Origin of the sequence: Azospirillum argentinense (assembly GCF_000632475.1) — a bacterium.
Lineage (GTDB): Bacteria > Pseudomonadota > Alphaproteobacteria > Azospirillales > Azospirillaceae > Azospirillum > Azospirillum baldaniorum.
On the sequence record NZ_CP007795.1, the window covers coordinates 684,191 to 741,114 of the forward strand.

Sequence of the window (56,924 nt, forward strand, 5' to 3'; positions counted from 1 at the left end):
TGGCAAAGCTTTCCAGCCCGACCAGTTCCAGATGCTCCCGCACCCGCCGGGCGACCTCCGCCCTGGGCAGGTTCTTCAGCCCGAAGGCGATGTTCTGCTCGACCGTCAGCCAGGGCAGCAGGCGGTGCTCCTGGAAGATCACCCCGCGGTCGAGGCCGGGACCGCCGATTGGCCGCCCGTCGAGCGTGACGGACCCGTCATAGCTGGTCTCCAGACCGGCGATGATGCGCAGAAGCGTGCTCTTGCCGCAGCCGGAACTGCCGACGATGCTGACGAAGCTCCCGCCCGGAACGTCGAGCCGGATGTCGCTGAGCGCCTGGACCGTTTCGGTCCTGAGCGGGCCGGTCTTCAGCGTGAAGGTCTTGGACAGCGGGCCGATGCGCAGGCTGGCGGCCCGGTCGGCGGCCCGATCGGCGCCCGCCTTGCGGGCAGCGGTGGCAACCATGGCGGTCAGCTCCCCGAGAAGGTGGATTTCCAGGTGATCAGGCGGCGTTCGGCGGCGCGCAGCACGACGTCGAGCAGCTTGCCCATGGCGCCGATGGTGATCATGCCCACCAGAACCTGATCGGTCTGGCTCATCTGCCGGGCGTCCATGATGAGGTAGCCGAGGCCCGACGAGGCGGCGATCAGCTCGGCGGCGACCACGCAGATCCAGGCCACCATCAGCCCGACGCGCAGGCCGGTCATGATGTTTGGCAGCGCCCCCGGCAGGACGACCTGGAGAATGAAGCGGCGGCGTGAGACCTCCAGCACGCGCGCCAGTTCGACATGGCGGTGGTCGGTCTGGCGGATGCCGTCGATGGTGTTGACGAGGATGGGAAAGATGGCGCCGAGGAAGATGATGTAGACCTTCCCCGCCTCGCCGATGCCGAACCACAGGATGGCCAGCGGAATCCAGGCGATCGGCGGGATCGGCTTGGTCAACTGGATGATCAGGTCGGTCAGCCGGTCCAGCGTCCGCGACAGGCCGATCCCGATGCCCAGCGGCAGGCCGACCAGAGCGGCGATGGCGAACCCCTCCAGCACGCGCAGCAGGCTGACGCCGAGATGGCGGAACAGGTCGCCGCTGGCCGCCAGATCGACGAAGGCCTTGCCCACCCTGGTCGGCGGCGGCAGCAGGATGGGGCGGATGTAGCCCAGCTCGAACGCCGCCTGCCACGCCGCCAGCAACGCCACGGGAAGCGCCACATACAGCGCCGCCCGCCCCAGGACACCCGGCAGGACGCCGGCCAGGGCGCCCAGGCGGGAGCGCGCGGCCCCCGCCGTCAGCCCGGCCCGCTGCGCGGAAGGCGCATCGGAAGCCAGTTCGGCGCTCATTTCAGCCCCGCCTCGTCCGCCGGCTTGCGGTTGAAGAAGGCGTCCACGTCCACCGCGGACTTGATCAGGCCGTGGGCGCGCATGAACTGCTCGGTCTTCTTGACCTCGGCCACGTCGTCGTCGTGGATGGCCGGGTCGTAGTTCATCCGCTGCAGGACCTGGACCAGCAGGTCGGGGGCCAGATTGACGTCGCCGCTGATGAGGTCGGCGGCCTCCTTGGGATTGGCGGTGATGAACTCCGAGGCGCGCTTGTACGCCGTCAGCAGCGCCTTCGCCTGCTCGGGCCGGTTCTTGAGGAAGCCGTTGTCGGCGACGATCAGCAGCAGCCCCTTCTTGATGCCGGTGCCGTCGGCCAGCACGCGGACCGCCTTCTGAGATTCGAAGCGGGTCAGGATCGGCTCCCACACCGCGCCGGCGTCGATGGTGCCGGCGACGATGGCCGGCGGGATCTCCGCCACCGGCAGGTTGATCAGCTCGACGTCGCTGAGCGTCAGGCCGCCCTGCTCCAGCACCAGCGCCAGCAGATGGTGGGCGTAGGACCCCTTGGTCACCGCCACCTTCCTGCCCTTCAGCTCCTTGGGCGAGGCGATGGGGGAGTCGCCGCCGACGACGACCGCCAGGCTCTTCGGACCGTCCGAGGTCAGGGCGATGGCGCTGGTGTCCAGCCCCGCCGCCTTGCCGACCAACGCCGGAGTGTCGCCGACGAAGCCCACATCCTGCTGCCCGGCGGCGAAGGATTCGTTGATCGGCGGACCGGCGGGGAAGAGCGACCATTTGACGGCGGCGTTCGGCGCCACCTTGGCCAACTCCTCGTCCAGCCACTTCTTCTGCTTGGCGACGAACAGGGGCGCATAGAGGGGAAAGGGCTGCGCGGCGATGCGCAGATCGTCGGCAGCGGCGGAGGTGGTGGCGGTTCCGGCCAGCCCGAGGCCGATGGCGGCCGCGACGGCCAAGGCGACAAATCTGGAAACGGCCATGGTCGATACCTCGCTTCATGCTCGGGTTTTGGGATCGGGGTTCGCTGGCCGGGTCGCGCGTCGCCGTTACCAGGATCCCCTTATTTCCCTATTCATATTGTGGTTGCTCCTATTTCATTTAACACACATTGGTGTCAAGTCACCCTGATGCCGACGCGGAATTTTTGTGTAATTTTTTCCGCTTGGAAGATAATTTCCTTGTTGATTGATCTATATCAACGAGCAAATCTTATTTGTCTACTCGGAATATGGATTATTTAAAGTGGGCACTCCGCCCCGCTGCCTTGGCCGAAGGACGATCCAATGACGACGAAATCCCCTCATGCCGATGGCTTCCGCCGCTTTACGCTGACGCCCTACAACCCCTTCATCGGTGCCGTGGTTGACGGAATCGACCTCAGGGAGACCACCGGTGAGGAGGTTCGTGCCGACCTGCGCCGGGCACTGGCCGAGTATGGCGTGCTGTTCTTCCGCGGCCAGACGCTGAGCCCGGAGCGGCAGGTCGATGTCGCCCGGATTTTCGGCGATCCCGACAAGGCCAAAGCCTATTTCAAGCGCCACGACTCGAACCGGCTCGTCGAACTGATCGAGTTCAAGCCGGGGCAGCCGGGGTACGGCACCGATCAATGGCACTCCGACATCACCTTTTCCGCCAACCCGCCCACCGGCACGGTCCTGCACGCGCGCGACGTGCCGTCCGTCGGCGGCGACACCGCCTGGGCCAGCGGAACCTACGTCTACGATCGCCTCGATCCGGCCTTGCGCGCCTATCTGGAAACGCTGGAGGCGGTGCACAGCATCGAGCACAGCGGCTGGCCCGAGTGGTTCCGCACCCAGCCCAACGGCGAAGAGCTGTACCGTCAGGCCCGCGCCGAGCATCTGCCGGTGGTGCACAAGGTCGTCCAGACCCATCCGGTCACGGGCCGCAAGCTGGTCTATGTCAGCCCGAACTTCACCCTGCGCATCCGCGGTCTGTCGCGCCAGCAGAGCGACGCGCTGCTGACCTTCCTGTTCGGGCTGTTCGAGAAGCCCGAAGCCCAGGCGCGCTGGCGCTGGCGGAACGGTGACGTGGCGATCTGGGACAACCGCGCCACCGTCCATTACGCGGTGACCGACTACACCGAGTACCGCCTGCTCCACCGGGTCACCTTCGGCGAGGACACGGCGTTCTGAGCGGAGTCCCGGCTTGCCCGACCTGGAAAGAACGAAAAACTTGTGTGGCTATCGGTCACGGTTTGGCAAACCCAGGAGCGCGCGGACGCCCTCCTGGGCATAGGCGACCGCCGTCGCCTTGCCGTTGCCTCAGCCGGGGGCGGAGGAACCCGCGCCGAACACCCCGGCCCCAAACATCAGCGCCACCTTGCCGGCCAGACACCCGGCCTTCGCTTCGCTCATGATGCGCGTCTCACTCGTAGCCCAGCGTGTGGGGAATCCACAGGGCGAGCTGCGGCAGGGCGGCGACCAGGGCCAGCGCCACGAACATCGCCAGGATCAGCCAGCCGACCCAGCGCACCGTCGCTTCCATGGTGGTGCCGGCGATCTTGCAGGTGACCATCAGGTTTACGGCCATCGGCGGCGTGAACTGGCCGATGGCCAGCTTCATCGTCAGGATCACGCCGAACCACACCAGATCCCACTGGAAGTGGTTGGCGATGGGCACCAGGATCGGCAGCAGGATCAGGAAGGTGGACACCCCGTCCAGAAACATCCCGATGACCACCAACACCGCAATCAACAGCGCCAGCACGCCGTACTCGCCGATCCCCAGCGCCAGGATGCCCCGCGCCACCGGGTCGATGATGCCGAGCGTCGCGGTCGCCCAGGCGAAGACGCCGGCCAACGCCACCACCGTCAGGATCACTCCCGACACCTCCCCCGCCTCGACCAGCAGGCCGTAGAGGTCGCCCAGGGTCAGGGTGCGGTAGACGAAGAATCCGACGAACAGGCCGTAGGCAGCGGCCACCACCGCCGCCTCGGTCGGGGTGAACAGCCCGCCGCGCAGCCCGCCGAGGATGACCACCGGGGCCATCAGCCCCCACACCGCCTCGCGGAAGGCGGGCCAGAGCGGTGGGCGCGTCTCGCCGTCCCGCGCCGTCTCGCCGAAGCCGTGGCGGCGCGACAGCCAGACCGCCGGAACGATCAGCGCCAGACCAGCCAGGATGCCCGGCACGATCCCGGCGGCGAACAGGGCCGGAACCGACGCCTGCGGCACCAGGATGCTGTAGACGATGAAGGCGATGGACGGCGGGATCAGGATGTCGGTCGCCGCCGCCGCGCCGATGACGCTGGCCGTGAAGGCGCGGGGATAGCCCTCCTTCAGCATGGCCGCGGTCATCACCGCACCGACCGCGGCGGAGGTCGCCGGGCCGGAGCCGGAGATGCCGCCCATGAACATCGCGACGACGATGGCGACCGCCGGCAGTGCCCCCTGTCGCTTGCCGACCACCGCCAGCGCGAAGGCGACCAGCCGCGCCGCCACCCCCGACCGTTCGAAGATCAGCCCGGTCAGGACGAACATCGGAATGGCGAGAAGCGGGTACTTCGCCACCCCGGTGTAGACCGTGGTGGACAGCGACAGGAAGCCCGACCCCTCCAGCGCGATCGCAACCGCCCCGGCGAGCGCCAGCCCCACCCCGATGGGCACGCCGAGAAACAGCAGCAGGAAGAAGCCGGCGAACAGCAGCAGTGGGATCATGGCTCGCCGGCCCCCGCCCGCAGGATGTCCGGCCGTCGGATCACCCGCACCGCCCGCCCGAGCGCCCGCAGCGCGACCACCGCCGACAGCAGCGGAAGCCACAGCGTGTAGAGCCATTGCGGCACGCCGAGACCGGGCGAGGAAATCTCGAACCGGTACTCGTCGATGGTCATCAGCGTGCCCAGCACGACCAGCGCCCCGAACACCAGGGCCGTGACGCCCAGCGCCAGCAGTTCCGCCCGCAACCGCCCGCGCGGCCCGAACCGGTCGATCAGGAAACCGATGCGGATGTGATGGTCGCGCGCCACCGCCACCGAGGCACCCAGCAGGGTCATCACCACCATCAGGACGATGGCGTATTCCTCCGTGAAGGCCAGCGAGACGTTGGTGGTGTAGCGCGTCACCACGTTGGCGAAGGTGATCAGCCCCATCACCGCGATGGCGGCAGCGGCCAGCGCCTCTTCGATCGCAAGAGGGACGCGGGGCTTATCCGGACTAGAATCGGCGTTGGGTTCGGCCATGGCGGGTCTCAGCGGCTCTTCGCCACGGCCTCTTCGGCCTTGCGCACGAGGTCGGCGCCAACCGTCTGCGTCCATTTCTCGTAGACCGGGCGGGTCGCCTTGCGGAAGGCCTCCACATCGGTCTGCTCCGTCGTCACCACCTGCACCCCGTGGGCGGCCAGAGCGGTCAGGGCGGAGCGGTCCTCGGCGGTCAGCCCCTGGCGCGACAAAGCGGTGAATTCGGCGGCGGCCTGCACCGCCGCTTCGCGGACGAGGGCGCGGTCCTCCGGCGTCCAGCTCTCCCACACCTCCTTGTTGGCGATGAACAGCCCGGCGTCGGCGATGTAGTTCCACAGCGTCAGATGCTTCTGGTTCAGGCCGTAGAGCTTGGCGGCGAGGAACAGGCTGACCGGATTCTCCTGCCCGTCCACGGCGCCGGTGGACAGGGCGGGTTGCAGGTCGGCGAAGGTCATCTGGGTCGGGTTGGCGCCCAGCGCGGTGAAGATGTCGTTGAAGATGGGCGACCCGACGACGCGGACCTTCAGCCCCTTCAGGTCGTCCGGCGTGCGCACCGGTTTTTTCGAATTGGACAGGGCGCGGAACCCATTCTCACCCACGGCCAGCGGCACGACCTGCTTGGATTCCAGGATGCCGAACAGCGCCTTGCCCGGCTCGCCCTGGGCCACCGCGTCGAACGCCTTGCTGTCCGGGAACAGGAAGGGCAGCGAGAAGAGGTTGGCCTCCTTCACCGTCGGCGACAGGTTGATGGTGGAGTTCACCAGCAGGTCGATGGAGCCCTGGCGCAGCCCGGTGAACTCCCGCGTGTTGTCGCCGCCGACGAGGCTGGAGCCGGGATAGACCTTCACGGTGATGCGGCCCTTGGTCTTCTCGGTGACCAGATCGGCCCAGCGGTAGGCCCCCTCCGCGATGGGGATGGGGCGGCTGCCGACCACCGACAGCTTGTATTCGCTCTTGTACTCGGCGGCGTCAGCGGGCGCGGAGAGGACGGCCAGCGCGCCGAACAGGGTCAGCGCGGCGGCCAGCAGGGGGCGCGTTCTCGTCAGCATGAAGAGGAACTCCGAAGAGGGGAATGGGGTCAGGAGCGCCAGGAGACCAGACCGGCGGCCGCGGCGGCGACCGCCGGGGCGGTGATCCGGCTCGCCGGTTCCAGCGCCGGGGAATAGGGGACGGGGATGCGCGGGGCGCCCAGCCGGCGCACCGGCGCCTTCAGCGCGCCGAACAGCGCGTCGGCCACCGTCGCGGCGATCTCCGCGCCGAAGCCGGCCACCTCGACCGCCTCGTGCACCACCAGAAGCCGCCCGGTGCGGGCGACCGAATCCAGAACCGCGCCGCGGTCCCACGGCCACAGGCTGCGCAGGTCGAGGATGTCGAGCGACACGCCCTGCGCCTCGGCCAGGGTGGCGGCTTCCTCGGCGATGCGGACGCCGCCGGACCAAGTGACGACGGTCACGTCGCGGCCCTCACGCACGCGGCGGGCGACGCCGATCGGCACCTCCCAGTCACCGTCCAGCGGCACCTCGCCCTCCGCGGGCCACAGATCCTTGTGCTCCAGATGGACCACCGGGTCGTCGGAGCGGATGGCGGCGCGCAGCAGCCCGTAATTGTCGGCGGGCGTCGCCGGGGCCAGCACGACGAGGCCTGGGATGTGGATGTACCAGGACTCCAGCGACTGCGAATGCTGGGCGGCGGAGTTGCTCCACAGCCCGACCGGCTGGCGCACCACCAGCGGCACGCGGGCCTGCCCGCCGAACATGTAGCGCGCCTTGGCCGCCTGGTTGACCAGCTCGTCCACCGCGCAAAGCGCGAAGTCGGAGAAGCGCATCTCCACCACCGGACGGGTGCCGAGCAGGGCGGCGCCGACCGCACCGCCCATGATGGCGGCCTCGGAGATCGGCGTATCGACGACGCGGTTCGGCCCGAATTCGGCCTGGAGTCCTTGATATTGGCCGAACACGCCGCCCCGGCCGATGTCCTCGCCGAGCGTCCAGACGGCGGGGTCGGCGGCCAGCTCGTGGGCCAGGGCGAGGCGCGCCGCCTCGCGGTAGGTCAGGCGGCTCATTGCGGCGCTCCGATGTCCTGTACGTCGGTGAAGGCGGTGCGGATATCCGGCCAGGGGCTGTCCAGAGCCGTGGCAAGGGCGGCGGCCAGCGCCTCGCGCTCATGGCGCTCGACACGCTCCAGCGCATCCAGCGTCACGCCGAGTTCGGCCAGCGTGGCGGCGGCGCGGCGGATCGGGTCGTTGCCGGCGAGCTGCGCCTGCACCTCCGCCGCGTCGCGGTAGGTGGCCGGGTCGCTGGAGGTGTGGCCGCGGAAACGGTAGGTGCGGGCGTGCAGGAACCGCGGCCCGCCGCCCTCGCGCACGGCGCGGACGAGGGCCGCCGCCGCCGCGTCCACCGCCGCCAGTTCGTTGCCGTCCACCACGGTGACCGGGATGCCCAGGCTTTCCGCCCGCGCGCCGGGACCGCCGCCCGCCGACACGCTGCCGGTGCGGGTGGTGGCGCCATAGCCGTTGTCCTCGCAGACGAACAGCACCGGCAGCCGGAAGGCGGCGGCCCAGTTCAACGCCTCCAGGAAGGGGCCGCGGTTGGTGGCGCCGTCGCCGAAGAAGCAGACGGCGATCCGGTCCTCGCCCTTCAGCGCGATGGCGTGGGCGGCGCCGACCGCGATGGGCAGACCGGCGGCCACGACGCCGTTGGCGCCCAGCATGCCGACCGCGAAGTCGGCGATGTGCATCGATCCGCCCTTGCCGCCGCAGGTGCCTCCCGCGCGCCCGCACAGCTCGCGGAACATGGCCAGCGGGTCGGCGCCCTTGGCGATGGTATGGCCGTGGCCGCGGTGCGTGCTGGTCAGCACGTCGTCGGCACGCAGATTCGCCCCGACGGCGGCGGCGATGGCCTCCTGCCCGATGGACAGATGGATGTAGCCCGCCACCTGCCCGGCCTTGTGGGCCTCGTCGGCCAGCGTTTCGAAGACGCGAATCCGCTGCATCGTGGCGTACAGCCCCAGGAGCCGCTCTGCATCGGGTGCAGCGGCGTCCGAGGGCGAACTCGGTAGTGCCATGGGATGTCCGTGCCTTGATTATCTATTTCTATACTAGGTAAGTTGAGTTTATTCACACCCGCATATGCATTTCCAGAAGATTTTTGGGAAAAATCCATTAACCCGCCCACGAATATGTAAAATATGGGCGAGCGGGTTCCACGGCCTGGGCTCCGCCCTTAGCCTTCTCCGTGCGAAAGGACCAGAAACAGCCGGGCCTCCACATCGTCGGCGTTGCGGCACTGGTAGGTCCGTTCCGCCTCGAACAGGACGGCGTCGCCGGCCGCGAGACGGTGCGATCCCTTGCCGACGCACAGTTCCACGGCCCCCTCCGCCACCACCAGATTGATGCTGGCGCCGGAGGAGACGCCACCGCCGGTTTCGCAGCCCCCCGGCCGCAGGCGGATTTCAAGGAAGTCGGTCCCCCGCCCCTCCCCCGGCGGCGCGAGGGACCGCGATCGCACCAACCCATCCGGCGAGATGAAGCTGCGCGCCTGATCCTCCCGCATCAGAAGCACATCGCTCCGCCCGTCCAGCCGGGTCAGCGCCGTCAGCGTCACGTCCAGGGCACGGGCGATCTTCCACAGCACGGTGATGGTGGGGGCGCTTCGTCCCAGTTCGATCTGTCCGAGCATCGCCCGGCTGACGCCGGACAGTCGGGCCAACCGCTCCAGAGACAGGCCCTGGCGCGTGCGCAACCGTCTCAGATTGCGGCCGAGAGCGGCGGGGATCGCCGATTCCGGTGTGCTGGACGCGCAGTCGTCGTTCGCGGCGCTCACGGCTCGTTCCCTCATTGCGTAGGATAGTCCCTGCGGAAAAGGGAGAATAACGCGGATTTCCTACTAATTAAATAGATTTAACAACATCTGACCGCGCCGCCCTCATATACAACAGAACCCATTCGTGCTTACCACGGAGCGAATGCCCCATCTGTGAATTGCGGTTCGTGGAAATCTTGCAGGTCGTATGAGGGTTCCAGCCAATTGCCCGAAAGACTCACGGAGATAACAGGGCGGTCCGCAGGCGAAAACGATGACGGTCGCCCGCATTATCTATTTATAAAATAGGAAATTAACATCCAGACCGCCCTGTGATCCGTCGAAACTCCTTTCGTCGCGTCTTCGCCCAATCGAACGGAGGCTTGTCTGTTATAGCGGACCAATCGACAGCCGCGCCGCTACCAATGCTTGAGGCTGCGGCGAAAGCCATGCATGGTCATATCCACCTTCGGCGGGCCGGCGCCATCCCATAGGCCGTTTCGCCGAGCCGGGCTTTCCGCTCCCGCCCATCGACCTTTCATTCCCGCGTCCGCAAACCGCCGATTCCCCGGAGTCGGTGCATGGCGCCGGCTGCCGTTTTCCTCCCGCCGCCTTTCCAAAGGAGCCGATTTCATGTCCGAAGACACCGAGCTGCGCCGAACATTGAACGAGCAGGCGGCCCGCCAGCTCGCCAACGCCACGAAGACACGGGCGCAGTGGTCGGGCATAACGCCGCGCTGGCTGGTGTCCTTCCTGCCCTGGACCCCGGTGGAGGCCGGCATCTACCGCCTGAACCGGGTCGTCGATCCCCAGGGGCAGGTGCGGACCGAGGTGGAGTGCAGCCCGCGCAACGACGCCGATCTACCGGAAACCTTCGTCCCCTACGACGAGAACCCGCGGGAATATTCGCTGAACGCGGTCACCACCGTTCTCGACGTGCAGACCCGCGTCTCCGACCTCTACAGCCACCCGATCGACCAGATTCAGGAGCAGCTGCGCCTGCTGATTGAAAAGGTGAAGGAGCGCCAGGAGAGCGAGCTGATCAACAACGCCGAATACGGCCTGCTGACCAACGCCGCCCCCGGCCAGCGCATCAAGACGCGCAAGGGCCAGCCCACACCCGACGATCTGGACGAGCTGATCGCCAAGGTGTGGAAGGAGCCGGCCTTCTTCCTGGCCCACCCGCGCGCCATCGCCGCCTTCGGGCGCGAATGCACCCGCCGCGGCGTTCCGCCGCCCACGGTCACCCTGCACGGCTCGCCCTTCCTGACTTGGCGCGGTCTGCCGCTGATCCCCAGCGACAAGCTGCACGTCACGCCCGAAGGCCGCACCAGCATCCTCCTGCTGCGCACCGGCGAGGCGAAGCAGGGCGTGATCGGCCTGTTCCAGCCCGGCGTCCCCGGCGAGGTGGCGCCCAGCCTGTCGGTCCGCTTCATGGGGATCAACCGCAAGGCCATCGCCTCGTACCTGATCTCGCTCTACTGCTCGGCCGCGATCCTGACCGAGGATGCCATCGGCGTGCTGGAGGATGTCCATGTCGGCAACTACTATGACTACGCCTGACGCCGCCGCCCTGCCCCCGCCGCCACCGGCGGCGGGGTTCGGCGGGCCGGAGGCGGGATTGCCGGACATCGCTCTGATCGGGCGTCTCGCGAACCAGTTCTTCCAGGCACTTCCCTCCGGCCCGGCGCCCGCCGTGGCCTCGCCGTCCGGGCTGTCGGCGGCGCAGGCGCCGGGACCGCTGCCCGCGGCGCCACAGCCGGGTCCGGCGGCCAACCCGTCCATCTCCCCCGCCCCCTCACTCCGACCCACGGCGCCCGCCGTTCCATCGGCGACCGGTGACGGCGGGCTGGGGTCGATCCTGCATTCGCTGGGCGGTGCCTTGTCGCTGGTCCCGCCACTGCCGGGTGCTGCCACGGTTCCCTCCACGCCGGTCGCGGGCGCTCCGCCCCTGCCCTCCGGCGCGCCCTATTTCCTCGACGGCGGGCGCGACGCGGCGGCCGGTCGCGGCGCTACAGCGCCCTCCGCCACCGTACCCTCCGCCCCCGGCCTTCTGGTGGAGGTCGGCGCCCTGTCGGTGCAGCTCCGCGCCGAGCAGGTGCCGGATCTGCCACTGCCCGCCAGCCCGGCCTTCGACCCGCGCGCCACGCGCCGCGACTTCCCGATCCTGAACCAGACGGTGCACGGCAAGCCGCTGATCTGGCTGGACAACGCCGCCACCACGCAGAAGCCGCAGGCGGTGATCGACCGGCTCGCCCGCTTCTACGCGGAGGAGAATTCCAACATTCACCGCGCCGCCCACGCGCTGGCCGCCCGCGCCACCGACGCCTATGAGGAGGCCCGCGAGAAGGCCCGCCGCTTCGTCGGGGCCGCCGACACGGGCGAGATCGTCTTCGTCCGCGGCGCGACCGAGGCGATCAACCTCGTCGCCAAGGCGTGGGGCCGCCAGCACATCCGCGAGGGCGACGAGATCGTCGTCACTTGGCTGGAGCATCACGCCAACATCGTGCCCTGGCAGCAGCTCTGCGCCGAGACCGGGGCGCGGCTGCGGGTGGTTCCGGTGGACGAGGACGGTCAGATCCGGCTGGACGAATACGTCCGGCTGCTGAACCCGCGCACCCGTCTGGTGTCGCTGACGCTGGTGTCCAACGCGCTCGGCACGGTGACCCCGGCGGCGGAGATGGTGGCGATGGCGCGCTCCGCCGGGGCGGTCACGCTGGTGGACGGCGCGCAGGCGGTGTCGCACATGCCGGTGAACATGCAGGCCCTGGGCTGCGACTTCTTCGTGCTGTCCGGCCACAAGATGTTTGGCCCGACCGGCATCGGCCTGCTCTACGGCCGGCGGGAGGTGCTGGAGGGCATGCAGCCCTGGCAGGGCGGCGGCAACATGATCGCCGACGTGACCTTCGAGAAGACCGTCTACCAGCCCGCCCCCATGCGGTTCGAGGCCGGGACTGGCAACATCGCCGACGCCGTGGGGCTGGGGGCCGCCATCGACTATCTCGAGCGCATCGGCATGCCGGTCATCGCCGCCTACGAGCATTCCCTGCTGGAGTACGCCACAGCCGGCCTGTCGACCGTTCCCGGCCTGCGGCTGATCGGCACGGCGCGCGAGAAGGCCGGCGTCCTCTCCTTCGTTCTCGACGGCTGCCGGACGGAGGAGGTGGGGCGGGCGCTGGACCGGGAGGGCATCGCGGTGCGCTCCGGCCATCACTGCGCGCAGCCGATCCTGCGGCGCTTCGGGGTGGAGAGCACGGTGCGTCCGTCGCTGGCCTTCTACAACACCTGCGAGGATCTGGACGCGCTGACCGCCGCCCTGCACCGCATCCGCCACACGCTCGCCCGGCGCGGCCACTGACCGGAAGGAAACGCCCCATGGGCCGCATCGTCACCCCCGCCCGCTTCGCCCAGCCCCCCGCCAACCACGCTGGATTCGAGACGGACTCCGACCGGGAGCGGGCGGCCCTGTGGGCGCGTCTGCGCACCGAGGCGGAGGCCGCGGCGGACGGCGATCCGCTGCTGCGCAGCTTCATCCACATCGCCGTGCTGTCGCACGACGGTTTCGCCTCCGCGCTCGGCGGGCATCTGGCGCGCAAGCTGGGCGACTGGTACATCCCCGCCGAGCGTCTGGCCGACATCACCGAGCAGGCCCATGCCGGCGATCCCGGCATCGTCGCGGCGGCGGTCGCCGACCTGACGGCCATCGTGACCCGCGATCCGGCCGCGGACGGCCTTCTGACGCCCTTCCTCTACTTCAAGGGTTTCCACGCGCTGCAATGGCACCGCGTCGCCCACTGGCTGTGGGCGCAGGGGCGCCGCGACCTCGCCCATTTCCTGCAAAGCCGGGTGTCGGAGGTGTTCGCGGTGGACATCCATCCGGCCGTTTCCATCGGGCGCGGCGTGCTGATCGACCACGGGACGGGGGTGGTGATCGGCGAGACCGCCGTGGTCGGCGACGATGTGTCGATCCTCCAGGGCGTCACGCTGGGCGGCACCGGCAAGGAGCATGGCGACCGCCATCCCAAGGTGCGCGACGGCGTGCTCCTGGCCGCCGGGGCCAAGGTGCTGGGCAACATCGAGGTGGGCCGCCACGCCAAGGTCGGCGCCGGCAGCGTCGTTCTGAAACCGGTGCCGCCCGGTGCCACGGTGGCCGGCGTTCCCGCCCGCGTCGTCGGCTGGTCGACCTCCGGTCAGGCCCCGGCGGTGGAGATGGACATGAGCCTGCCCGAACCCGAATACACGATCTGATGCCAACGGCACCTGAAGGCGCCGTTGGCATCACCCTCTCAATCAACGCCAACGCGTTGATCTGACGGGTTTCACGATTGGAAAATGATGGAAGTGATCGTTTTCCAATCGTATGACGGGGCGCGCCGGAAAAAGAACCGCCGCCCGCCAGCGGGGCGTGGACCCGCGGGCGGGCGGCGGTTTCAGGCACGGGAGTACGGGCACCGGCGGGGCGGGCGCCGAAAGGACATCGGTCCCCGGGACATCGGCCGCCGCGCCCACCGGCCCCCTGACGGTTCCGATCAGAAATCGTAACCGCCGCCGGCCCCGGCGGGTACCGCCGGAGACTTCGGTTCCGGACGCTCGACGATCAGCGCCTCCGTGGTGATCAGCAGGCCGGCGACCGATGCCGCGTCCTGCAAGGCGATGCGCACGACCTTGGCCGGATCGATGATGCCCGCCTTCAGGAGGTCGGTGAAGACGCCGGTCTGCGCGTCGTAGCCGAAGGCGGTGTCGTTGCCCTCCAGCAGCTTGCCGACGATGACCGACCCGTCGGCGCCGGCGTTCTCGGCGATCTGGCGCACCGGAGCCTGCAAGGCGCGGCGGACGATGTCGATGCCAACACGCTCGTCGTCGTTGACCGGCACCACCGCGTCGATGGCCCGGCCGGCGTAAAGCAGGGTCACGCCACCGCCGGGAACGATGCCCTCGGCGATGGCGGCGCGGGTGGCGTGGACGGCATCGTCGACGCGGTCCTTGCGCTCCTTCACCTCGACTTCGGTCGAGCCGCCGACACGGATCACCGCGACGCCGCCCGACAGCTTGGCGAGGCGTTCCTGCAGCTTCTCGCGGTCGTAGTCGGACGTGGTCTCGTCGATCTGGGCGCGAAGCTGCACGATGCGGGCGTCGATCGCCGCGCGGCCGCCGGCGCCGTCGATGACCGTCGTCTCATCCTTGGCGATCACCACCCGCTTGGCGGTGCCGAGATCGGCCAGCGAAACGCTCTCCAGCTTGATGCCGAGATCCTCGCTGATCACCTGGCCGTTGGTGAGGATGGCGATGTCCTCCAGGATCGCCTTGCGGCGGTCGCCGAAGCCCGGCGCCTTGACCGCCGCGATCTTCAGGCCGCCGCGCAGCTTGTTGACCACCAGGGTCGCCAGCGCCTCGCCCTCGACATCCTCCGCGATGATCAGCAGCGGGCGGGAGGACTGGACGACGGCCTCCAGAACCGGCAGCAGGGGCTGCAGGCTGGACAGCTTTTTGTCGTGAATCAGGATGAAGGGGTTGTCGAGATCGGCCACCAGCTTTTCGGCGTTGGTGACGAAGTAGGGCGAGAGATAGCCGCGGTCGAACTGCAGCCCTTCGACCACGTTCAGTTCGGTTTCGAGGCTCTTGGCCTCCTCCACGGTGATGACGCCGTCGTTGCCGACCTTGGCCACCGCCTCGGCGATGATGGCGCCGATCGCGCGTTCGCCGTTGGCGGAGATGGTGCCGACCTGCGCCACCTCGTCGTTGGTGGAGATGGTCTTGGCCCGCGCCCCGATGTCGGCGATCACCGCGGCGACCGCGCGGTCGATGCCACGCTTGAGGTCCAGCGGGTTCAGCCCGGCGGCGACGGCCTTGGCGCCTTCGCGGACGATGGCCTGGGCGAGCACGGTGGCGGTGGTGGTGCCGTCGCCGGCCAGATCGGCGGTCTTCGACGCGACCTCGCGCACCAGCTGGGCGCCGAGATTCTCGAACCGGTCGGCCAGTTCGATCTCCTTGGCGACCGAGACTCCGTCCTTGGTGATGCGGGGCGCGCCGAACGACTTCTCGATCACGACGTTGCGGCCCTTGGGACCCAGCGTCACCTTCACGGCGTTGGCGAGGGTGTCGACGCCGCGCAGGATGCGGTCGCGGGCCTCGGCGGAAAACTTGACGTCCTTGGCGGCCATGGTGGATGTCCCTATTGTCGAAGTCTTTTTCGGATGGGTTCGAGCGGAAGCGGTCGGACGGCCCGTCGTCAGGCGGGCTCGATCACGCCGACGATGTCGGCTTCCTTGATGACCAGCAGATCCTCGCCCTGCACCTTGATCTCGGTGCCCGACCATTTGCCGAAGATCACGCGGTCGCCGACCTTCACGCCGAGCGGATGGACACGGCCCTGGTCGTCGCGCGCGCCGGGACCGACGGCGATCACCTCGGCCTCCTGCGGTTTTTCCTTGGCCGTGTCGGGGATGATGATCCCGCCCTTCGACTTCTCCTCCTGCGCCACACGGCGGACGACGACGCGGTCGTGCAACGGACGGAACGGCATGCCTGATGTCTCCTCATTCGGATCGTTCGCGGTGATCCGTAATCACCTCACGAGCGGAGCATAATCATCCTTCTTTCCTACTGTAAAGATAGTGTTTTGGTTTTTTTTATAACAAATCAAAATTGTTTAACTGATCGTCAGGACCCTCTGTCGTGGTTCCGCCAATCGGCGAGCCGCTCCGGCGCTTCATGCCGCAGCGGCACCCGCTTGGCCAAGCACAGGAGGATCAGCGAGGTCAGGTCACGCTCCGCGCAGATGCTGCTGGCGGCAGAAGGCGAAGTCATCGCCATCGCGGTCTGCCCCACCCTCATCGCCCGCCAGAAGACGCTTGGTTTTGACCTGGGCTTTTCCGGAAAAGCTCAAAGTCTACTTCGCGGTGAGCCACTTCCCAGACGGCAAGCCACGGACCGTCTTGCCAAAAAAGAAGCTTGGATCGGCTATGATGATCGCCACAGTCAACGCGAAGAGAAGTCCCGTCTGGATTACCTTGGTGTCCGGGTGGGTCTGGAACAGCTCGTTGAACAGACCTGCGCTGAGGTGGAATATGATGGCGACAAGGATGCTGCGGTTGGAACGGCAATAGAGCCAGTTCATGATCAGCACGAAGGGGAACAGGCTCAATACGAAGTTCAGTGTGTGCAACCAGCCGCTTTCAGCGACTTGCGCCTGATAATAATGAGCGACCATGCCGAGCGGTGCATGCCAAACCGCCCAATAGAGGGCGAAGACGATCGAGGTCCAGAACAGCGCCATCTTGCGCCTAAGGCAGTCGGTCCCATAGGAATGCCAGCTCAATTCCTCGATGATCGGCGCCAGAACCAACGGGAACCAGCCCGGTAGGATGCCTGCGGAAAAAGAGGCATGGGCCGCAAAGCGGAATTGTTCGGTGCTGTAGCCGAGCAGCAGGGACAGGGCCTGGGCCAGAAGGATGCTGCCGAGCATGATGCCCGCGCCCAGCGTCGCAAAGCGCAACTGCCGCCGGTCGGGCCGGGTCAGACGGCGGCGCAGGTCGTCGCGCAGAACCGGGTCGCCTCGCGTCAACCGCCAAGCGGTGAGGAACGGAAATAGCAGCCCCAGCAACAAAAGCGCGGCCACGACCGTCAGGCCGGCAGGCCCGATTCCGTCCCGATGGCTCAGCCACACCGCGCCTCCCCAGGCCGTCCATGAGCCCAGCGTCGCAAGGGTGTAGAAAGTCCAAGGGCGGTCGTAGCGTTGAATGATCTGATCTTCGGTCATGATTGCAGGCTTCCCGCTTCGGCGGAACCCGGTGCCGCACCGGCCAGAACGGCCAGAAATGCCGAGACGAGACTGCCCGGGCGGGCGCCGAGCGCGCGTTCGGTCAGGCGCAGCGTCGCCATCAGCCGCACGCCGTGCTCATCCTGCGACCAGCCAAAGCGCGGGTTTCCGAGCAGAAAAGCCTGTCCAGCGAGAATGAACTGAATGGTCGACAGCGGGTCCTCGACGGCGAAGTCCCCGGTTTTGCAGCCGCGTTCGATCACACTGGCGAGCAAAGGGCCGACCTTGAGGACCAGCGCGATGTTGGCCCGCTCCTGCAGGTCGACATTGTCCGGGTGATCGAGCGCCTGCGCCAGCGGTGCATGATCCGCTTCCACCGCTTTCAGCGCGGCCAAGGCGAGGACCAACGTTTCGTACGGCGAGCTTTCGGACGTTGCGATGACCCGCTCCACATTCTCAGCCATGGCGGTCACCGTCGCCTCCGCCATGCGCGCCAACAGGTCTCGCATGGACTGGAAGTGAAGATAGAAGGTGCCCTTTGCGATACCGGCCTCACGAGCGATCTGGTCGATCGACACCGCGCCGACGCCATGCTGGCGGAACAGTCCGGCGGCTGCGTTCAGGATTTCGGCGGATCGGACATCGGCCGGTTTGCTGGTGCGTGGCATAACATGCGCCCCAAATATGACTGACCGTCAGTCATTAACGCGCCGACAGTCGAACTGGCAAGCTGTTATTGGGAATCAGCCCTGCTCAGGTAACGCCCCGCCAAGCAGGCTGGGCGCCCAATGCGGCCTGGACGAGTGGCACAAGACGGCGTTGCTGCGCCGTGTCCATGGCGTCCTCGTCCGCATGGCGCGCTCCGGCCCCGATGCCACCGCATGGGACGTCGCGGTGGACGGTTGCTCGGTGCGGGCCACACGGGGTGGCCTTGCCGACCCTTCCGCCCACCGAAAATTCGCCTTCTCCGCAAAAAGAGGTTTGTTGGCGAACAAATCTCAAGCTATCATATTTCAGTTGATGTAATCGTATATCGATTAAACACTGGATTGATCAAGGAGATCGCGCGTGGACGTGATCGCTGAACTGACGAGCCTGATCGGCGCCGACGCCGTCCTGACCGCCCCGTCCGACCTGGATGCCGTCACCGAGGACTGGCGTGGGCGCTATCGCGGACCGGCGCTCTGCCTCGCGCGTCCCGCCAACGCCGGACAGGTGGCAGACGTGGTGCGCTGCTGCGCCAGACACGGCGTGCCGGTCCTGCCGCAGGGCGGGAACACCAGCCTGTGCGGCGGCGCCGTTCCGTCGGAAACGGGACCCGCCCCGGTCATCCTCAGCCTGACGCGCATGCGCGCGGTCCGCGCCATCGACCCGGTGAACAACACGATGGAGGTCGAGGCCGGCTGCGTCCTCGCCACCGTGCAGGAGGCCGCCGCCGCCGCCGGGCGGCTCTATCCGGTCAGCCTGGGCGCCGAGGGCTCCTGCCAGATCGGCGGCACCATCGCCACCAACGCCGGCGGCACCTCGGTCCTGCGCTACGGCAACACGCGCGAGAACGTGCTGGGGCTGGAGGTCGTGCTGGCCGACGGCACCATCTGGTCTGGCCTGTACGGCCTGCGCAAGAACAACACCGGCTACGATCTGAAGCATCTGTTCATCGGCTCGGAAGGCACGCTCGGCATCATTACGGCGGCGACGCTGAAGCTGCACCCGCTGCCGACGCGCCACGCGGTGGCCTGGGTCGGGATGGCGTCGCCGGAGGACGCGCTGACCCTGCTGACCCGCGTGCAGGAGCGCAGCGCGGCCCGGCTGTCCGCCTTCGAGATGATCAACCGCCTGCAACTCGATCTGGTGGTCGGACACGTCCCCGGCCGCCGCAGCCCGATCGAAAGCGAGGCCGACTGGCATGTGCTGATCGAGCTGTCGGACAACGGCTCCGGCGAGGCGCTCGACGACGAATTGCAGGCGATCCTGGAGGACGCCTTCGCCGACGGCCTGCTGAGCGACGCGGCGCTGGCGTCCAGCGAAGCGCAGCGCCACGCCATGTGGGAGATCCGCCACAGCGTGTCGGAGGCCAACAAGAAGGCCGGTGTCGGCCTGACCACCGACTGCGCGGTGCCGCTGTCGGCGGTGCCGGCCTTCATCGCGGCGGCCACCGCGGCGGTGCGCGCGCTGGTGCCCGACCTGCCGGTGATCGTCGTCGCCCATCTCGGCGACGGCAACGTCCACTTCATTCCCTTCTTCGGTTTCGACGCCTGGGAGGCCGCCGCATCGGGCGACCGTGACGCGCTCGCCGCGGCGCTGCGCCATGCCGTCAACGACGAGGCCGCCCGGCTGAAGGGCACCTTCAGCGCCGAGCACGGGGTCGGCCGCGTCCAGCTCGCCGAGATGGCCCGCTACAAGCCGTCGGCGGAGCTGGCGCTGATGCGCGCCGTCAAGCAGGCGCTCGACCCGCAGAACATCTTCAATCCCGGACGGCTTCTGCCGCCCGGCTGATCATCTCCGCGTTTCCGCCCCCATCCGCCGCCCCGGCCCATCACGAGGAGTTCCGACATGAGCACACGCCAATCCGGCTGGTCCCGCCGCACCCTGCTGAAAGCCGGCGCCGCCGGCACCGCGGCGCTCGCCATGCCGGCGATCTGGAGCCCGGCCCGCGCGCAGAACAAGCGCATCGTCGTGCGCGACGACGGCGGCATCTACACCAAGGCCTATGGCGAGGTCTTCTACAAGCCCTTCACCGCGGCCACCGGCATCGAGGTCGTCGGCGTCCAGGCCAACGCCGAGCCGACGGCGCAGATCCGCTCGATGGTCGAGGCGAAGTCCTACACCTGGGACATGGCCAAGATCAGCGAACCGGCCATCCTGATGCTGACCGCCGGCGACAAGCCGATGCTGGAGAAGCACGGGCTGGAGAACGATCCGGCGGTCGCCGCCATTCCCAAGCAATACATGTCGGAATACGGCGTCGGCACCAACGTCTACACCACCGTGCTGGCCTACCGCACCAACGCCTTCAAAGACCGCAAGGCGCCGACCTCCTGGAAGGATTTCTACGACATCGCGGGCGTCCCCGGCCGCCGCGCGCTGCGCAAGCATCCCTTCGACACCATCGAGCAGGCGCTGATGGCCGACGGCGTGCCCACCGGCGAGGTCTATCCCTGCGACTTCGACCGCGCCTTCAAGGCGCTGGACCGCATCAAGAAGGACATCCCAATCTTCTGGACCAGCGGCGCGCAGGTCGAGCAGATGCTGATCTCCGGCGAGGTCGATCTCGTCCCGACCTGGGTGTCGCGTCCGCAGGCGGCGATCGCCGCCGGCGCTCCGGTCGGCATCGTCTGGGACCAGAACATCTGGGGCCTCGACAGCTGGGCCATCCTGGCCGGCACGCCCAACGCCGACGCCTGCCGCCAGTTCATCAAGTTCACCTGCGATGCCAAGCGCCAGGCCGAGCTGGTGAAGTACTTCCCGGCCGGCGTCACCCTGCCCGACGCCTTCAAGCACATCGACGCGGCGATCGCCCCCAACTGCCCGACCTTCCCGGCCAACATCGAGAAGGGCGTCAAGATCAACGCGCAGTTCTGGCTGGACAACCAGCAGAAGGCGCTCGAGCGCTACAACGCCTGGCTGCTGAGCTGAGGCGCCGGGACGCTCCGTCCCGACTGAGGACCCGCAACTGGACCCGCCCGCAGGACGGGGCCGGTTGCGGGACTCCCGCATTTTTCCCCACTTTCTTTTCGACGCGAGGAGACCTGCCATGTCGTCGTCCAGCCTAACCGTCCAGGGCCTCGCCAAGCGCTATGGCGATTTCGTGGCGCTCGCCCCCACGGATCTCGTGGTCGCCGACGGTGAATTCCTGACCCTGCTCGGCCCGTCGGGCTCGGGCAAGACGACGTTGCTCAGTCTGCTCGCCGGGCTGGTTCCGCCCGACGAAGGAATCGTGCGCATCGGCGCGCAGGACGTGACCTACGCCCCGCCCTACGAGCGCGACATCGGCGTGGTGTTCCAGAACTACGCCCTGTTCCCGCACATGACGATCGCCGAGAACATCGCCTTCCCGCTGAAGATGCGGAAGATCCCGGAGGCCGAGGCGAAGAAGCGCGCGCGCGAGGCGCTGGAGATGGTCCACCTGCCGCACATCGCCGGGCGCTACCCGCGCGAGCTGTCGGGCGGCCAGCAGCAGCGCGTCGCCCTGGCCCGCTGCATGGTCTACAAGCCGTCGATCATCCTGATGGACGAGCCGCTGGGCGCCCTGGACAAGAAGCTGCGCGAGCACATGCAGCTCGAGATCAAGCATCTGCACCGCGAGCTGGGCACCACGGTCGTCTACGTCACCCACGATCAGGAAGAGGCGATGACGATGTCCGATCGCATCTGCCTGATGAATTCCGGCCGCATCGAGCAGCTGGGCACGCCGGCCGACCTCTATTTCCGTCCGCGCACGCTGTTCGTCGCCGACTTCCTTGGCGAATCCAACCTGCTGCCGGCCTCGCTGGGGCCGCGGATGGGCGACGAGGCGGAAATCCGGCTGGGCAGCACCGGCCTTCCGGGCCGCGCGCTGGCCAACGGCCAGGACCTGCCGCCGGGCTCCCCGGTCCGGGTGATGGTCCGGCCGCAGAACCTGACCATCGGCCATCCTTCCGGCGACGAGCCGGCCGTGATGGGCCGGGTGTCCGACGTGATGGTCACCGGCAGCCTGACCAAGGTCTACATGCAGCCGCTCGACGACGCCCTGCCGCCGCTGGTCGCCGCCTTCGCCACCCGCAACGAGGCCGAGGCGATCCGCATCGACGACGTGCTGGCGCTGTCCTGGGACAGCCGCGACGCCGTGGTGATCGCGGACCGCGGCCCGGCGGCCATGCCCGCAACCACGGCCAAGGCGGCCTGACATGAGCGACCAGATCATGACCATGTCCCACGCCGCCCCACGGCGCGGCGCCCCACCGGCTTGGCGCAAACCGGTGCTGATGGGCGCCCCCATCGTCCTGCTCCTCACCGTCTTCCTGGTCTTCCCGGTCGGACAGCTCCTGGCGCTCAGCGTCTACAACGGGCAGGGCTTCACGCTGGCGCCCTACCAGCAGCTCTTCTCGTCCAGCCTCTACGTCACCGTGCTGTGGATCACGCTGAAGATCTCGCTGGCGACGACGCTGGTCGCGGTGGCCGGGGCCTACCCCATCGCCTACCTGATCTCCGTCACCAAGGGGCCGGCGAAGAGCCGTCTGATCTTCTGGGTGCTGCTGGCCTTCTGGACCAGCTTCCTGGTACGCGCCTTCGCCTGGGTCATCATCCTCGGCCGCAACGGCGTCATCAACGGCACGCTGATGTCGATGGGCATCATCGACCAGCCCATCGACCTGCTCTACGGCTTCGGCTCCGTGCTGGTCGGCATGGTGCACGCCATGCTGCCGCTGGCGGTGATGACCATGCTGGCGGTGATGGAGAACATCGACCGCACCCTGCCCCGCGCCGCCAGCACGCTCGGCGCACGCCCCGGCACCGCCTTCTGGACCGTCTATTTCCCGCTGTCGCTGCCCGGCGTCGCCGCCGCGGCGATCATGGTCTTCGTGACGGCCATCGGCTTCTTCATCGTGCCGGCCCTGCTCGGCGGGCGGCGCGAGACGATGATCACCCAGCTCATCATCGACCAGATCCAGCAGACGCTGAACTGGGGCCTCGCCGGCGCCATCTCGGTGCTGCTGCTGACGGTGGTGCTGGCGGTGTTCGTGCTCTACGACCGCGTCTTCGGCTTCGCGACGCTGACCGGCGAGACCGCGGGGGCCGCGCACAACCGCGACACCGCCATGCGGCGGTTGGGCGGCCGGGTGCTCGGGCTTCTCGGCGCCGCGAGCGACGCGCTCATCGGCCTGTTCCCGCGCCGCCGCCCGCGCGGCACCGGCGAGATGCCGTCCGCCGCCCTGCGGACGCTGGTGTGGACGATGCTGGTGCTGATCAGCCTGCCGGCCTTCCTGATGATTCCGCTGTCCTTCGGCGAGGCCGGTCTGGCCTGGCCGCCCACCGGCTTCTCGCTGCAATGGTACGAGCAGCTGTTCCAGTCGCCGCTGTGGATGCAGGCGCTGACCCGCTCGCTGGTGGTGGCCTTCGGCACCGGCCTCTTGTCGATGGCGATCGGCGTGCCGGCGGCCTTCCTGATGGTGCGCAGCCGGATGCGGGGCAAGGGCGCGATGCTGGCCTTCATCCTGTCGCCGGTGATCGTGCCGCGCATGATCATCGCCGTCGGCATGTTCTACCTGTTCGCCCAGATGGGGCTGGTCGGCACCATCCTGGGTCTGGTGATCGGCCACACGGTCGTTGCCGTCCCCTATGTGGTGATGACGATGACGGCGGTTCTGCGCAACTACGACACCCGGCTCGACCTCGCGGCGCAGAGCCTGGGCGCCCGTCCGCTGGCCGCACTGCGCCACGTCACCTTCCCGATCCTGGGGGCCGGCATGCTGTCGTCCTTCCTGTTCGCCTTCGCCACCTCCTTCGACGAGCTGACCATCTCGCTGTTCTCGTCGGGCGGTCTCAGCGCCACCCTGCCCAAGCAGTTCTGGGACGAGGTGACGCTGCAGGTCTCCCCCGTCATCGCGGCGGTGTCCACCGGTCTCCTCGTCTTCGTCGCGGTGCTGATCTACGCCGCGGACCGGCTGCGCCGGCGCAGCCTGGCCTCCTGATCCGCACCGGAACCGACGCTCCACCTCTTCGCACTTCCAAGGATACATCATGCTCGACGCCACCAAACTCCGCGGCATTCTGCCCGCCACCCCGACGCCGGTGACCGCCGACGGCACCATCGACGTCGCGGCGTCGAAGGCGCTGTTCTCCTGGCTGAACCGCCAGGGGATCGACGGTGTGGTTCCGCTGGGCGGCACCGGCGAGTACGGCGCGCTGGCGCGGGCCGAGCGCAACCGCTTCGCCGCGCTGACGGTCGAGGCGATGGCGGGCAAGAAGCCGGTCATCGCCGGCGTTCTCGACACCGGCTATCACGACGCCCTGGCCGCGGGCCGCGATTTCGCGGCGGCCGGCGTGGACGGCCTGCTGGTCCTGACGCCCTACTACACCAACCCGACCCAGGCCGGCATCCGCGACTACTTCCTGCGCTACGCCGACGAGTCGCCGGTGCCGATCCTGATCTACGAGATTCCCTACCGCACCCGCATCGCCGTCGATCCGGAGGTGCTGCATGAGCTTTCGCGCCACGAGCGGATCGTCGGCATGAAGGCCTGCAACACCGATATGTACCATTTCCTGCGCACGATGGCCGGGCTGGACCCGTCCTTCGCCATGCTGAGCGGCGAGGACACGCTGTTCCCGCTGCATGTGGCCGCCGGGGCCAAGGGCGGCATCGTGGTCACGGCCAACCTCCTGCCGCGCGCTTGGCGCCTGGTCTTCGACCTCGCCTCGTCCGGCAAGACCGCCGAGGCGCTGGAGGTCCACCGCACCCTCATCCCGATGATGAACCTTGCCTTCGCCGAGACCAACCCCGGTCCGATGAAGTCGGTGATGGGCCTGATCGGCGTGAACGCCCCGGCCATGCTGCCGCCGCTGCGCGAGCCGCGGCCGGAGCTGCGCGAGGCGCTGAAAAGCGAGCTGTCGCGCCTTCTGACCACCTATGAAGGGCTGCCGGCGGCCGCGGTGGCCTGACCGGTGGCAACGCTTGCGCGTGGCATCCGGCCCGCCGGATGCTATGCGTAGGCGAACCATGCCGACGACGCGAGGACGAGCACCGATGAAGGCCGGAAAGACCACCAGAACGGGCGGCATGGCGGACGGCGTGGCGGGCGGCGACGCCCGACAGGCTGATGCCGCGCCGACCGTGAAGCCGAAGGCCGACCCGCGCGAGTCCTCGCTGTTCGTCGGCTCGACCGAAAAGACCTTCCAGATCCTGCACGCCTTCGACGGCCCGCACCGGCAGATGCCGTTGTCCGAGATCGCCAAGGCGGCGGGGCTGGACCGCAGCGCCGCCCAGCGGCTGGTCTACACGCTGGAGACGCTGGGCTATCTGCGGCGCGTCCACGGCACGCGCAACTACGCGCTCAGCCCGAAGCTGCTCCAGTTCTCCTACAATTACCTGCGGGCGAACGAGCTGATCGAGAAGGCGTCGCCCTATCTGCTGGAAATCAGCCGGAGCGTCGGCGAGACCGCCAACCTCCAGGAGCTGGACGGCCACGAGATCGTCTTCGTCGCCCGTTTCCCCGGCCGGCATCTGGTGAACATCGACATCATGGTCGGCAGCCGGCTGCCCGCCTACTTCACCGCGTCGGGCACCGCCATCCTGTCGCGCCTGTCGGAGGAGGAGCAGGAGGAGATCCTGGCCCGCACCGATCTTCGCCCGCTCACCCCCTTCACCGTGAATGACCCCGGCCGCCTGCGCGCCCGCGTTCAGGAGGCGGCGGAAAAAGGCTATGCCGTGGTGACCAACGAGACGGTGATGGGCGACATCTCGGTCGCCGCCGCCATCACCGACGAGCATGGGCACGCGGTCGCCGGCCTGAACATTTCCGTCCCCACCACCCGCTGGACGCCGGAGTCGGCCGAGCAGGAACTCGCCCGGCATGTGCAGGTGGCGGCGACCTCCGTCTCCGTCAACAAGTTCGCCGGCTATCCGCGGTAGCGACATCCGGCGGGTGTTTCGCCGCATCTCCGCAACTGAATATCGCGCCGCCCGCGCTCGCGCCTTCACAAGCTGGGTCAGGCGCCCAGCTTTGCCCTGACCGCCTGACCCAGCGAACAAGCGGGTTGCGCATCATGATGAACAGGCCGGAGCCCGAGCCCGCATTCTCCGCCCCGAGTCCGGCGGCCGCCCGTGATCTGTTCAGAGGTTAATTATTCATACATTGAAAATCATTAGCCAAGCAGAATTTCCGTTCTTATCAAGCATTTTTGCCGCAATCCCCGCCATAAATTGAGTGTAGCGCCATAACTCATAATGAATGATCGGATTAGTCATTATGGAAGTCTTTTGTCAACAATGCCATTTGCATAATATGGGTATATCCAGTCGCGTTCCGGCATGATTATTACGCCAGCATTCCCATACGACCGCTTGCAATAACCGAGGCTCCTGGCGGTGTGCGGGAATCTCTCGAGACGGCCATCGCCTTGGGCGTGTTCGGCCTCGCCTCGGTTCCCATGAATCCGGGCGCGTTCGAACTGGTTGCCCTGGTTTGCGGTGGCTAAGCGAATCCCATGAAATCGAAAGCCATATCTTCATGAGACTGTGGGCACGCAAAATCGCAAGAAGAATGATCGTGCTGCTCACCGTGAGTGCTGTCGTTCTTCTTCTTGTGCGCGCCTATGACTCGCAACGTGGCCTGCCTCTCGAGATTTGGCACACCTTCGTGCCGCAGGAACTGCACAGAAAGGATCTGGAGAGCAGCGGCTGGACCGAATACATGAAGGCGGAGGCTGCCATCTTCGACAGCGTGCGGGAGGAAGTCACCCAGAAACTGCCCCCAGGGGAGCGCGTCCCGGTCAACCGGTACTTCGACGGAAGCCCGATCTACCCTGGGCGGTTCTCGCGGGACTGGAACCGTTCCTATGTGCTCGAGCCCGACGGTCCGGTCAAAGGAGCGGTGCTGTTCCTTCACGGTTTGACCGACTCCCCTTACAGCCTTCGTCACATCGCCCGCCTTTATCAAGCGTACGGCTTCGTCGCCATCGCCATCCGCCTGCCCGGACACGGCACGGTTCCTGCCGGTCTGACGGACATCGAATGGGAGGATTGGTTGGCGGCCACCCGGCTGGCGGCGCGGGAAGCGCAGCGGCGCATCGCCCCGGACCAACCGTTTCACGTCGTCGGGTTTTCGAACGGCGGCGCGCTTGCGATGATGTATGCGCTCGACGCCCTCGACGATGCCCGGCTGAAGCGCCCCGACCGCATCGTCCTGATCTCGCCCATGATCGGGATCACCGCATTCGCACGCTTCGCCGGGCTGGCCGGCTTGCCCGCGATCTTCCCCGCGTTCGCGAAAGCCGCCTGGCTCGGCGTGGTGCCGGAATTCAACCCCTTCAAGTACAACTCGTTTCCGGTCAATGGCGCGCGGCAGTCGTATCTGCTGACCGCGGCTCTTCAAGGCAGAATCGCAAACCTTGCGGGCCATGGCCGGCTGGACGGCCTTTCCCCGATCCTCACCTTCCAGTCCGTGATGGATTTTACCGTCAGCACGCGCGCGATCCTGTCCGGGTTGTACGCCCACCTGCCCGCCAACGGCAGCGAACTCGTGCTGTTCGACGTGAACCGCAACACCAAGTTCGGCCCGCTCCTGAGTTCGTCGTCCGACACCATGCTGGCGCGCATCCTGCCCGATCCGCCCCGCCGGTTCAGGACCGCGATCATCACCAACGCCGATGCGGAACGCCCCGACGTGGTCGCGCACACGATGGAGGCCGGCACCGAGACGGAACAGGAGCAGGAATTGGGCCTGGTCTATCCCTTCGACGTCTATTCGCTCTCGCACGTCGCCCTTCCGTTTCCGACGAGCGATTCCCTTTACGGCCTGCACCCCGATCCCAACGAGGATTTCGGCATCCATCTGGGCGCGGTGGCCGCCCGGGGAGAGCGCGGAGCGCTGGTCGTGAGCATGGATGCCCTGCTCCGCATGTCGTCCAACCCCTTCTTCCCCTACCTGCTGGGGCGGATCGAGGAAACCCTGGCGCATGAAGCGTCCGGCGAAGCGTCCGGACACCCGCTGCCCAACGACCGGTCCCCCTGAACACCTTGGAAGGCGGTGAAGACATGGCCACCAAGAAGGTCGGCCAATCAGCCGGTTCGCATCGTGATCCATCTTCCCGCCGAAGAGATGACGCGGTGTCCGCCGTTCGATGCCGCCGCCGCGCTGACCGGCCATTTCGCCGCCCGTGCCATCGGCGAGGCGAAAAGGAATCGCGAGTCGATCCGAACGTGGCGCCAAGCGGCCATGATCGGCTTTGTCGTGCTGTCCATCTGCCTTTTCCTTGCCTGGCAGATCTCCAACAATTTTCCGGCTCGCCCGATGACCCGGATTTTGCAGGAGAGCTTCGTCATCCTTGGTTGGGACTCGGTCTGGAGGTCGATCGAGACCTTTCTTTACGAGCTGCTGCCGCCCGACAAACGCCGCCGCGAACACCTGCTGCATCGCCTCTCGTCCGTCGACGTCGTCGTGTGCGATTGATTCCGGCGTTGCCGCCGATCAATCATCCAGGCCCCGCGCCGCGCCCCTGGCGGCCTGGGCCGAGGTCCCTGGCGCGCCATTGGATGCCTGACCGAGCGAACCGGCACGCATCCGTGGTCGAGACATGCCCTGCCTTACTGTCGGGTCCAGCAGGCCGACCGTGCCTCACGCACCACGCCGACAGATGCTCTCGATGAGGCGCGCGAAGGCGAGCATGCCGGGATCATCCATGCCGATGCTCTTGTCGGCATACATGCGGGCCCGTCCCATGCGGCAGGGTTCGTTCCGGAAGCGGACGAGCGCCTCGTCACAGGCTGCGACCGCTCTTGCGCGGATCGCGGCCTGATCCCCGGCACCGGCCACGGCCGAGGAAACCGCGTCGAGCGCATCGACCACGGTCTTGTCCCCAAGCTTCGCGCCGCCTCGCGCCATAACGGCATCGCGCGCCTGTTCGAGAAGAGGAGCCAGTTCGCTCCAGGGGACTTCGGTCCGCCCCTTCGTCTTCTTCGACATCGTCAGGAGTCCGGTCGCGAGCAAGGTGCCGAGGCTCGATCCCGTGGCGGCCGCCGCGGCCTTGGCAAGGATGCCGAGGCTCACCCCGACATCGTCAATCCCATCCATCCGCTGCGCGGCCATGAGATCCAGCACCCGGCGCAACATGCCGCCGGTGTCGCCATCGCCGAGCCGGGAGTCGGCCGCGTTGAGTTCCTGTTCAAGGGTTGCCATGCGCGCGTGCGCGAGGGCGACACCGGCGGCAATGTGCGTGACGGTCAGGCCCATGGTCAACCAACCTTCCAGAAGGGGCAGGACGCCGGAGCGGCGAGAAGCCGTTCCAGCTCGTCGTCGAGGAAGCAAAGGCTGAGCGACACGCCGGCCATTTCCATCGAGGTCACGTATGGCCCGACCAGCGGCTGGACGACCACCAGCCCAGCCTTGTCCAGCCGTTCCGCGACGCGCCGGTACAGGATGAAAAGCTCTTCCAGGGGGGTGGCGCCGAGGCTGTTGACCAGGACCGACACGCGGTTTCCACGTCCCTCGGGCCGTTCCGCCAGGAGACGGTCGACCATCTCGTCCGCGACGGCGTCCGCGGGCTTAAGCGTGTCGCGCCAGATGCCGGGCTCGCCGTGGATGCCGATGCCCATTTCCATTTCGCTTGGGGCGATGCGGAACGACGGTTCCGCCGCACCGGGGATCTGGCAGGACGAGAGGGCGCAGCCGATGGTCCGCGTCCGCTCCACGGCCTTCGCCGCCGCCGCGGTCACCTCGGCCAGCGAGGCGCCCTCGTCGGCACGGGCACCGGCGATCTTGTAGGCGTAGACGATGCCGGCGACGCCGCGCCTCTTGCTCCGTTCTGCGGGGGCGGCGCTGGCGATGTCGTCGGTGCCGAGCACCGTGCTCAATTCCAGCCCCTCGTCCTCCAGGAACTCCCCCGCCATGTCGAAGTTCATGCGGTCACCACCGTAGTTCCCGTACAGGCGCAGGACACCGCGCCCCCCATCCGCCGCCTTGATCGCGGCCATGCAGGAATCCACGGTGGGGCCTTCGAAGACGTTGCCGACCGAGCAGGCGTCGACGAGGCCCGGACCGACATAGCCGGTGAACAGGGGCAGGTGTCCGGATCCGCCGCCGGTCACGATGCCGACCTTGCCCGCCCGGGCGCCTTCGGCGCGGCGGATCACCCGCCCCGCCGGTCCATCGCGCATGAGCGACGGGTGGGCGGCGCACAGCCCGTCGAGCATCTCGTCCACATAGTGCGCGGGATCGTTGATCAGCTTCTTCACGATGGATTCCTCCCGTTGCGCCGCGTCCGCGCGCCATGGCAGCCCTCCGCCCGCAGCGCTCCGGCGCGTCGGTCACTGGAAGGGTTCGATGGTCGGATGCAGGCTTGTGGGGCTTGGGGCCGGACGCCGAGGGCCGGCCCCGCCCGTTACGTGATGGGTGCGTTGGGTGCGGGCGCCGCGGCGCCGTCACCGTTGCTGTAGCCCAGCTGGAGCGAAATCGACTCCGCGTGGCTCATGACGACCGGGGCGAGGCTCTGCACCCGTTCGTGCGTCATGCGCGTGGCGGGGCCGCTCACGCTCACCGCGGCGAAGACATGCCCGCTGGTGTTGCGGATCGGCGCGGCGACGCAGCGCACGCCGATGTCGATCTCACCGTCGTCGATGGCGTATCCGCGCTGGCGGATCGATGCCAAGTCCTCCCTCAGCCGGTCGGGGTCGGTGAGGGTGTTGCGTGTGTAGGCCGGGAGCCCCATCCCAAGGACGCGGTCGATGACCAGGTCCGATTGGAAGGCCAGGGTCGCCTTGCCGACACCGGTGCAATGGCAGGGCGACGCCTCCATCGTGGTCGTCGCGTTGTTCGGGCCGGATCGGCCCCCTGCGCCCCGCTCGATGAAGACCATCTTCATGCCGTCGAAGACGCACAGGTGGACGGTCTCCCGCGACAGGGTGCTGAGCGCATCCACGTACGGCTTCGCCACGCGGTGCACGTCCATGTTGGCCAGAACGATCGATCCCAGCTCGAAGAGCTTGATGCCGAGCCGGTACTCGTCGCGGCTGTGGTCCTGTTCCAGAAACCCGATTTCTTTGAGCGTAAGGATGAGGCGGTGTGCCGTGCTGCGCGGAAGCTTGGTCCGGCGCGCCACGTCGGCAAGCGACAGCCTGCGGTCGACGGTGGAAAAACATTCAAGGACGCTGAGCATCTTTCCAGCTGACTTGATGTTGTTCGTCTTCAAGAATGCCTGTTCCTTCTGCTCCCCTGCCGGACAGGCGTATCGGGCTTGGTCGTCGAGCCCCGTTCCGCCTGCTTCAGGCGCAGGGCGGAGCAAAGATCGGCCAACCGGCCCTCCGGGGTCAAGTCGTGTCGACGCGCTCATCGTCCCTCCCTGGCGTCCCTCCCTGGGGATGCCACCCCCGCAAGCGCGCCTGCGAGGGTGGCCGGCATCCCGTGGCTTCGGCTGACGCCGCTATTCCGCCGCGACCGTTGTCGGCGAGGCCTCGTAACGAAGCACCTCGCGCAGGGCGGCATCGATGCGCGCCTTCTGCGCCTCTGTGGCGGCGGGCATCGGCTGGCGCGGGACGCCGACCTCGCACCCCTGCCGGCTGAGCGAATGCTTGACGCACCCAGGCAGGTTGTCGCCGTTGATCGTGTTCCAGAAGGTCAGCAGGCTCCGGTGGATTTCCAGCGCGCGCGGATGGTCGCCGGCCTGCACGGCGTTCCACAGCGCGACGGTCACGCCGGGCACCGCGGCCGGGTTCGCCGCGATCGTGCCGTGGGCCCCCAGAGCAAAGGACGGGTAGAGAAGCGCGTCGACCGCCGTGAAGACGAGCTTGCCCGGCACCTGCTCGTTCAGCAGATCGGCCATCAGCTTGAGGTCGCCCGCGCTCTGCTTGACGCCGATGACGCTGTCGATCTCCTTCATGATGCGGACCAGCAGCGACGGCGACAGGTAGTTCCACGGCACCACGTTGTAGATGACGATCGGCACCTGCGTCTCGCCCGCGAGCGTGCGGAAATGCGCCAGCGTCGCGTCCTCGTCGGGTTTGAAGACGTAGTGGACGGGCGTCACCTGCAAGGCCGCCACCGGCAGGTGGGCCATGGCCCTGGCCTTGGCGATGGCGTCGCGGGTGCTGTTGACGATGATGCCCGCCACGACGGGGACGGCGCCGTCGACCTCCTCGCAGGAAATGGCGACGAGACGCGTCAGTTCCTCGGTCGAGAGGGTGTGCCCCTCGCCGGTGCTTCCTCCGACGCAGACGCCGTGGACGCCCTTTTGCAGCATGAACCGGACCTGGGCGCGGAACGCCGCCTCATCGATCTCCCCATCGGCCGTGAACGGTGTGACCAGGGGGGGGATGATGCCGCTCAGCGAAGTTGACATTTGGACGTTTCCTCTTTGCTTATCCCACAATGCGGTATTTACCTTCAGCACCCATCGCCTGTCAACGCGGAACAAGCTTGTTTAATCTGCCACGACACAAGATGTTCGCTTGACGAACATCCCGTATTGTGGGATACGGCAGAAAAGGCAGGGCACCGAACCGCCCTGCGGCATGTCTTGGAGGAGACGCTCATGATGGGACTGGCCACAGGCAGGCTCGGCCGCGGGACGGCGGCCACCCTTGCCATGCTGACGTGTCTTGCGGGGGCCGCGCCGGCTTTTGCCGAATGGCCCGAGCGGCCGGTGACGCTGATCGTCATTGCCGGGGCCGGGGGCGGCAGCGACTACACGCTGCGTCTGCTCGCCCGGGAACTCGAAGCCAAGCTCGGCCGCCCCTTCAACGTCGTGAACCAGCCTCAGGCGTCGGGCGTCGTCGGGATGACGACCTATACGACGGCCAAGCCCGACGGCTACACGCTTGGCCAGATCGCCCCGTTCGCCCAGTACAGGCTGCTGGGACAGGCCGATTTCACGTCGGCAAGCTACACCCCGATCGCCCAGTTCAACGCCGATCCCGCGGCGGTGCACGTTGCGCAGAACTCCCCGCTGAAGAGCGTCGCGGACATCGTGGCCAAGCTGAAGGCGGACCCCGGCTCGCTCCGCATCTCGTGCGGCGGCACGTGCAACGCCAGTTGGGACATCCCCTTCATCTCCCTGCTTCTCGACCAGGGCGTCGATGTCAAACGGCTCCATCTGATTCCCGCCGCCGGGTCGGCGGCCGGACTGCAGGAACTGGCCTCCGGCGGCGTCGATGTCGTCCTGTGCTCGCTTCCCGAGGTTGACGCGCTGCGCGACGCGGGCCGGGTCCGCAGCATCGCGGTGATGAGCGAGACGCGCGTCGAGGGCTATCCGGACGTCGCCACCGTCGGCGAACAGGTCGGAAAGCCGTACAGTGGCGGCACCTGGCGCGGTCTGGCCTGTCCCCCCGGCATGGACCCCGCGCTCGTGGCGCGGATCGAAGCGGCGGTGAAGGAGGCGTTCGACAGCGACCGCTTCCAGCACGAGATGAAGGCGCGCCGGTTCGGGGTGGCCTGGCTTGGACAGACCGAGTTGAAGGCCTTCATGGAGCAGCACGAGCAGGAGACCGCACGCGCGATCAACGCCGTCGGGTACAACAAGTAGATATCGATCCGATGGCGTGCGCGCGTCGGACGGCAATGGGAGGAAAATCCATGCGTTTCAGCGTTCTTGCATCCGTTCTGATGGCTTTCGCCGGACTGGCCGGCACGGCGCAGGCCGAATACCCCGAGCGCCCGGTCACCATCATCGTTCCGGCGGCGGCCGGCGGCGGCGGCGACACGACGACCCGCATCCTGGCGCGGGAACTGAAGGACATCCTTGGGCAGCCGATCACCATCGTCAACCAGGGCCAGGGGGGCGGCGTGGTCGGCCTGACCGCCATCAAGAACGCCACGCCCGACGGCTACACCGTCGGGTTGCTCTTCCCGTACGCCGGGTACAAGGCGACAGGACAAGCCGACTTCTCGGCCAGGGACTTCACGCCGATCGCCAACTTCAACGGCGATTCCTCCTCCCTTCTGGTCGGTTCCGGCTCCCGCTTCAAGGACCTGAAGACGGCCCTGGAGGCGGTCAAGGCCGCCCCGGGCTCCTTCAAGGTTCATTGCAGCGGCGGTTGCGGCAGCGTGTGGGACATCCCGGTGGCCGGCATGATGCTCGACTATGGGATCGACGTTGCCGCGATCAAATGGGTGCCGGGCCAGGGCGCCGCCCCCGGCCTCATCGAACTCGCGGCGGGCGGCGTGGATTTCCAGACCGCCTCCCTGCCCGAGGCGTCCGCCCTGATGTCGGCCGGCCGCGTGCGTCCCCTGGCCGTTCTGAGCCCCGAGCCGGTGCCTGGATTCCCCAACGCGCCCACCACCAGGCAGTCCATCGGCACCGCCGTCGACGGCGGAACCTGGCGGGCCCTCGGCGGTCCGGCCGGAATGCCGGCCGATGTGGTCGCGAAGCTGGACGCCGCGGTCGCCAAGGCAACGCAGAGCACGGCGTACAAGGAAGCCATGGCGAAGGCGAACTTCGGGGTCAAGTACCTGAACGGCAAGCAGCTTGAGGAACTGATGCTGCGGCACGAGAAGGACACCGCCCGCGTCATGGACGCCCTCGGTTACGGCAAGTGATCGGCGGGAGGCCGGGCAAACCATGCATTCCTTCTGACGGTGGAGGCTATCCGCCATGAAAGTTCAAGACGTCCTCGTCGGCCTGTTCTTCATCGTGATCGGCGTCCTGATGATCGAGCACGCGGCCGACCTGAAGCCGCCGCGCCACCTCAAGTTCGGCCCTGGATTCTTCCCGCTGCTCATCGGCTCGGGGCTGATCCTCGTCGGAGGGGTCATCGCGCTGCTCGGCCTCCGCACCTTGCGCACCGAACCCCTCTGGCACCGGCCGGAATGGTCGCGGACCAGGCAGGGCTGGGTGCGGTTCTGCTCCATCCCCGCCGCGGTCGCTCTCTACGTGCTGATCGTCGACGCGGCTGGCTTCCTGCTCACCGCCGTCCTGGTGATGGTCCTCGTTCTGGCCGTATCCGGTGAGCCCCTGCGCCGCAGCGTGCCGGCGGGAGCTGTCACCGCGGTCGTGCTGACGGCGATCTTCGCCTCCGTGCTCCACGTACCCCTGCCATGGGGACCGCTTCAGAACATTTCGGGGTGGCTGCTATGGTGATCCTAACGGACGTTCTCGGCGTCCTGCTCGACGTCCACCTGCTGCTGGTGATCGTCGCTTCGGCCATCTACGGGCTGGTGCTGGGCGCGATCCCCGGCCTTACCGCGCTGATGGCCACGGCCCTGCTGGTGCCGGTCGTCATGTTCATGGAACCCGTGCCGGCGATCGCGGCCATCATCACCTCCTCCGCCATGGCCATCTTTGCCGGCGACATTCCGGGTGCGCTCATGCGCATGCCGGGCACGCCGGCGTCGGCGGCCTACACCGACGACGCCTACAGCCTGACGCGCGAAGGCAAGGCCGGGCTGTCCCTCGGGGCCGGCCTGTTCTCCTCGGTTCTGGGGGGCCTGCTGAGCGCCGTGGTTCTGACCCTGGCGGCTCCAAACCTCGCCGAGCTGGCGCTTCAGTTCAGCAGCGTGGAATATTTCTGGCTCGCGGTCCTGGGCCTCAGCTGCGCGACGTTCGTCGGCGGCTCGTCGCTTCTCAAGGGGGTGGCGGCCCTGCTGTTCGGGCTGGGGCTGTCGACCATCGGCATGGACCCCGTCTCCGGAACCCCCCGCTTCACCTTCGGCGTCACCAATCTGCTCGGCGGCCTCGGCCTGATTCCGCTGCTCATCGGCGTGTTCGCGGTCTCCGAGTTGCTGCGCACCGTGACGCTTCCGGCAACCGGCGAACGGCGGGCGCAGCCGGCGGTCGGCTCGGTCAGCGCCGGCATGGGCCGCCTGATGTGGCGACACCGCCGCGAGGTCCTGCGCGGAAGCACGCTGGGAACGCTCGTCGGCGCTCTGCCGGGGGCCGGCGCGGACATCGCCGCATGGATCTCCTACGCGGTCACCCGCCGGTCGCAAAAGGGCAAGGACCCGAACGCCCTCGACCAGAAGGTCGAACGCCTCGTCTCCGCCGGCGCGGCGAACAACGCCGCCCTGGGGGGAGCCTACATCCCGGCGACCGTGTTCGGCATCCCAGGCGACGCGATCACCGCCATCGTGATCAGCGTCATGTTCCTGAAGGGCCTCAACCCCGGCCCGACCATCTTCCTCAACAACCCGACGGCGATCTACTCGATCTTCGCGATCTTCTTCGTCGCGAACATCCTGATGATTCCGCTGGGCATCCTGTGCATCCGCACCTTCGGCCTGATCCTGAAGGTCCCGACGGCCTATCTGACCCCGATCATCCTGCTCTTCTGCATCGTCGGGGCCTTCTCGGTCGAGAACACGCTGTTCGCGGTCGGGATCATCGCCATTGTCGGTTTGCTCGGCTATTTCATGGAAGCCAACGACATCCCCATGGCTCCGGCGGTGCTCGGCCTGATTCTCGGGCCGGTGATCGAGCAGACCTTCATGACGTCCATGCTGAAGAGCGGCGGAGAGGTGTCCGTGTTCTTCGACCGCCCGCTCGCCATCGCCCTCGCGGTGGTGACCCTCGGCTCCTGGGCGCTGGCGGGCGTCTTGAAGCTCGTGGACGCAGCCAGGGCGCGCCCCGTCCTGACGTGACGCATCCGCCGCGGCTCCTCATCGTGACCACGCGCGGAGGGCTCCCAGGGGCTCTCCGCGCTGCGGTTCACGCCCCCTGACAGGGCCGTTCCATGACGATTGCGGGGGGAGATGCCGATCGGCGGCGGCGAGGACGAGGTGGACCATCAGCCGTCCCCGGAGCGAATTGGGCACTCGCTCCGTCCGCCTGCCAGCGAGTTGACAATGCCCTCCTGATCGCAACTCATCCGCCGCTCGCGGCGCCGCGCCGGTTCCGGACCGACGGAAGCCATGCTCCGGGGGTAAGCGCCGTTCACCCCTCCCGATGAAACGTCCTGCAATCGTTCAGCACACAGCAGAGGTGATCGAGGAACGCTTCGGCCAGCGGCGGGAGGGACCGCCCCGTCTTGCGGATGACCCTGACGGGACGGGAAAAGCCGAACATATCGATGGGACGCGAGCGCAGCGCCGGCTCCGCGGCGATCTCGCGCGCGGAGCCCGGCAGGATCGTCAAGCCCAGCCCCGCCCGCACCATGGCGATCGCCGTCATCATGTAGGTCGCCTCGCAAACCGGCTTGGCGATCCGTCCGGCGGACAGGAACGCCTCGTCGACGATCTCGCGGACGCTGGTCGCCGGGTCCATCAGCACCAGCGGCACCTCGGCCAGCGTCTCGATGGTGACCCGCGGAAGATCGCCGACGGCGTGGCCCTGCGGGAAGACGATGTGCATCCGGTCGCGCACCTCCAGCACCGTGTCGATGTCCTGTCCCCTCGCCTCGCCCCCCGTGATCCCGAGATCCACCTCCTCCGACCGGACGAGCCCCAGCACGCGGCTGGCGATGACGTCCTTCAGAACAAAGGTCACGCCGGGATGAAGGTCACGGAAGGACTGGATGGCGTCTGGCAGCACGCCCGCCGCGATGGTCGGCAGCGCCGCCACGCGCACCACCCCGCGCCGCATCGCGGCGATCTCATGCGTGTCGACCACCACGGCATCCAGGTCATGGACCATGCGCTGGAACACCGGCAGCAGTTCGCTGCCGATGCGGGTCAGTTCGACGGAGCGGGTGTTGCGGTCGAACAGCTTGACCGCCAAGGCCTCCTCCAGCCGCCGGATCTGCACCGTCAGGGTCGGCTGGGCGACGTGCAGCGACTCCGCCGCCCGCGTGAAGCTGCGGGTCTGCGCGGCGGCGAGAAAGGCGCGTATCTGGCGGAGGCTGAGATCCATAGCTCAACTCTATTACTGACATTGAATCAATTCAATTGTTCGTGCGAACAATCTCGGCAAGGATGGTTTGCATACAGCGGAATTCAGCCGCCCGCCGGTGCGGCGCGCCGGAGCGGCCGAACCGGAACGAACAAGAATGCAGGGGGGAGACCATGCCAGCCTCGATCACCGGCGGCGCCCGAGCCGCCATGGGCGCCGCCGCGTCCCGCGCCGTCCCTTCGCCGCGCTGAGGACCGTCGATGCACCGCATCAGGATCGGGTCCGGCGCCGGCTATTCCGGCGACCGCATCGAACCGGCCATCGATCTCGCCGAACGGGGCGGCCTCGACTACCTCGTCTTCGAATGCCTTGCCGAGCGGACCATCGCCCTGGCCCAGCAGGCGCGGCAGCGCGACCCCGCCGGGGGCTACGACCCGCTGCTGACGGTCCGCATGTCCGCCGTGCTCGGCGCCTGCCGGCGCAACGGGGTGCGGCTGATCACCAACATGGGAGCGGCCAACCCGCTCGGCGCCGCCGAGGCGACGCGGGCCGTCGCCCGCTCCCTGGGGCTGGGCGGGCTGCGGATCGCCGCCGTGACCGGGGACGACGTGCTGGCGGTCGCGCGGGAGTTTGACGTCGCCCTGGAGGACGGCGGCACCCTGCGCGGGCTCGGCGACCGCGTGATTTCGGCCAACGCCTACATCGGAGCCGCCCCCATCGTCGAGGCGCTGGCCGCCGGGGCCGACGTGGTCATCACCGGACGGGCCGCCGACCCGGCGCTGTTCCTCGCTCCGATGATCCATGAATTCGGCTGGCGGATGGACGATTGGGACGCGCTGGGGCGCGGAACCATGGCCGGGCATCTGCTGGAGTGCGCCGGGCAGGTAACCGGCGGCTATTTCGCGGACCCTGGCGTCAAGGACGTGCCGGAACTGGCCCGACTGGGCTTTCCCATCGGCGAGATCCACGCGGACGGCACGCTCGCGCTGACCAAGCTGCCGGGAACCGGAGGCTGCGTCACGCCGGCGACGGTGAAGGAACAGCTTCTCTACGAAATCCATGATCCCGCCCGCTATTACCAGCCGGACGTCGTCGCCGACTTCTCCGCCGCCCGCGTCGAAGGCGACGGGCCGGACCGGGTGCGCGTCCATGGCGGGCGCGGCACCGCGCGGACCGGGCTTCTGAAGCTGTCCATCGGCTACATCGACAGTTGCATCGGCGAGGGGCAGATCTCCTACGCCGGACCGGGAGCGGTCGAGCGCGGGCGGCTCGCACTGGATATCGTCCGCGACCGGCTGGCCCTGACCGGCGTGCGGGCCGACGAGCTGCGGTTCGACCTGATCGGCCTCGACGCGCTGCACGGCGACCGGTTGTCGCGCGGCCACACGCCCTACGAGGTCCGCCTGCGGGTGGCCGGGCGGACGGCCACGCTGGAAGAGGCCGCCCGGATCGGGAACGAGGTCGAAACCCTCTACACCAACGGCCCGGCGGGCGGCGGCGGAGCCTGGAAATCGGCGCGCGAGATCGTCGCCGTCGCCTCCGCTCTGCTGCCGGAGAGCGCCGTGCGCACCTCGGTCACCCTGCTGGAGGCGTAAGCCATGAAACTCCGGGACATCGCGCACGCCCGCTCCGGCGACAAGGGCAACATCTCCAACATCTCGGTCATCGCGCTGGACGAGACCGACTACCCGTTCCTGGCGGAGCATCTGACGGCCCAGAGCGTCGCCACGCATTTCCAGGGAATCGTGACCGGAACGGTGACCCGCTACGAGCTGCCGACCCTGGGGGCGCTCAACTTCGTGCTGACCGGGGCGCTTGGCGGTGGGGTCACCCGCTCGCTCGCTCTGGACGCCCACGGCAAGGCGCTGAGTTCCGCCCTGCTCGATCTCGAACTGCCGAACCGCAACCGGCAGAACAACAACCAATATGGAGGGGAACGCCTATGACCAAGAAGAAGACAGCGTCCACGAATACGGCGCCCACCGGCACGGCACCCGCGCGCCCGCGCCTGACGGCGCTCCTGGGAGCCGCCGCCGCCGTCCTCATGACCGCGTCGGTCCAGGCCCAGGCCGCCGATCCGATCAAGATCGCCTACAACGGCGACATTTCCGGCTCGCCGTCGGCGGAATCGGGGCAGATCGGCGTGCTCGGCATCGGCGCCGCGGTCGAGGACATCAACAAGCGCGGCGGCGTTTTGGGCCGCCCCCTCGAATTCCTGGTCCGCGACGACCTGGGCCAGCCGCCCAAGGCGATCCAGAACATGACCGACCTGATCGACCGCGAGAAGGTCTCGGTCGTCTTCGGCCCGACCAATTCCGGCAACGCCTTGGCCTGGAAGCACATCGCCAACCAGAAGCGCATGCCGGTGCTGGTCTCCAGCGCGTCGAGCACGGCCATCACCGAGGGGCCGTCCAGCGGCAACTACCTGTTCCGCGTGTCCATGGTGGACCGCGAGCAGGCCGCCGCCCTGCTGGCCTACGTGAAGAAGAACCCCGAGGCGAAGGCGGTCGGCTTCTTCGTCGAGACGACCGGCTACGGACAGGCGGGGCTGAAGGATCTGGAGCAGATCGCGGCGCTGCACGGCATGAAGCCGGTCTCCATCGAGAAATTCGACGCCCGCGACACCGACATGACCTCGCAGCTGTCCAAGGCCAAGGCGGCGGGTGCGGACACGCTGGTTGTCTGGGCGCAGGCGGCGCCGCTCGGGCATCTCGTGCGCAGCATGGAGAAGCTGGACTATTTCCCGAAGGTCTTCACCACCTGGGCGGCGTCCTTCAGCGGCTTTCCCGAGGTCGCCGGGCCGAAGCTGATGGAATGGCCGGTCTTCCTGACCACCTCCAGCGAGCGCAAGTCGGCGGAGGCGGACTCGCTGTTCGCGCGGATCGGGCCGAAGCTGGCCAACCCGTCGATGTTCTGGGCGGCGTCGCAGGCCTACGACACGGTCCTGCTGTGGGCCGCGGCGGCCGAGCAGGCCGGCGACACCAAGGGCGAGGCGGTGCGCGCCGCGCTGGAGTCTCTGAACAAGCCGGTCGCCGGCATGGTCAAGACCTACGACAAGCCCTTCTCCACCACCCAGCACGAGGGGCTGACGGCGGCGGATTATCACTGGTCGCGCTGGAAGGACGGCAAGGTCGTCGATTTCAACGACCCGGTGCTGGCCGGGCTGCAACCGGCGGACTTCAAGAAGTGACGCGGCCCGCCAACCGTCACGGAGGGTGACCCCATGCTGCAAGCCATCATCGGCGGGCTGACGCTGGGCAGCGTCTACGCCCTGATCGCCCTCGGCTTCAACCTGACCTACACCACCACGCGGACGCTGAACTTCGCGCAGGGCGACTTCGTGTCGGTCGGCGCCTTCGTCGGGCTGGGAACGGTGGGGGTGCTCACCGCGGCGCTCGGCGCCGACGCGGTCGGCTATGTCTGGCTCTACGCGCTGGCGGCGGTCGCCGCGGCGCTGGCGATGGGGGTGCTGGGGCTGCCGCTGTATCTGGCGGCGATCCGGCCCTTCGCCGGCAAGCCGGGCATGTCCTGGGTGGTCAGCACGATCGGCTTCGGCATCGTCCTGCAAAGCGCCGCCCTGTCGGTGTGGGGGCTGGGAGCGCGGATGCTGCCCGCCCCCTTCGGCGACGAGGTGTTCCGCGTCGGCGAGGCCGGCTTCCGCTCGCAGGAACTGGTGGTGCTGGTCCTCGCCTTCGCGATCCTGGGGGCGTTCGACGTCGCCATGCGCCGCACGGCCATTGGCCGCTGCATGAGGGCGGTGGCGCTGAACCGCGACGCCGCGGCGCTGATGGGCATCGACGTGCCCCGCGTCATGGCGATGGCCTTCCTCGCCAGTTCAGCGCTGGCCGGGCTGAGCGGCGTGCTGGTCGCGCCGATCCTGTCGGCCTCCCTCTTCATGGGGGTCATCATCGCCCTGAAGGGCTTCTCCGCGGCGATCATCGGCGGCCTGACCAACCCGCGCGGATGCATGGCCGGCGGCCTGCTGATCGGTCTGGTGGAGTCCTTCACGGCCCTGTGGAGCGCGCAATGGCGGGAAATCATGGTCTTTCTCCTGGTCATCCTGGTGCTGGCCATGGCGCCCAACGGCCTGTTCAGCCGGAAGCTGGTGGAAAAGGTATGATGGAGGCCTCCGTACTCCGGCCGGCGGCCCGCCGCTTCGCCCTGCTGCGGGCGGCTCCGGCCCTGGGCATCGGCGCGGCGCTGGTGGCGCTCGCCCTGACGCTCAGCAACGATTTCTACCTCTACGTCGCCTTCATGGCCGGCGTTTACTACATCTGCGCCTCCGGCATGAACGTGCTGGCCGGCTATGCCGGGCAGAAGTCGCTCGGGCAGGCGGGGCTGTTCGCGGCGGGGGCCTACACGGTGGCCCTGCTGACGACCCGGCTGGAGGTCCCGCCGGCACTGGCGCTGGCCGCCGCCCCGCTGGTGGCCGCCGCGGTCGGCGTGCTGATCGCCCTGCCGTCGCTGCGGGTGAAGGGACCCAGCCTCGCCCTGGTCACGCTGGCCTTCGGGCTGGTGGTGGAGAAGCTGGTGACCGAATGGACCGACCTGTTCGGCGGCGCCCAGGGCATCTACGGCATCGCCCCGCTGGCGCTGGGCGACGAGCCCTTCGCGCTCAAGCACTGGGTGGTCCTGGTCATCGTGCTGGGCGTGGCGGTCCATCTCGCCCTGTCGCATCTGCTGAACGGGCGTTTCGGCCGTGCCCTGCTGGCGCTGCAAAGCGACGAGATCGCCGCGGAGTGCGCGGGCATCTCGGTCTACCGCTACAAGACGCTGGCCTTCGTGCTGGCCGCCGCGCTGTGCGGGCTGGGCGGCGCGCTGGTGGCGCAGCAGAATCAGTATTTCAATTCCGATTTCGTGACCTTCCACCTGTCGGTCTTCATCCTTCTGCTGGTGCTGCTGGGCGGGGCGGGCAACATCTACGGACCCATCGCGGGTGCGGCGATCCTCACGTTGACCGAGGTGTTCCTGGCGCAATGGCCGTCGGTGCAGCACTTCATCTACGGGGCGATGCTGCTGTTCGCGCTCTACCTGATGCCGACGGGCGTCGCCGGCGCAATCGCGCGCGTCCTGCCCCGCCGGATGGCCGTCCTGGATGGGGTGGAGACTCCCCCGCTGACCGCGATGGAGCGCGGCCGGGCGGAGCCGTCCGCCGGCCCCCTGCTGGCCAGTTCCCTGCTGGAGGTGACCGACGTCAGCAAGGCGTTCGGCGGCGTGGTGACCGCCGACAAGGTCGGGCTGCGGCTGCACGCCCACCGGATTCACGCCCTGATCGGTCCCAACGGCGCCGGCAAGAGCACCCTCATCAACATCCTGACCGGCGTGATCTCCGCGGATTCCGGAACCATCCGTCTGGCCGGGCAGGACATCACCCGCGGCACGGCCCACGCCCGCGCCGCCCGCGGCATCGCCCGCACCTTCCAGAACCTGCGTCTGTTCGGCTCCATGACGGTGCTGGACAACGTGCTGATCGGCGCCCACGCACGGATCGGCGTGACCGGGCGGGAGGAGGATGCCGTCGCCAAGGCGAAGGCCGTCCTGGACTTCGTCGGCCTGGGCGAGCACGCCGGGGCGCTGGCCGGCAGCCTGCCCTACGGCCTGCAACGCCGCGTCGAGCTGGCCCGCGCGCTGGCCGGAGACCCGGTCCTGCTGCTGCTGGACGAACCCGCCGCCGGCCTGAACCCACGGGAGACCGCCGAGCTTGGGCAGCTCATCAAGCGCATCGGCCAGCTCGGCGTCGCGGTGCTGATGGTGGAGCACGACATGGGCCTGGTGATGAGGATCTCCGACGAGATCGTCGTCCTCGACCGGGGCGTGGTGATCGCCGAAGGCGCCCCCCGCGACATCCAGACCAACCCCCGCGTCATCGAGGCCTATCTGGGCCGCGAGGACAACCCGGACAAGGAGGAGCGCCCATGCTGACCGTTGCCGACCTGAGCGTCTCCTACGGGCCGATCCGCGCCTTGCGCGGGGTGTCCATCCGGGTCGGGGCCGGCGAGATCGTCGCTCTGATCGGCGCCAACGGCGCCGGAAAGAGCAGCCTGCTGCGCGGCATCACCGGCCTCGTCCCGGCGACCGGGCGGGTGACCTTCGACGGCCGGCCGATCGACACGCTGAGCACCCCGCAGCGCGTTGCGCTGGGCGTCGCCATGGCCCCGGAGGGGCGGCAGATCTTCACCGACCAGACGGTTCACGAGAATCTGCTGCTCGGCGGGCATCTGCTGCGCGGCCGGCCGCAGCGGGTCGCCGCCAACATCGACCGCTTCTACGCGCTGTTCCCCCGGCTGTTGGAACGGCGGGACCAGATCGCCGGCACGCTGAGCGGCGGCGAGCAGCAGATGCTCGCCATCGCCCGCGCCCTGATGACGGAACCCAAGCTGCTGATTCTCGACGAACCCTCGCTCGGGCTCGCGCCCATCATCACCGCCGACATCTTCCGGACTCTCGTCGGCCTGCGCCGGGACGGCATGACCATCCTGCTCGTCGAGCAGATGGCCAACCAGGCGCTGGCCATCGCCGACCGCGCCTATGTGCTGGAAGGCGGGTCGATCGTGCTGGAGGGCGCCGCCGCCGCGCTGCGCAGCGATCCCCGCATCCGCGAAGCCTATCTCGGCGGCGACCTTGCCCATCACGCCGCCTGACCGGCGGTTTCCTTCCTGATCGGCCGCCCGATCGGCGGCCCTGTCACACTCCAAATTCGGATTCCCACCATGTCCCTGCCTTCCTACGATTGCTTCATCGACGGCCAATGGCGCCCGGCCCATTCGCGCGAGACGCTGGAGATCCTCGATCCCGCCGACGGCGCCGTCCTCGCGCGCATCGCCCGCGGCGGCGCATCGGACATCGACGAGGCCGTGCGGGCCGCGCAGACGGCGCTGCCGGGCTGGGCCGACTGCGTTCCGGTGCAGCGCGGCCGCGTCCTTCACGCCATCGCCCGCCGCATCCTGGAGGAGCAGGACCGCCTCGCCCGCCTCGAAAGCCAGGACACCGGCAAGCCGCTGGCCCAGGCGCAGGCCGACGCGGTCGCCGCGGCACGCTTCTTCGAGTATTACGCCGGCGTCGCCGACAAGGTGCTGGGCAGCTCCATCCCGCTCGGCCCCGACTACGCCGACTTCACGGTGCGCGAGCCGCTGGGCGTGACGGCGCAGATCGTCCCCTGGAACTACCCGTTGCAGATCGCCTCCCGCGGCTTGGCGCCGGCGCTGGCGACCGGCAACACGGTGGTTCTGAAGCCCGCCGAGCTGGCCTGCCTCAGCGTGCTGGAGCTGACCCGCATCTGCCACGAGGAGGGGCTGCCCCCCGGCGTGCTGAACGTCGTTCCGGGACTGGGGCAGGAGGCGGGTTACGCCCTCGCCGCGCACCCCGGCGTCAATCTGGTCGTCTTCACCGGATCGGTCGCCACCGGCGCCCAGGTGATGCGCACGGCGGCGGACAACATCGTCCCGGTGCTGCTGGAGCTGGGCGGCAAGTCGCCGAACATCGTGCTGGCCGACGCCGACCTCGACGACGCGCTGCCGGTGCTCCTGAAGGCGGCCTTTCCCAACTCGGGCCAGACCTGCTCGGCCGGGTCGCGCGTCCTGGTGCAGCGCGCCCGGCACCGCGAGCTGGTCGACCGGCTGGCGGCGCTCTGCCATGGCCTGAAGGTCGGCCCCGGCCTGCAAAACTCCGACATCGGCCCGCTGGTCAGCCGCGCCCAGCAAGGCAAGGTGCTGGATTACATCGCCATCGCCCGCGACGAGGGGGCGGAGGTCATCACCGGCGGGACGCCCCTGCCCGGCGCCGACCTCAGCCACGGAAACTTCGTGTCGCCGACGCTGCTGGACGGCGCGCGCCCGGAGATGCGCGTCCATCGGGAGGAAATCTTCGGCCCGGTCCTGACCATCCTCCCCTTCGACGAGGTCGAAGAGGCGGCGGCGCTCGCCAACGCGACCGACTACGGGCTGGTCGCCGGCATCTGGGGCCGCGACGTCGGCGCGACCAACTGGCTGGCCCGCACCGTCAAGGCGGGGCAGATCTTCATCAACTGCTACGGCGCCGGTGGCGGAGTGGAGCTTCCCTTCGGCGGGTACCGCAAGTCCGGCTTCGGGCGCGAGAAGGGCCTCGACGCGCTGCTGTCCTACACGCAGGTGAAGAACATCTGCACCCGCATCGCCCTGCCCCGCCGCTCCTGAGCCCTTCCGCACCACGAGGCCCCCGCCATGTCCGCCTTCCCCGTTTCCTCCTTCTCCTGCCCGACGAAGATCCTCTTCGGCGTCGGGGCGCACGAGCAGCTTCCCGACGTCCTGCGCGAATGGAACGCCGTGCGCCTGTTCGTCCTGCTGGACCCGGCCCTGGCCGACAGCGTCATCTTCCGCCGGATCGAGGCGCTTCTGACCGGCAGCGGCGTCGCCCTGTCCGTCTTCACCGGCATCGAGCCGGAACCGGGCGACCGGACGGTGCAGGCCGCCTTCGAACGCTGCCGGGAGCAGGACGCCCAGGCGCTTCTCGCCATCGGCGGGGGAAGCACCATCGACGTGGCGAAGGCGGTGAGCATCCTGATGACCAACGGCGGCCGGATCGCCGATTATGAGGGGATCGAAAAGTTCGCGATCCGTCCGCTGCCATTGATCGCCGTGCCCACGACCGCCGGCACCGGGTCGGAGGTGTCGGGGGCCTGCGTCATCACCGACACCGCCCGCAAGACCAAGATGGCCATCCGCCACGCGGCCTTCAGCCCGGCGCAGGTCGCCATCCTCGATCCCCTCGCGGTCGGCTCGATGCCGGCCCATGTCGCCGCGCACGCCGGGGTCGACGCCTTCGTGCACGCCTTCGAATCCTACCTGTCCAAGCGGGCGACGGTCTTTTCCGACGCTGTGAACCTGCACGCGATGACGCTGATCGCCGGCAGCATCCGCCCCTTCGTCGCCGACCGGACCAACGTTCCGGCGGCGCTGGACATGCTGTGCGGGTCGGCGCTGGCGGCGATGTCCTTCGGCGTCACCGGGCTCGGCAACGTGCATTGCATGGCGATGTCGGTCGGCGCCCTGTTCCCCGTTCCGCACGGCCTGGCCAACGCGGTCTGCCTGCCCTACGCGGCGGCCTTCAACGTGCCGGCCAAGCCGGAGCGCATGGCCCGGATCGCCGAAATCCTGGGGGTGGACACCGCCGGCCTGCCCCTGGACCAAGCCGCGGAGACCGCCGTGGACGGCCTGCGGACGCTGTGCGCCGACCTCGGCATCCCGCCGCGCCTGCGCGATGTGGGCGTGACCGAGGATCGGCTGGACGAAATGGCCCGGCGCAGCTATGCGGCCGATTACAACCGCTGGAATCCGCGCCACACCAGCGAGGCGAATTTCCAGGAGCTGTTCCGCGCGGCCTTCTGATCCGAAGCGGGCGGGCCGCCGCCGCGAGCCCGTCCTTGCCGATGCGGTGGCCGGCTGCGGAGGTTCACTCACCGTTGCCGAGAGCTGCGCCGGATCTGGTTGTGGCTCATGGCGAGACCGTATCGGAGCCGAAGCACGTCTTTCCCCTTCCTCATCGCAGTCCTCGTTCCCGGCGTGCCGTTTCCCCTCTTGGTTGAGGGGAAACGGCACGGGCCGTTACGGATGCGACAAGGGCGCGAGAAGCTTCTCGGCCGCTCGCCCCGTTCCCCTGCTCATGCCGCCGTACAGGCGGTTCACTTTCCTCCGGTCGTCCTGTTCCGTTTCGTACGCACTGTGCAGCCCTCGATCAGCGTGGCAATCTGGCCGTCATCCGCATCGCCGTCATCGCCAAGCCGGAGCGGGTGGGCTGATTGCACCCGGCGCTACAGGTCGGTCGATGCCCAGGCGGTGTGCGCTCTTGCCGGCTTGGTACGAGGTGCGAGCAACCCTGGGTTTCCCAAAATGCGGTGTCGTTGAGTGACGTCGGCAACAGCGATAATGTAGCCATCATCGTTCGACGTGCTGCGGAGAGTCTTGGTGGAGAGTGAGTTGCCGACCGGCGTTGGCGGGGAGCCGCTGTCGGGCGAGCGGCGATTCGAACTGCTCGTCAACAGCGTGCACGATTACGCCATCTACATGCTCGACCCGCAAGGGATCGTGACCAGCTGGAATCCGGGTGTCCAGCGGTTCAAGGGGTACACAGCCGCGGAAATCATCGGCCAGCATTTCTCGCGCTTTTACACCGATGACGATCAGCGTGCCGGAGTGCCGCAGCGGGCGCTCTCCATCGCCTCGATCGAAGGAAAATTCGAGGCGGAAGGTTGGCGGGTCCGCAAGGACGGCACGCGCTTTTGGGCCCATGTCATCATTGATCCCATCCGTGACGACGCCGGGAAGCTGATTGGCTTTGCCAAGATCACGCGCGACGTCACCGAGCGCAAGCAGGCGCAGGAGGCTCTGCAACAGAGCGAGGCACGCTTTCGCCTGCTCGTCCAGGGAGTGGTCGACTACGCGATCTTCATGCTCGATGCGACCGGGCATGTCACGAACTGGAATTCCGGTGCCCAACGAATGAAGGGCTACGCTGCCGAGGAGATCATCGGAGAGCATTTTTCCCGCTTCTACACCGCTGAGGATCGTGCCGCCGGTATCCCGCTGCAAGGGTTGCGCACCGCTGAGCAAACCGGAAAATTCGAAACCGAAGGCTGGCGGCTCCGTAAGGATGGCACCCGCTTCTGGGCCAGCGTCGTCATTGACGCGATCCGGGATGACAACGGGCGCCTCGTCGGTTTTGCCAAAGTCACCCGCGACATCACCGAACGCAAGCTGGCGCAGGAAGCGTTGGAAGAAACCCGCGCGGCACTCTTCCAGGCGCAGAAGATGGAAGCCGTGGGCCAGCTGACCGGCGGCATCGCGCACGACTTCAACAATTTGCTTCAGGCCATTGGCGGCAGTCTGGAGGTCATCGAACGGCGGCTCATGACGGGGCATGGCGACATCGAGGCGTATGTGACCGCCGCCAGAACCTCGGTTGATCGGGCGAAGACTCTGACACAAAGGCTGCTCGCCTTTTCCCGCCGACAACCGCTTCAACCCGAGCGCACCGACCTCAAGACGCTCGTGGCTGGACTGCGGGACCTGATCGAACGTTCGGTCGGCGAGGCGATCCGGGTCGAGACGCGGCTGGCTCCCGAGTTGTGGCCAATCTGGGCGGACGCCAATCAGGTCGAGGCTGCGCTGCTGAACCTGGCCATCAACGCCCGCGATGCAATGCCCCATGGCGGACAACTCATCATCCAGGGCGTCAACATCCATCTGGATGCAACCGCGGCGGCTTCGGAGACCGGAGTGCGGCCCGGCGACTACACACTGCTTGAGGTGGCCGACACCGGCACCGGTATGCCGCCGGACGTTCTCGACCGTGCCTTCGAACCATTCTTCACGACGAAGCCGCTTGGTCAGGGAACAGGGCTGGGGTTGAGCCAGATCTATGGCTTTGCCCGTCAGTCGGGTGGGTATGTCCGGATCGACAGCGAAGTGGGACATGGAACCTCCGTGAAACTGTACCTGCCTCGCTCTCACGAAGCGGAAACTCTCGCATCCGCCCCTGTGAAGGCCCCCGATCAGCCGCAGCAGCCGGCGCCGGGAACCGTGCTGGTGGTGGAGGACGAACCGATTGTCCGCATGCTGCTTGTGGAAGCGCTCCGGGAGCAGGGGGCGACGGTCTGGGAGGCCGAGGATGGAAACGAAGCCTTGGCCATCCTCAACTCCCCGGTGGGGATCGACCTTCTGGTAACGGATGTCGGCTTGCCAGGAATCACCGGACAACGGGTTGCGGAAACAGCCCGGTCATTGCGGCCGGACCTGAAAATCATATTTTTGACCGGCTACACCTGCAATGCCGTGCTGGACAAGGAACTGCTGGCGCCACACACACGACTTTTGAGCAAGCCCATTGCCATTGACCAGTTCCTCGCCCAGGTGAATGCAATGCTGCGCACCGGCTGAAAATTCTTTGGCCTCCCTCATCCCTGGTTAGGCGGTATCCTGTTCCAGCAGGCCGCAGGTGAAGTCGGGCTGGTTCACCAGGGGACCGATGCCGTCCGCTTCAGTGCTGTCGGCTCTGTCGCAGCGTTTTCGCAATGGCGGAAAACGGGGAAATCCCGACCTCTTCCACCAACGATGCCGGACGTGCAGTCGGGCCTTTTTTTATCTGGTCTTTGCACATCGTTGCGCCGGCCGGAGCGCCACAACGGCTGGGCTCCCAGCCCATCCAGGCCAAAAGACAATGCCCTGTTTTCATCTCTCCTTTCTTTACCGGAACGGTGAAGAGGAGCTGCTGTTAAGACCCCAGTGGCCCAGCCGGAGATGACGTCATGGCGAACGATCAAGGTCCCAAAAAGTTCGGTGTTTATGAAGCTGCAAGCGCAGGTGGTCTCAATTGGACGTGGATCATCGTCGGGCTGATCGTGATCGCGATCCTCCTGTACTTTTTCTTGCGCTAGGGTGCGTCATGGCCAGCGACCGCGAAGAGGTCGTTCCGCTTCATGAGGAAACCGCCTCGGTTGGCAAACGCCAGGTCGAGCGCGGTCGTGTGCGGGTGACCACCAAGGTCACCGAGCATGAGGAACTCGTCCGGCAGGCGCTGAAGCGCGAGGATGTCGAGATCGTTCGAGTCCCGGTGAACCGTGCCATCGATGCCCATCCGGACATCCGCCAGGATGGCACCACAACCATCATCCCGGTGGTCGAGGAGATGCTGGTGGTCGAACGTCGGCTGGTTTTGCGGGAAGAGATCCATCTGCGCAAGACCACGAGCACCGTCCAAGCCGAGCAGCCGGTCACTCTCCGTTCGGAAGAAGCCATCGTCGAATTCATTGACGAACCTGGGGTGCGGGATGCCAGGACCGACCAACCCAACGAGGACTAGGCTCATGAACAAGACCATCATTGCCCTTTACGATACGCGCGCCGACGCCGAAGCGGCCCTGCGGGATCTCGAAGCCGAAGGCTTCGACCGCAGCGTCGGTGAGATCGTCTCGCACAGCGACGCCGGTGGCGGCGGTGGCTTCCTGTCCCGCCTGAGCAATTGGAACGTCCCGGACACCGATGCTCACGTCTATGCCGAGGGGATGCGGCGTGGCGGCACGCTTCTGAAGCTGCGGTTGGACGATGAGGACGTGGATCGGGCCATCGTGGTTCTGGAGCGCGGCACCGTTGTCGATATCGAACACCGGGGCGAGGCGTACCGCTCGAGCGGATGGACGGGTTACGACGAGACGGCCGCGCCATATGACGAAGCGTCGGCCGCCGAGGAGCGGGCACGCTATGCAGTTGGCGGGGCGGGAAGCAATGCCCAGCTCGGCAACGCGGCCGAAGCATTCCGCAACGTGAACACGACCGACACCACGGCGGATGCCACGATGAACACCGGGGTTGGCAGCGGTCGCGAAGAGGTGGTTCCGGTCACCGAAGAGGAGTTGTCCATCGGCAAGCGCGCCGTGGAGCGCGGGGTCGTGCGCGTGCGCACCTATGTGATCGAAACACCGGTCGAGGAGCAGGTTCGTCTGCGCGACGAGACGGTCTCGGTTGAACGCCGTCCCATCATGCGCGAGGTTGGAGACGTTCCGGCCGACGCGTTCCGTGAACGCACCATCGAAGTGAGCGAAACCGACGAAGAGGCGGTGGTCCAGAAGCGCGCGGTGGTCAAGGAAGAGGTGGTCATCCGCAAGGATGTCGAGGAACGCGCCCAGACCGTGTCGGATACGGTTCGCCGCACCGAGGTTGAGGTTGAGGACGGCCGAACCGGACCGTCGCGCACTGGGGTGGAAAACACCGGGCGCCGGGACGACATCGAGCGGTAACGCTCACAGTAGCCACCTCACAAAGATCAAGGGGCGACCGTCGCCGCCCCTTGTTCCGCACACGGACCGACCACAGGGACGCAGCGCGTACGGAGCGTCCAACGAATTTGTCCGCTCCGTTGGGAATGAATGGGCGTCCGGCTGTTAAGAGCCAACCGTTCCCGTTTCCCCTGACGCAATGTCCCATGCCTGATTCCGCGTCCTTGATGCAATTCGACCGCGCCGCATTCCGGTTGGACCGGTCAATGACCTGCGCCGCGCCGGCCGAAGGTGCCCTGGCAATTGAGCTTGCCAGATGCGCCGCCTGTTCACAGGCGGCGCCATTGGTCGTAACCCGCAGCGACACCCGGGCAATCCGGCTCGCCAGGGCGATCCGGGACGCCGCGCCGGACCTGGACGTCGTGCTTATTCCAGGTTGGGACGTCCCCCTTGGCGAGCGGGACCAGCCATCGCGCGCTGTGCTTGGGCAACGCGCCACCGCCATCGCCGCCTTGTCCCGACCGGCCAAAGGCACCGGGCGGTTGGTTCTGGCGACCGCCGAGGCGGCGCTGCAACGTCTTCCGCCCCCCGATGCCTGGCCCGACGTCGCGCTGTTCATCGCGACGGACACCCTCTATGACGAGGAAGCTTGGCGGAAGCGCCTGATTGCCGGCGGCTACATCCTCGACGAACGGATCGACGAACCGGGGGAGGCCGCATTCCGCGGTTCCGTCGTGGAGATCTTTCCAGGGGACGCCGACCGCCCCGTCCGCTGCGACATCATCGATGGCCGGGTCGCACGGATACGGACCTTCGATCCGGCAAGCCAGCGCTCGACGGGCGATTGCGACCGGATCACCGTTCATCCGGTGACCGAAATCCCGGCGGCACCGGAGATCGTCGCACGGTTGATCCAAGGGCTGGAGGGTCGCAGGGACCCGATGGCCGCAGGGCTCGCGGAGGAACTCGCCGCCGGACGACGCCCCTACGCCTTCGAGCGCCTACTGCCCCTGGCCTACGACCGCTTGCCGAGCGTGCTTGAGCTTCTTGCCGACAATCCGGTCGTCATGGACGAGGGGGTTGGAGACCGGCTGGAGGCGTGGTTCGACGAGTTGGAGGGCGCCGACGCGTCCGCCATGCACCTCGACCGCGACGCGTGGGAGACAGGGTTGCGGAAGCGCGCGGTACTGACCCTGGAGCCCGACGGGCAAGCCTCGTCCAGCGAGGCGCCGGCGGTGTCCGAACGCACCCTCCCCCGCCTCGCCGGAGAGCGGATTGCCGCGGGTGAATCCGTGATCATTGCCGCCGCGAACGCCGCCGACGCGGCCAGGATGGCGGAGCGGGTGGCGGCGGCGACCGGCCGGCCGGTGCCGGTGCTCGACCGGTGGCCGGTGGATGGGCTTCCCGTGACGCCGGCAGCCCTGGTGCTTCGGGTCGCGGCGGGCTTCACGTTCGACGGCGTGACGGTGCTCGCCCAACGCCCCCGCCCGGAAGGCGGAACCGGCCCGGCCGCCCCGCTGGCACCCGCCGACCTGTCGTGCGACGATCTTGCCGTCCATCTCGACTACGGGATCGGTGCGGTGCGCGGGCTCGAAACGGTTGAGACCGGAGGCCAGCCGGAAGACGTTCTGGTGATGGAGTATGCCCGCGAGAATCGGCTCCTGGTGCCGGCAGCCGACCTCGACCGCGTGTGGCGCTACGGCAGCAGCGACGCCCGGGTGGCGCTCGATGGGCTCAAGGGTGGAAATTGGATCGCCCGCCGTGCGGAGTTGGAGCGCGAGATCGGCCGAACCGCGAAAAGCCTTGTGCGCCAGGCCAAGCGCCGGGCTCGCACGAAAGCCCCCGTGATCGCACCGCCGGCCGGACCGATGCGGCGCATGGCCGCCCGCTTCCCCTACGAGGAGACCGCAGGCCAGCGGCGCGCCATCAGCGCCGTGATGGACGAACTCGCCAGCGGGCGCCCCATGGACCATCTGGTCTGCGCCGACGTCGGCTACGGCAAGACCGAAGTGGCGTTGCGCGCCGCGGCGGCGGTCGCCTTCACCGGCCGGCAGGTTGCCGTTCTTGCTCCGACCAGCGTGCTCGCCCGCCAGCACCTGGAGGTGTTCCGACGGCGGCTGGCCGGCTTGGGCCTGCGCATCGAGCCGTTGACCGGCGGCATGGCGGCGTCGGCCGCAAAAACCGTGCGCGAAGGCCTCGCCGACGGATCGGTGGCGATCGCGGTCGGCACCCATGCCCTCTTGTCGAAGACGGTGCGCTTCGCCGACTTGGCGTTGGTCGTGGTCGACGAGGAGCAGCGCTTCGGCACCGTGCAGAAGCGGGCATTGGCCCGGCTTTCGGCCGGCGTCCACTGTCTGGCGCTCAGCGCCACGCCGGTTCCGCGGACGCTGCAGGGGGCGCTGGCGGGACTGCGCGGAGTCAGCGTCATCGATACCCCTCCGGTGCGGCGGCGCCCGGTGCGCACGCGGGTCGCCCCCTATGACCCTTCGGTTCTCCGGTCCGCCTTGATGCGCGAAAAGGCGCGGGGCGGACAGAGCTTCTGCGTCGCCCCGCGGATCGCCGACCTGCCGGCGCTGGTGGCCGAGGTGCGCGCGCTCGTCCCCGGTCTGTCGATCGCCGTCGCTCACGGCCGTCTCCCCGTTGCCGAACTCAATCAGGTCATGGTCGATGTGGCGGAAGGAACGATCGACGTGCTGGTTTCAACCCCCATCATCGAGACCGGCATCGACATTCCCCGTGCCAACACCATCGTGATCCGCCGCCCCGACCTGTTCGGGCTCGGGCAGCTCCATCAGCTCCGCGGCCGGGTCGGGCGCGGGGGAGCGCAGGCCTACGCCTATCTGCTGACCGATCCGGACACTCCGCTCGGCGAGCGAACCGAGCGGCGGCTGGGCTCGCTTGAGGCGATCGAAAGCCTGGGCGGTGGCTTCGCCCTCAGTTTGCTCGATCTCGACCAGCGCGGGGCGGGCGACCTGCTGGGAACCGATCAGAGCGGCCATCTGCGCTTGGTCGGAACCGAGCTGTACCAGCATCTGCTGGCCCGCGCGCTGGCCGGCTCCGAGATGGACGAAGCCCCCGAACTGCGCCTGGGCGTGCCGCAGACCATTCCCGCCACTTACCTTCCGGAGGAGGACTTGCGCATCGGCCTGCACCGCCGCCTCTCGCGTCTGCGCGACGAAACGGCGGCCGAGCCGTTGCGCGAAGAGATCGAGGACCGCTTCGGGCCATTGCCGGAAGAGGTCGAGCTGTTGCTGGCAACCGCCGCGCTCCGCGCGCGCTGCCGACGGCTGGGCGTCGCCGCCTTGGCCGCCGGACCCTCTGGCGTTTCGCTGACCCTGAACGACACACCCTGCCGGGCCGTGCGCGAAGCGGCGCTGGAGCGTCTGTGGACCGGACAGGTGCGTCGGACAGACGACCGCCTCGTCTTTGCGCTGAGCGCCGAAGGACCGTTGGAGATCCTGAACAACGCGCGCACCGTGCTCGATCAGCTTCCGCCTGTCGGCACGGCCTGACCGGACAGTCGCTCCACATGGCCACATTGTGGAGCGACACGCGGCGATCCCCGTTATGATGGCCGGGAGTGTCATTCGATGGATGGCCCATGCCGAAGCTTGGCGAGCGGAATGACAACGAGATGTGGCGGATCAAATCTAAGCCCCGGCAAGGCCGGGTTCTTCATGTCCGCTCCGGAATGTCGGCGGAACAGACGCTCGCCCTTCGTGTCGGGCTTGTCATCGTCCTGATCGCCCTGGTCATTGCGGTGTTCTGGTTCGACCGCGATGGACTGAAGGACCAGATCGACGGCCATGTCAGCTTTCCTGACATCCTCTACTTCGCGATGATCACCGTCACCACCGTCGGTTACGGCGACATCGTTCCGGTCAGCCACACCGCGCGGCTGATTGATGCCTTCGCGGTCACGCCCATCCGCATCTTCATCTGGTTCATCTTCCTGGGCACCGCCTACGAATTCGTCGTGCAGCGGATCATCGAGGATTTCCGAATGAGCCGAATTCAGAAGCATCTGCAGGGGCATATCGTGCTGTGCGGCTTCGGGCACAGTGGCTTCATCGCCGCGCAGGAGACGGTCGCCAAGGGACATCCGTGCGAACGGATCGTCGTGATCGACCAATCGGAGGAACGCATCCGGCTGGCGGCCGAGGCGGGGTTCATCGGGTTGCTCGGCGACGCCACCAGCGAAGAGATACTGACCCGGGCCTGCGTGGGAAGCGCCAAGACGGTGATCGTCAGCTCGGGCCGGGACGACACCACCATTCTGGTGATCCTGACCGTCCGCCATCTGTCCGCCGGCACCAAAATCGTGGGCAACATCAAGCAGGAGGAGAACATCAAACTGGCCAAGCTGAGCGGCGCCGACTTGGTGGTGTCGCCGCCCAGGATCGGTGGCTATCTCATGGCCGATGCCGTGGAAACCAGCCATGCCACGCCATTCCTGTGCGACCTCATGTCGGTGGGTGGCCAAATGGTGCTGACGGAGCGCCCGGCGGCCCAGGACGAAATCGGCAAGACCATGGCAATGGCGACCGCCGGCGTGGTTGTGCAGATCCACAGCAATGGCCGCGCCATTCCCTTCACGGAGCGTCACCGCCATATCATCCAGCCCGGAGACCTGCTGCTTGTCATCAGTTCGGCGCACGGTGACGGCAAGGCGGAAGGCCAATGACCGCTCGTGGTTTTCGATGACAGGACCGCGTTGCCGAAGCCCTGTGCGAACTCGAAGCGTGCAGCCCAGTCCTCCAAATGGCGAACCGGAACTTGCTCATCACGACATCGGGCGGAAGCTGTCCCATTTTTTCACGAGCGACGGCCCCCACGTCCAAACCCACAACCGCTTTTCCGGCGTCACCAGCAGGCGGGGCACGTCCCGTAACCCCGGCGGCACGATATTTTGCGCCGCCGTAGGCCCACCCGGCCCCGTGAAGTGCCTTTAGCAAAAACCCGCATGTCCAGCGTTGCCGCGCCCATGGCGGCCTGATGGGCTGACCGTTTCACGACCGTCAAATAACCGGCAAGGTGGCGGTGCCATTCATGCCCCCTTCGCAGGCGGAGCGGCCAGGTCGTCAATCGAAAGTTTTCATTAAGCGCTTTATGGTTGTTTCATCCCGCTCAGCACTCGCAAATCAATGCCGTCGATCCAAGACAATCCGGCCCGGCCCACCGCCCGGATGCGGCCGCTGCATTGTGTTCTGCATTGCCACCGCACCACCTGCCGTTCAGAATCTATGACCGGAGGCAATCATGCCTTTCGGTCGACTTCCAGGCCCTGACCCGGTGTCGTACTCTGTGGCACCGCTTCCCTTCCGTTGCGATGGTCCCATGTCCAGGCGCATCAGCCAGAGCATCTCCCTCACCCCGGAACTCGACCGCTTCGTCCAGACTCTGGTGGCGTCCGGCCGTTACCAGACGGTCAGCGAGGTGGTGCGCGACGGGTTGCGCCTGCTTCAGGAGCGTGTTGCGCTGCCGCCGTCATCGCTTGCCCAGCCTCCTGCCCCAAGCGGCGGCCATGATCCCTGACGCCACCGGTTCGGAGCTGGATTGGCCCAGTGGAGGCGGGGCCATGGGAGCACTGATCCGTGCCCATGACTGGGCTGCGACGCCCCTCGGACCAAAGGCGAACTGGCCGCTGTCCTTGCGGGTTGTCGTCG

General features: G+C 67.7%; 51 protein-coding genes (2 of these 51 running past the window's edge). 32 read left to right on the plus strand and 19 right to left on the minus strand.

What is annotated here, in order from left to right; all coding sequences use genetic code 11:
• The 3 genes in view from ABAZ39_RS25420 to ABAZ39_RS25430 are tightly spaced (at most 5 nt apart) and all read right to left on the minus strand, a layout consistent with a single transcriptional unit that may run on beyond the window.
• Positions 1-445 carry the 5' portion of an ABC transporter ATP-binding protein gene (locus tag ABAZ39_RS25420; protein ID WP_081863318.1) on the minus strand. The gene continues 389 nt to the left of window position 1, outside the view, so only the first 445 of its 834 coding nucleotides appear in the window; it begins with the start codon at positions 443-445; the stop codon falls past the left edge of the window.
• A 5-nt stretch (positions 446-450) separates the two neighbouring features.
• On the minus strand, positions 451-1,317 hold the full coding sequence (locus ABAZ39_RS25425; protein ID WP_081863319.1) for an ABC transporter permease: 867 nt from the start codon (positions 1,315-1,317) through the stop codon (positions 451-453).
• Positions 1,314-2,294 (minus strand): aliphatic sulfonate ABC transporter substrate-binding protein, encoded by a 981-nt coding sequence (locus ABAZ39_RS25430; protein ID WP_040136780.1) that lies wholly within the window; start codon positions 2,292-2,294, stop codon positions 1,314-1,316. The genes ABAZ39_RS25425 and ABAZ39_RS25430 overlap by 4 nt, the downstream gene beginning before the upstream one ends.
• Positions 2,295-2,597: 303 nt before the next feature.
• Between ABAZ39_RS25430 and ABAZ39_RS25435 the strand changes: the two genes are divergently transcribed.
• Positions 2,598-3,467 (plus strand): TauD/TfdA dioxygenase family protein, encoded by an 870-nt coding sequence (locus ABAZ39_RS25435; protein ID WP_051658529.1) that lies wholly within the window; start codon positions 2,598-2,600, stop codon positions 3,465-3,467.
• Positions 3,468-3,699: 232 nt separating this feature from the next.
• Here ABAZ39_RS25435 and ABAZ39_RS25440 read toward each other — a convergent pair whose 3' ends face one another.
• The 6 genes from ABAZ39_RS25440 to ABAZ39_RS25465 all read right to left on the minus strand — a co-directional run bounded on the left by ABAZ39_RS25440 (position 3,700) and on the right by ABAZ39_RS25465 (position 9,328).
• Positions 3,700-4,989, minus strand: coding sequence for a TRAP transporter large permease (locus ABAZ39_RS25440; RefSeq protein WP_040136782.1), 1,290 nt, complete (start codon positions 4,987-4,989; stop codon positions 3,700-3,702).
• Positions 4,986-5,510: a TRAP transporter small permease gene (locus ABAZ39_RS25445; RefSeq protein WP_040136784.1), complete on the minus strand. Its 525-nt coding sequence runs from the start codon at positions 5,508-5,510 to the stop codon at positions 4,986-4,988. Before ABAZ39_RS25445 ends, ABAZ39_RS25440 begins: the two co-directional genes overlap by 4 nt.
• An 8-nt stretch (positions 5,511-5,518) precedes the next feature.
• The gene (locus ABAZ39_RS25450) at positions 5,519-6,556 is read right to left on the minus strand and encodes a DctP family TRAP transporter solute-binding subunit (RefSeq protein WP_040136788.1); all 1,038 of its coding nucleotides are present in this window, start codon (positions 6,554-6,556) and stop codon (positions 5,519-5,521) included.
• A gap of 29 nt (positions 6,557-6,585) precedes the next feature.
• Positions 6,586-7,569 carry an alpha-ketoacid dehydrogenase subunit beta gene (locus tag ABAZ39_RS25455; protein WP_040136790.1) on the minus strand — a complete coding sequence of 328 codons (984 nt, stop codon included), beginning with the start codon at positions 7,567-7,569 and terminating at the stop codon, positions 6,586-6,588.
• Positions 7,566-8,570, minus strand: a complete 1,005-nt coding sequence (locus ABAZ39_RS25460) for a thiamine pyrophosphate-dependent dehydrogenase E1 component subunit alpha (protein WP_051658530.1) — start codon at positions 8,568-8,570, stop codon at positions 7,566-7,568. The genes ABAZ39_RS25455 and ABAZ39_RS25460 overlap by 4 nt, the downstream gene beginning before the upstream one ends.
• Before the next feature lie 158 nt (positions 8,571-8,728).
• Positions 8,729-9,328 carry a helix-turn-helix domain-containing protein gene (locus ABAZ39_RS25465; RefSeq protein WP_051658531.1) on the minus strand — a complete coding sequence of 200 codons (600 nt, stop codon included), beginning with the start codon at positions 9,326-9,328 and terminating at the stop codon, positions 8,729-8,731.
• Positions 9,329-9,940: 612 nt separating this feature from the next.
• Between ABAZ39_RS25465 and ABAZ39_RS25470 the strand changes: the two genes are divergently transcribed.
• Genes ABAZ39_RS25470 through cysE form a run of 3 tightly spaced genes read left to right on the plus strand, consistent with a single transcriptional unit; the run spans position 9,941 to position 13,555 of the window.
• A complete protein-coding gene (locus ABAZ39_RS25470; protein WP_014242416.1) occupies positions 9,941-10,870 on the plus strand; it encodes a family 2A encapsulin nanocompartment shell protein in 930 nt (309 codons plus the stop codon).
• Entirely contained in the window at positions 10,857-12,665 is a 1,809-nt protein-coding gene (locus tag ABAZ39_RS25475; protein ID WP_247881749.1) for a family 2A encapsulin nanocompartment cargo protein cysteine desulfurase, read from the plus strand. Before ABAZ39_RS25470 ends, ABAZ39_RS25475 begins: the two co-directional genes overlap by 14 nt.
• 17 nt (positions 12,666-12,682) lie before the next feature.
• Complete coding sequence (cysE, locus tag ABAZ39_RS25480; protein ID WP_040136794.1) at positions 12,683-13,555, plus strand: serine O-acetyltransferase; 873 nt, start codon at positions 12,683-12,685, stop codon at positions 13,553-13,555.
• Between the two features lie 281 nt (positions 13,556-13,836).
• On the opposite strand, the gene groL is transcribed toward cysE, so the two are convergent.
• The 5 genes from groL to ABAZ39_RS33425 all read right to left on the minus strand — a co-directional run bounded on the left by groL (position 13,837) and on the right by ABAZ39_RS33425 (position 17,734).
• Positions 13,837-15,468 carry a chaperonin GroEL gene (gene groL, locus ABAZ39_RS25485; RefSeq protein ID WP_040136796.1) on the minus strand — a complete coding sequence of 544 codons (1,632 nt, stop codon included), beginning with the start codon at positions 15,466-15,468 and terminating at the stop codon, positions 13,837-13,839.
• Between the two features lie 68 nt (positions 15,469-15,536).
• Positions 15,537-15,830, minus strand: a complete 294-nt coding sequence (locus tag ABAZ39_RS25490; RefSeq protein WP_040136799.1) for a co-chaperone GroES — start codon at positions 15,828-15,830, stop codon at positions 15,537-15,539.
• Positions 15,831-15,967: 137 nt separating this feature from the next.
• Positions 15,968-16,114: a hypothetical protein gene (locus ABAZ39_RS36275; RefSeq protein ID WP_160174859.1), complete on the minus strand. Its 147-nt coding sequence runs from the start codon at positions 16,112-16,114 to the stop codon at positions 15,968-15,970.
• Between the two features lie 82 nt (positions 16,115-16,196).
• The gene (locus ABAZ39_RS25495; protein WP_040136801.1) at positions 16,197-17,066 is read right to left on the minus strand and encodes a CPBP family intramembrane glutamic endopeptidase; all 870 of its coding nucleotides are present in this window, start codon (positions 17,064-17,066) and stop codon (positions 16,197-16,199) included.
• Complete coding sequence (locus tag ABAZ39_RS33425) at positions 17,063-17,734, minus strand: TetR/AcrR family transcriptional regulator (protein ID WP_051658532.1); 672 nt, start codon at positions 17,732-17,734, stop codon at positions 17,063-17,065. The genes ABAZ39_RS25495 and ABAZ39_RS33425 overlap by 4 nt, the downstream gene beginning before the upstream one ends.
• 400 nt (positions 17,735-18,134) lie before the next feature.
• Between ABAZ39_RS33425 and ABAZ39_RS25505 the strand changes: the two genes are divergently transcribed.
• The 8 genes from ABAZ39_RS25505 (at position 18,135) to ABAZ39_RS25540 (ending at position 28,216) form a co-directional block, all read left to right on the plus strand.
• Positions 18,135-19,562, plus strand: a complete 1,428-nt coding sequence (locus ABAZ39_RS25505; protein WP_040136803.1) for an FAD-binding oxidoreductase — start codon at positions 18,135-18,137, stop codon at positions 19,560-19,562.
• A gap of 57 nt (positions 19,563-19,619) precedes the next feature.
• Positions 19,620-20,702 (plus strand): ABC transporter substrate-binding protein, encoded by a 1,083-nt coding sequence (locus ABAZ39_RS25510; RefSeq protein WP_040136805.1) that lies wholly within the window; start codon positions 19,620-19,622, stop codon positions 20,700-20,702.
• Positions 20,703-20,820: 118 nt separating this feature from the next.
• Positions 20,821-21,951: an ABC transporter ATP-binding protein gene (locus ABAZ39_RS25515; RefSeq protein WP_040136807.1), complete on the plus strand. Its 1,131-nt coding sequence runs from the start codon at positions 20,821-20,823 to the stop codon at positions 21,949-21,951.
• 1 nt (position 21,952) lies between these two features.
• On the plus strand, positions 21,953-23,737 hold the full coding sequence (locus ABAZ39_RS25520; RefSeq protein WP_144243629.1) for an ABC transporter permease subunit: 1,785 nt from the start codon (positions 21,953-21,955) through the stop codon (positions 23,735-23,737).
• A 49-nt stretch (positions 23,738-23,786) separates the two neighbouring features.
• The gene (locus ABAZ39_RS25525; protein WP_040136810.1) at positions 23,787-24,707 is read left to right on the plus strand and encodes a dihydrodipicolinate synthase family protein; all 921 of its coding nucleotides are present in this window, start codon (positions 23,787-23,789) and stop codon (positions 24,705-24,707) included.
• 85 nt (positions 24,708-24,792) lie between these two features.
• A complete protein-coding gene (locus ABAZ39_RS25530; protein ID WP_081863322.1) occupies positions 24,793-25,677 on the plus strand; it encodes an IclR family transcriptional regulator in 885 nt (294 codons plus the stop codon).
• Between the two features lie 631 nt (positions 25,678-26,308).
• Positions 26,309-27,778 carry an alpha/beta hydrolase gene (locus ABAZ39_RS25535; RefSeq protein WP_081863323.1) on the plus strand — a complete coding sequence of 490 codons (1,470 nt, stop codon included), beginning with the start codon at positions 26,309-26,311 and terminating at the stop codon, positions 27,776-27,778.
• 63 nt (positions 27,779-27,841) lie between these two features.
• Positions 27,842-28,216, plus strand: a complete 375-nt coding sequence (locus ABAZ39_RS25540) for a hypothetical protein (protein WP_200885645.1) — start codon at positions 27,842-27,844, stop codon at positions 28,214-28,216.
• Positions 28,217-28,381: 165 nt separating this feature from the next.
• On the opposite strand, the gene ABAZ39_RS25545 is transcribed toward ABAZ39_RS25540, so the two are convergent.
• From ABAZ39_RS25545 to ABAZ39_RS25560, 4 genes are all read right to left on the minus strand, one after another.
• Positions 28,382-28,996, minus strand: coding sequence for a DAK2 domain-containing protein (locus ABAZ39_RS25545; RefSeq protein ID WP_040136814.1), 615 nt, complete (start codon positions 28,994-28,996; stop codon positions 28,382-28,384).
• 2 nt (positions 28,997-28,998) lie between these two features.
• Positions 28,999-29,997, minus strand: a complete 999-nt coding sequence (locus ABAZ39_RS25550; protein ID WP_040136816.1) for a dihydroxyacetone kinase subunit DhaK — start codon at positions 29,995-29,997, stop codon at positions 28,999-29,001.
• A gap of 146 nt (positions 29,998-30,143) precedes the next feature.
• A complete protein-coding gene (locus tag ABAZ39_RS25555; protein WP_040136818.1) occupies positions 30,144-30,950 on the minus strand; it encodes an IclR family transcriptional regulator in 807 nt (268 codons plus the stop codon).
• Positions 30,951-31,181: 231 nt separating this feature from the next.
• Positions 31,182-32,096: a dihydrodipicolinate synthase family protein gene (locus ABAZ39_RS25560; protein WP_040136820.1), complete on the minus strand. Its 915-nt coding sequence runs from the start codon at positions 32,094-32,096 to the stop codon at positions 31,182-31,184.
• Between the two features lie 192 nt (positions 32,097-32,288).
• Here ABAZ39_RS25560 and ABAZ39_RS25565 point away from each other — a divergent pair, with 192 nt between their 5' ends.
• Genes ABAZ39_RS25565 through ABAZ39_RS25580 form a run of 4 tightly spaced genes read left to right on the plus strand, consistent with a single transcriptional unit; the run spans position 32,289 to position 36,328 of the window.
• Complete coding sequence (locus tag ABAZ39_RS25565; RefSeq protein ID WP_051658534.1) at positions 32,289-33,278, plus strand: Bug family tripartite tricarboxylate transporter substrate binding protein; 990 nt, start codon at positions 32,289-32,291, stop codon at positions 33,276-33,278.
• A gap of 50 nt (positions 33,279-33,328) precedes the next feature.
• Complete coding sequence (locus tag ABAZ39_RS25570; RefSeq protein ID WP_081863324.1) at positions 33,329-34,291, plus strand: tripartite tricarboxylate transporter substrate binding protein; 963 nt, start codon at positions 33,329-33,331, stop codon at positions 34,289-34,291.
• A 55-nt stretch (positions 34,292-34,346) separates the two neighbouring features.
• Positions 34,347-34,832: a tripartite tricarboxylate transporter TctB family protein gene (locus ABAZ39_RS25575; RefSeq protein WP_040136824.1), complete on the plus strand. Its 486-nt coding sequence runs from the start codon at positions 34,347-34,349 to the stop codon at positions 34,830-34,832.
• Positions 34,826-36,328 carry a tripartite tricarboxylate transporter permease gene (locus ABAZ39_RS25580; protein WP_040136826.1) on the plus strand — a complete coding sequence of 501 codons (1,503 nt, stop codon included), beginning with the start codon at positions 34,826-34,828 and terminating at the stop codon, positions 36,326-36,328. Before ABAZ39_RS25575 ends, ABAZ39_RS25580 begins: the two co-directional genes overlap by 7 nt.
• 292 nt (positions 36,329-36,620) lie before the next feature.
• On the opposite strand, the gene ABAZ39_RS25585 is transcribed toward ABAZ39_RS25580, so the two are convergent.
• A complete protein-coding gene (locus tag ABAZ39_RS25585; protein WP_040136828.1) occupies positions 36,621-37,535 on the minus strand; it encodes a LysR family transcriptional regulator in 915 nt (304 codons plus the stop codon).
• Between the two features lie 239 nt (positions 37,536-37,774).
• Here ABAZ39_RS25585 and ABAZ39_RS25590 point away from each other — a divergent pair, with 239 nt between their 5' ends.
• The 16 genes from ABAZ39_RS25590 to ABAZ39_RS33430 all read left to right on the plus strand — a co-directional run.
• A complete protein-coding gene (locus tag ABAZ39_RS25590) occupies positions 37,775-39,109 on the plus strand; it encodes an acyclic terpene utilization AtuA family protein (RefSeq protein ID WP_040136830.1) in 1,335 nt (444 codons plus the stop codon).
• A 3-nt stretch (positions 39,110-39,112) separates the two neighbouring features.
• On the plus strand, positions 39,113-39,460 hold the full coding sequence (locus ABAZ39_RS25595) for an AtuA-related protein (RefSeq protein ID WP_040136831.1): 348 nt from the start codon (positions 39,113-39,115) through the stop codon (positions 39,458-39,460).
• On the plus strand, positions 39,457-40,704 hold the full coding sequence (locus tag ABAZ39_RS25600) for an ABC transporter substrate-binding protein (protein WP_051658536.1): 1,248 nt from the start codon (positions 39,457-39,459) through the stop codon (positions 40,702-40,704). Before ABAZ39_RS25595 ends, ABAZ39_RS25600 begins: the two co-directional genes overlap by 4 nt.
• A gap of 33 nt (positions 40,705-40,737) precedes the next feature.
• On the plus strand, positions 40,738-41,634 hold the full coding sequence (locus ABAZ39_RS25605; RefSeq protein WP_040136833.1) for a branched-chain amino acid ABC transporter permease: 897 nt from the start codon (positions 40,738-40,740) through the stop codon (positions 41,632-41,634).
• Complete coding sequence (locus ABAZ39_RS25610; protein ID WP_144243630.1) at positions 41,631-43,436, plus strand: branched-chain amino acid ABC transporter ATP-binding protein/permease; 1,806 nt, start codon at positions 41,631-41,633, stop codon at positions 43,434-43,436. Before ABAZ39_RS25605 ends, ABAZ39_RS25610 begins: the two co-directional genes overlap by 4 nt.
• The gene (locus ABAZ39_RS25615; protein WP_040136835.1) at positions 43,430-44,155 is read left to right on the plus strand and encodes an ABC transporter ATP-binding protein; all 726 of its coding nucleotides are present in this window, start codon (positions 43,430-43,432) and stop codon (positions 44,153-44,155) included. Before ABAZ39_RS25610 ends, ABAZ39_RS25615 begins: the two co-directional genes overlap by 7 nt.
• 69 nt (positions 44,156-44,224) lie before the next feature.
• Positions 44,225-45,685 carry an aldehyde dehydrogenase family protein gene (locus ABAZ39_RS25620; protein WP_040136836.1) on the plus strand — a complete coding sequence of 487 codons (1,461 nt, stop codon included), beginning with the start codon at positions 44,225-44,227 and terminating at the stop codon, positions 45,683-45,685.
• 27 nt (positions 45,686-45,712) lie between these two features.
• Complete coding sequence (locus ABAZ39_RS25625; RefSeq protein WP_040136838.1) at positions 45,713-46,876, plus strand: iron-containing alcohol dehydrogenase; 1,164 nt, start codon at positions 45,713-45,715, stop codon at positions 46,874-46,876.
• A 588-nt stretch (positions 46,877-47,464) separates the two neighbouring features.
• Positions 47,465-49,423 (plus strand): hybrid sensor histidine kinase/response regulator, encoded by a 1,959-nt coding sequence (locus ABAZ39_RS25630; RefSeq protein WP_040136840.1) that lies wholly within the window; start codon positions 47,465-47,467, stop codon positions 49,421-49,423.
• A gap of 368 nt (positions 49,424-49,791) precedes the next feature.
• Positions 49,792-49,920: a hypothetical protein gene (locus ABAZ39_RS37425; protein WP_257722226.1), complete on the plus strand. Its 129-nt coding sequence runs from the start codon at positions 49,792-49,794 to the stop codon at positions 49,918-49,920.
• 8 nt (positions 49,921-49,928) lie between these two features.
• Entirely contained in the window at positions 49,929-50,345 is a 417-nt protein-coding gene (locus ABAZ39_RS25635; RefSeq protein ID WP_051658538.1) for a YsnF/AvaK domain-containing protein, read from the plus strand.
• Positions 50,346-50,349: 4 nt separating this feature from the next.
• Positions 50,350-51,279: a YsnF/AvaK domain-containing protein gene (locus tag ABAZ39_RS25640; protein ID WP_040136842.1), complete on the plus strand. Its 930-nt coding sequence runs from the start codon at positions 50,350-50,352 to the stop codon at positions 51,277-51,279.
• A gap of 185 nt (positions 51,280-51,464) precedes the next feature.
• Complete coding sequence (locus tag ABAZ39_RS25645; RefSeq protein ID WP_160174860.1) at positions 51,465-54,770, plus strand: DEAD/DEAH box helicase; 3,306 nt, start codon at positions 51,465-51,467, stop codon at positions 54,768-54,770.
• 89 nt (positions 54,771-54,859) lie between these two features.
• On the plus strand, positions 54,860-55,942 hold the full coding sequence (locus ABAZ39_RS25650) for a potassium channel family protein (RefSeq protein WP_051658540.1): 1,083 nt from the start codon (positions 54,860-54,862) through the stop codon (positions 55,940-55,942).
• A gap of 653 nt (positions 55,943-56,595) precedes the next feature.
• Positions 56,596-56,793, plus strand: coding sequence for a type II toxin-antitoxin system ParD family antitoxin (locus ABAZ39_RS25655; protein ID WP_040136844.1), 198 nt, complete (start codon positions 56,596-56,598; stop codon positions 56,791-56,793).
• Positions 56,794-56,836: 43 nt separating this feature from the next.
• Positions 56,837-56,924, plus strand: partial view of a PAS domain-containing protein gene (locus ABAZ39_RS33430; protein ID WP_051658541.1) — the 5' end (the start) only. 2,246 nt of this gene lie beyond the right edge of the window; only the first 88 of its 2,334 coding nucleotides appear in the window; the start codon lies at positions 56,837-56,839; its stop codon lies off the right edge, out of view.

Bases quoted from the DNA above. Each gene is read 5' to 3' on its own strand.
- ABAZ39_RS25425 (WP_081863319.1), bottom strand. From the start codon at position 1,317: ATGAGCGCCGAACTGGCTTCCGATGCGCCTTCCGCGCAGCGGGCCGGG.
- ABAZ39_RS25430 (WP_040136780.1), bottom strand. From the start codon at position 2,294: ATGGCCGTTTCCAGATTTGTCGCCTTGGCCGTCGCGGCCGCCATCGGC.
- ABAZ39_RS25435 (WP_051658529.1), top strand. From the start codon at position 2,598: ATGACGACGAAATCCCCTCATGCCGATGGCTTCCGCCGCTTTACGCTG.
- ABAZ39_RS25440 (WP_040136782.1), bottom strand. From the start codon at position 4,989: ATGATCCCACTGCTGCTGTTCGCCGGCTTCTTCCTGCTGCTGTTTCTC.
- ABAZ39_RS25445 (WP_040136784.1), bottom strand. From the start codon at position 5,510: ATGGCCGAACCCAACGCCGATTCTAGTCCGGATAAGCCCCGCGTCCCT.
- ABAZ39_RS25450 (WP_040136788.1), bottom strand. From the start codon at position 6,556: ATGCTGACGAGAACGCGCCCCCTGCTGGCCGCCGCGCTGACCCTGTTC.
- ABAZ39_RS25455 (WP_040136790.1), bottom strand. From the start codon at position 7,569: ATGAGCCGCCTGACCTACCGCGAGGCGGCGCGCCTCGCCCTGGCCCAC.
- ABAZ39_RS25460 (WP_051658530.1), bottom strand. From the start codon at position 8,570: ATGGCACTACCGAGTTCGCCCTCGGACGCCGCTGCACCCGATGCAGAG.
- ABAZ39_RS25470 (WP_014242416.1), top strand. From the start codon at position 9,941: ATGTCCGAAGACACCGAGCTGCGCCGAACATTGAACGAGCAGGCGGCC.
- ABAZ39_RS25475 (WP_247881749.1), top strand. From the start codon at position 10,857: ATGACTACGCCTGACGCCGCCGCCCTGCCCCCGCCGCCACCGGCGGCG.
- cysE (WP_040136794.1), top strand. From the start codon at position 12,683: ATGGGCCGCATCGTCACCCCCGCCCGCTTCGCCCAGCCCCCCGCCAAC.
- groL (WP_040136796.1), bottom strand. From the start codon at position 15,468: ATGGCCGCCAAGGACGTCAAGTTTTCCGCCGAGGCCCGCGACCGCATC.
- ABAZ39_RS25490 (WP_040136799.1), bottom strand. From the start codon at position 15,830: ATGCCGTTCCGTCCGTTGCACGACCGCGTCGTCGTCCGCCGTGTGGCG.
- ABAZ39_RS36275 (WP_160174859.1), bottom strand. From the start codon at position 16,114: ATGACTTCGCCTTCTGCCGCCAGCAGCATCTGCGCGGAGCGTGACCTG.
- ABAZ39_RS25495 (WP_040136801.1), bottom strand. From the start codon at position 17,066: ATGACCGAAGATCAGATCATTCAACGCTACGACCGCCCTTGGACTTTC.
- ABAZ39_RS33425 (WP_051658532.1), bottom strand. From the start codon at position 17,734: ATGCCACGCACCAGCAAACCGGCCGATGTCCGATCCGCCGAAATCCTG.
- ABAZ39_RS25510 (WP_040136805.1), top strand. From the start codon at position 19,620: ATGAGCACACGCCAATCCGGCTGGTCCCGCCGCACCCTGCTGAAAGCC.
- ABAZ39_RS25515 (WP_040136807.1), top strand. From the start codon at position 20,821: ATGTCGTCGTCCAGCCTAACCGTCCAGGGCCTCGCCAAGCGCTATGGC.
- ABAZ39_RS25520 (WP_144243629.1), top strand. From the start codon at position 21,953: ATGAGCGACCAGATCATGACCATGTCCCACGCCGCCCCACGGCGCGGC.
- ABAZ39_RS25525 (WP_040136810.1), top strand. From the start codon at position 23,787: ATGCTCGACGCCACCAAACTCCGCGGCATTCTGCCCGCCACCCCGACG.
- ABAZ39_RS25530 (WP_081863322.1), top strand. From the start codon at position 24,793: ATGAAGGCCGGAAAGACCACCAGAACGGGCGGCATGGCGGACGGCGTG.
- ABAZ39_RS25535 (WP_081863323.1), top strand. From the start codon at position 26,309: ATGATCGTGCTGCTCACCGTGAGTGCTGTCGTTCTTCTTCTTGTGCGC.
- ABAZ39_RS25545 (WP_040136814.1), bottom strand. From the start codon at position 28,996: ATGGGCCTGACCGTCACGCACATTGCCGCCGGTGTCGCCCTCGCGCAC.
- ABAZ39_RS25560 (WP_040136820.1), bottom strand. From the start codon at position 32,096: ATGTCAACTTCGCTGAGCGGCATCATCCCCCCCCTGGTCACACCGTTC.
- ABAZ39_RS25565 (WP_051658534.1), top strand. From the start codon at position 32,289: ATGATGGGACTGGCCACAGGCAGGCTCGGCCGCGGGACGGCGGCCACC.
- ABAZ39_RS25570 (WP_081863324.1), top strand. From the start codon at position 33,329: ATGCGTTTCAGCGTTCTTGCATCCGTTCTGATGGCTTTCGCCGGACTG.
- ABAZ39_RS25575 (WP_040136824.1), top strand. From the start codon at position 34,347: ATGAAAGTTCAAGACGTCCTCGTCGGCCTGTTCTTCATCGTGATCGGC.
- ABAZ39_RS25580 (WP_040136826.1), top strand. From the start codon at position 34,826: ATGGTGATCCTAACGGACGTTCTCGGCGTCCTGCTCGACGTCCACCTG.
- ABAZ39_RS25585 (WP_040136828.1), bottom strand. From the start codon at position 37,535: ATGGATCTCAGCCTCCGCCAGATACGCGCCTTTCTCGCCGCCGCGCAG.
- ABAZ39_RS25590 (WP_040136830.1), top strand. From the start codon at position 37,775: ATGCACCGCATCAGGATCGGGTCCGGCGCCGGCTATTCCGGCGACCGC.
- ABAZ39_RS25595 (WP_040136831.1), top strand. From the start codon at position 39,113: ATGAAACTCCGGGACATCGCGCACGCCCGCTCCGGCGACAAGGGCAAC.
- ABAZ39_RS25600 (WP_051658536.1), top strand. From the start codon at position 39,457: ATGACCAAGAAGAAGACAGCGTCCACGAATACGGCGCCCACCGGCACG.
- ABAZ39_RS25605 (WP_040136833.1), top strand. From the start codon at position 40,738: ATGCTGCAAGCCATCATCGGCGGGCTGACGCTGGGCAGCGTCTACGCC.
- ABAZ39_RS25610 (WP_144243630.1), top strand. From the start codon at position 41,631: ATGATGGAGGCCTCCGTACTCCGGCCGGCGGCCCGCCGCTTCGCCCTG.
- ABAZ39_RS25615 (WP_040136835.1), top strand. From the start codon at position 43,430: ATGCTGACCGTTGCCGACCTGAGCGTCTCCTACGGGCCGATCCGCGCC.
- ABAZ39_RS25620 (WP_040136836.1), top strand. From the start codon at position 44,225: ATGTCCCTGCCTTCCTACGATTGCTTCATCGACGGCCAATGGCGCCCG.
- ABAZ39_RS25625 (WP_040136838.1), top strand. From the start codon at position 45,713: ATGTCCGCCTTCCCCGTTTCCTCCTTCTCCTGCCCGACGAAGATCCTC.
- ABAZ39_RS37425 (WP_257722226.1), top strand. From the start codon at position 49,792: ATGGCGAACGATCAAGGTCCCAAAAAGTTCGGTGTTTATGAAGCTGCA.
- ABAZ39_RS25635 (WP_051658538.1), top strand. From the start codon at position 49,929: ATGGCCAGCGACCGCGAAGAGGTCGTTCCGCTTCATGAGGAAACCGCC.
- ABAZ39_RS25640 (WP_040136842.1), top strand. From the start codon at position 50,350: ATGAACAAGACCATCATTGCCCTTTACGATACGCGCGCCGACGCCGAA.
- ABAZ39_RS25645 (WP_160174860.1), top strand. From the start codon at position 51,465: ATGCCTGATTCCGCGTCCTTGATGCAATTCGACCGCGCCGCATTCCGG.
- ABAZ39_RS25650 (WP_051658540.1), top strand. From the start codon at position 54,860: ATGCCGAAGCTTGGCGAGCGGAATGACAACGAGATGTGGCGGATCAAA.
- ABAZ39_RS25655 (WP_040136844.1), top strand. From the start codon at position 56,596: ATGTCCAGGCGCATCAGCCAGAGCATCTCCCTCACCCCGGAACTCGAC.